This is a genomic window from Paraburkholderia dinghuensis (assembly GCF_003837865.1).
Taxonomy (GTDB): domain Bacteria; phylum Pseudomonadota; class Gammaproteobacteria; order Burkholderiales; family Burkholderiaceae; genus Paraburkholderia; species Paraburkholderia dinghuensis.
This window is the reverse complement of record NZ_RQIS01000016.1, coordinates 113,806-154,217: the sequence shown is the minus strand read 5'-3', so window position 1 is coordinate 154,217 and position 40,412 is coordinate 113,806. Positions and strand designations below refer to the sequence as shown.

General features: G+C 64.6%; 37 protein-coding genes, 1 tRNA gene and 1 pseudogene (1 of these 39 running past the window's edge). 22 read left to right on the top strand and 17 right to left on the bottom strand.

What is annotated here, in order from left to right; genetic code table 11:
- Nucleotides 1-88 precede the first annotated feature (88 nt).
- From D1Y85_RS20855 to D1Y85_RS20830, 6 genes and pseudogenes are all read right to left on the bottom strand, one after another.
- Nucleotides 89-803: pseudogene (locus tag D1Y85_RS20855) on the bottom strand (tyrosine-type recombinase/integrase); the annotation flags it as partial.
- A gap of 163 nt (nucleotides 804-966) precedes the next feature.
- A tRNA-Ala gene (locus D1Y85_RS20850) sits at nucleotides 967-1,042 on the bottom strand.
- Between the two features lie 74 nt (nucleotides 1,043-1,116).
- Nucleotides 1,117-1,455 carry a c-type cytochrome gene (locus D1Y85_RS20845; protein WP_124152983.1) on the bottom strand — a complete coding sequence of 113 codons (339 nt, stop codon included), beginning with the start codon at nucleotides 1,453-1,455 and terminating at the stop codon, nucleotides 1,117-1,119.
- 66 nt (nucleotides 1,456-1,521) lie between these two features.
- Nucleotides 1,522-2,244 carry a BON domain-containing protein gene (locus D1Y85_RS20840; protein ID WP_246025001.1) on the bottom strand — a complete coding sequence of 241 codons (723 nt, stop codon included), beginning with the start codon at nucleotides 2,242-2,244 and terminating at the stop codon, nucleotides 1,522-1,524.
- Between the two features lie 25 nt (nucleotides 2,245-2,269).
- On the bottom strand, nucleotides 2,270-2,857 hold the full coding sequence (locus D1Y85_RS20835; RefSeq protein WP_124152972.1) for a phosphoheptose isomerase: 588 nt from the start codon (nucleotides 2,855-2,857) through the stop codon (nucleotides 2,270-2,272).
- A 112-nt stretch (nucleotides 2,858-2,969) separates the two neighbouring features.
- Entirely contained in the window at nucleotides 2,970-3,431 is a 462-nt protein-coding gene (locus D1Y85_RS20830) for a YraN family protein (RefSeq protein WP_246025000.1), read from the bottom strand.
- 190 nt (nucleotides 3,432-3,621) lie between these two features.
- Between D1Y85_RS20830 and rsmI the strand changes: the two genes are divergently transcribed.
- A complete protein-coding gene (rsmI, locus tag D1Y85_RS20825; RefSeq protein ID WP_124152970.1) occupies nucleotides 3,622-4,509 on the top strand; it encodes a 16S rRNA (cytidine(1402)-2'-O)-methyltransferase in 888 nt (295 codons plus the stop codon).
- Between the two features lie 49 nt (nucleotides 4,510-4,558).
- On the opposite strand, the gene D1Y85_RS20820 is transcribed toward rsmI, so the two are convergent.
- Nucleotides 4,559-5,158, bottom strand: a complete 600-nt coding sequence (locus tag D1Y85_RS20820; protein WP_124152969.1) for a septal ring lytic transglycosylase RlpA family protein — start codon at nucleotides 5,156-5,158, stop codon at nucleotides 4,559-4,561.
- Nucleotides 5,159-5,870: 712 nt separating this feature from the next.
- Here D1Y85_RS20820 and D1Y85_RS20815 point away from each other — a divergent pair.
- The 3 genes from D1Y85_RS20815 to D1Y85_RS20805 all read left to right on the top strand — a co-directional run bounded on the left by D1Y85_RS20815 (nucleotide 5,871) and on the right by D1Y85_RS20805 (nucleotide 7,705).
- Entirely contained in the window at nucleotides 5,871-6,515 is a 645-nt protein-coding gene (locus D1Y85_RS20815) for an MBL fold metallo-hydrolase (protein WP_124152968.1), read from the top strand.
- A complete protein-coding gene (locus tag D1Y85_RS20810) occupies nucleotides 6,515-7,156 on the top strand; it encodes a 3'-5' exonuclease family protein (protein WP_124152981.1) in 642 nt (213 codons plus the stop codon). The genes D1Y85_RS20815 and D1Y85_RS20810 overlap by 1 nt, the downstream gene beginning before the upstream one ends.
- Nucleotides 7,157-7,246: 90 nt before the next feature.
- Nucleotides 7,247-7,705, top strand: a complete 459-nt coding sequence (locus tag D1Y85_RS20805; RefSeq protein WP_124152967.1) for an Lrp/AsnC family transcriptional regulator — start codon at nucleotides 7,247-7,249, stop codon at nucleotides 7,703-7,705.
- Between the two features lie 93 nt (nucleotides 7,706-7,798).
- Here the strand turns inward: D1Y85_RS20805 and D1Y85_RS20800 are convergent, their stop codons facing one another.
- From D1Y85_RS20800 to D1Y85_RS20790, 3 genes are all read right to left on the bottom strand, one after another.
- Nucleotides 7,799-8,965 (bottom strand): cation diffusion facilitator family transporter, encoded by a 1,167-nt coding sequence (locus D1Y85_RS20800; protein WP_124152966.1) that lies wholly within the window; start codon nucleotides 8,963-8,965, stop codon nucleotides 7,799-7,801.
- 243 nt (nucleotides 8,966-9,208) lie between these two features.
- Nucleotides 9,209-9,514 carry an H-NS histone family protein gene (locus tag D1Y85_RS20795; RefSeq protein ID WP_124152965.1) on the bottom strand — a complete coding sequence of 102 codons (306 nt, stop codon included), beginning with the start codon at nucleotides 9,512-9,514 and terminating at the stop codon, nucleotides 9,209-9,211.
- A gap of 412 nt (nucleotides 9,515-9,926) precedes the next feature.
- Nucleotides 9,927-10,595 carry a HugZ family pyridoxamine 5'-phosphate oxidase gene (locus tag D1Y85_RS20790; protein ID WP_124152964.1) on the bottom strand — a complete coding sequence of 223 codons (669 nt, stop codon included), beginning with the start codon at nucleotides 10,593-10,595 and terminating at the stop codon, nucleotides 9,927-9,929.
- A 216-nt stretch (nucleotides 10,596-10,811) separates the two neighbouring features.
- Between D1Y85_RS20790 and D1Y85_RS20785 the strand changes: the two genes are divergently transcribed.
- A complete protein-coding gene (locus D1Y85_RS20785) occupies nucleotides 10,812-11,999 on the top strand; it encodes an MFS transporter (protein WP_124152980.1) in 1,188 nt (395 codons plus the stop codon).
- Nucleotides 12,000-12,086: 87 nt separating this feature from the next.
- Here D1Y85_RS20785 and D1Y85_RS20780 read toward each other — a convergent pair whose 3' ends face one another.
- Complete coding sequence (locus D1Y85_RS20780; RefSeq protein ID WP_124152963.1) at nucleotides 12,087-13,232, bottom strand: branched-chain amino acid ABC transporter substrate-binding protein; 1,146 nt, start codon at nucleotides 13,230-13,232, stop codon at nucleotides 12,087-12,089.
- 586 nt (nucleotides 13,233-13,818) lie between these two features.
- Here D1Y85_RS20780 and D1Y85_RS20775 point away from each other — a divergent pair.
- Together D1Y85_RS20775 and D1Y85_RS20770 are read left to right on the top strand one after the other, a co-directional pair.
- Nucleotides 13,819-14,517, top strand: coding sequence for a dienelactone hydrolase family protein (locus tag D1Y85_RS20775; RefSeq protein ID WP_124152962.1), 699 nt, complete (start codon nucleotides 13,819-13,821; stop codon nucleotides 14,515-14,517).
- Nucleotides 14,518-14,644: 127 nt separating this feature from the next.
- Nucleotides 14,645-16,174, top strand: coding sequence for an amidase (locus D1Y85_RS20770; RefSeq protein WP_124152961.1), 1,530 nt, complete (start codon nucleotides 14,645-14,647; stop codon nucleotides 16,172-16,174).
- A 55-nt stretch (nucleotides 16,175-16,229) separates the two neighbouring features.
- Here D1Y85_RS20770 and D1Y85_RS20765 read toward each other — a convergent pair whose 3' ends face one another.
- On the bottom strand, nucleotides 16,230-16,541 hold the full coding sequence (locus D1Y85_RS20765) for a high-potential iron-sulfur protein (RefSeq protein WP_124152960.1): 312 nt from the start codon (nucleotides 16,539-16,541) through the stop codon (nucleotides 16,230-16,232).
- Between the two features lie 258 nt (nucleotides 16,542-16,799).
- Nucleotides 16,800-17,906: an NAD(P)/FAD-dependent oxidoreductase gene (locus D1Y85_RS20760; protein WP_124152959.1), complete on the bottom strand. Its 1,107-nt coding sequence runs from the start codon at nucleotides 17,904-17,906 to the stop codon at nucleotides 16,800-16,802.
- Between the two features lie 480 nt (nucleotides 17,907-18,386).
- Between D1Y85_RS20760 and D1Y85_RS20755 the strand changes: the two genes are divergently transcribed.
- The 14 genes from D1Y85_RS20755 to D1Y85_RS20690 all read left to right on the top strand — a co-directional run bounded on the left by D1Y85_RS20755 (nucleotide 18,387) and on the right by D1Y85_RS20690 (nucleotide 33,614).
- A complete protein-coding gene (locus D1Y85_RS20755; RefSeq protein WP_246024999.1) occupies nucleotides 18,387-18,896 on the top strand; it encodes a hypothetical protein in 510 nt (169 codons plus the stop codon).
- Between the two features lie 29 nt (nucleotides 18,897-18,925).
- Nucleotides 18,926-19,723 (top strand): endonuclease/exonuclease/phosphatase family protein, encoded by a 798-nt coding sequence (locus tag D1Y85_RS20750; protein ID WP_124152958.1) that lies wholly within the window; start codon nucleotides 18,926-18,928, stop codon nucleotides 19,721-19,723.
- Between the two features lie 106 nt (nucleotides 19,724-19,829).
- A complete protein-coding gene (locus D1Y85_RS20745) occupies nucleotides 19,830-20,483 on the top strand; it encodes a LysE family translocator (protein ID WP_124152957.1) in 654 nt (217 codons plus the stop codon).
- 625 nt (nucleotides 20,484-21,108) lie between these two features.
- Complete coding sequence (locus tag D1Y85_RS20740) at nucleotides 21,109-21,879, top strand: ferredoxin--NADP reductase (protein WP_124152956.1); 771 nt, start codon at nucleotides 21,109-21,111, stop codon at nucleotides 21,877-21,879.
- Between the two features lie 458 nt (nucleotides 21,880-22,337).
- A complete protein-coding gene (locus tag D1Y85_RS20735) occupies nucleotides 22,338-23,222 on the top strand; it encodes a sensor histidine kinase (protein ID WP_124152955.1) in 885 nt (294 codons plus the stop codon).
- Nucleotides 23,219-23,878 carry a response regulator transcription factor RqpR gene (gene rqpR, locus D1Y85_RS20730; RefSeq protein WP_124152954.1) on the top strand — a complete coding sequence of 220 codons (660 nt, stop codon included), beginning with the start codon at nucleotides 23,219-23,221 and terminating at the stop codon, nucleotides 23,876-23,878. The genes D1Y85_RS20735 and rqpR overlap by 4 nt, the downstream gene beginning before the upstream one ends.
- 288 nt (nucleotides 23,879-24,166) lie before the next feature.
- Nucleotides 24,167-25,579 carry a branched-chain amino acid transporter BcaP gene (bcaP, locus tag D1Y85_RS20725; RefSeq protein ID WP_124152953.1) on the top strand — a complete coding sequence of 471 codons (1,413 nt, stop codon included), beginning with the start codon at nucleotides 24,167-24,169 and terminating at the stop codon, nucleotides 25,577-25,579.
- A 482-nt stretch (nucleotides 25,580-26,061) separates the two neighbouring features.
- Complete coding sequence (locus D1Y85_RS20720; protein ID WP_124152952.1) at nucleotides 26,062-26,559, top strand: (2Fe-2S)-binding protein; 498 nt, start codon at nucleotides 26,062-26,064, stop codon at nucleotides 26,557-26,559.
- 13 nt (nucleotides 26,560-26,572) lie between these two features.
- On the top strand, nucleotides 26,573-28,960 hold the full coding sequence (locus D1Y85_RS20715) for a xanthine dehydrogenase family protein molybdopterin-binding subunit (protein WP_124152951.1): 2,388 nt from the start codon (nucleotides 26,573-26,575) through the stop codon (nucleotides 28,958-28,960).
- A gap of 13 nt (nucleotides 28,961-28,973) precedes the next feature.
- Entirely contained in the window at nucleotides 28,974-29,771 is a 798-nt protein-coding gene (locus D1Y85_RS20710) for an FAD binding domain-containing protein (protein WP_124152950.1), read from the top strand.
- Between the two features lie 94 nt (nucleotides 29,772-29,865).
- Nucleotides 29,866-30,753, top strand: a complete 888-nt coding sequence (locus D1Y85_RS20705; RefSeq protein ID WP_124152949.1) for an AAA family ATPase — start codon at nucleotides 29,866-29,868, stop codon at nucleotides 30,751-30,753.
- Between the two features lie 4 nt (nucleotides 30,754-30,757).
- Nucleotides 30,758-32,044, top strand: coding sequence for a vWA domain-containing protein (locus D1Y85_RS20700; protein ID WP_124152948.1), 1,287 nt, complete (start codon nucleotides 30,758-30,760; stop codon nucleotides 32,042-32,044).
- Complete coding sequence (locus tag D1Y85_RS20695) at nucleotides 32,035-32,619, top strand: SRPBCC family protein (protein ID WP_124152947.1); 585 nt, start codon at nucleotides 32,035-32,037, stop codon at nucleotides 32,617-32,619. The genes D1Y85_RS20700 and D1Y85_RS20695 overlap by 10 nt, the downstream gene beginning before the upstream one ends.
- Entirely contained in the window at nucleotides 32,592-33,614 is a 1,023-nt protein-coding gene (locus D1Y85_RS20690) for an XdhC family protein (protein WP_124152946.1), read from the top strand. The genes D1Y85_RS20695 and D1Y85_RS20690 overlap by 28 nt, the downstream gene beginning before the upstream one ends.
- 43 nt (nucleotides 33,615-33,657) lie before the next feature.
- Here the strand turns inward: D1Y85_RS20690 and D1Y85_RS20685 are convergent, their stop codons facing one another.
- The 4 genes from D1Y85_RS20685 to D1Y85_RS20670 all read right to left on the bottom strand — a co-directional run bounded on the left by D1Y85_RS20685 (nucleotide 33,658) and on the right by D1Y85_RS20670 (nucleotide 37,093).
- Nucleotides 33,658-33,786 (bottom strand): MFS transporter small subunit, encoded by a 129-nt coding sequence (locus tag D1Y85_RS20685; protein ID WP_124152945.1) that lies wholly within the window; start codon nucleotides 33,784-33,786, stop codon nucleotides 33,658-33,660.
- A gap of 13 nt (nucleotides 33,787-33,799) precedes the next feature.
- On the bottom strand, nucleotides 33,800-35,209 hold the full coding sequence (locus D1Y85_RS20680; protein ID WP_124152944.1) for an L-lactate MFS transporter: 1,410 nt from the start codon (nucleotides 35,207-35,209) through the stop codon (nucleotides 33,800-33,802).
- A gap of 424 nt (nucleotides 35,210-35,633) precedes the next feature.
- Nucleotides 35,634-36,662: a serine/threonine protein kinase gene (locus D1Y85_RS20675; RefSeq protein WP_124152943.1), complete on the bottom strand. Its 1,029-nt coding sequence runs from the start codon at nucleotides 36,660-36,662 to the stop codon at nucleotides 35,634-35,636.
- A 218-nt stretch (nucleotides 36,663-36,880) separates the two neighbouring features.
- The gene (locus D1Y85_RS20670) at nucleotides 36,881-37,093 is read right to left on the bottom strand and encodes a hypothetical protein (protein ID WP_124152942.1); all 213 of its coding nucleotides are present in this window, start codon (nucleotides 37,091-37,093) and stop codon (nucleotides 36,881-36,883) included.
- Nucleotides 37,094-37,655: 562 nt separating this feature from the next.
- On the opposite strand from D1Y85_RS20670, the gene D1Y85_RS20665 reads away from it, so the two are divergent.
- Nucleotides 37,656-40,412 carry the 5' portion of an efflux RND transporter permease subunit gene (locus D1Y85_RS20665; protein WP_124152941.1) on the top strand. The gene runs 426 nt beyond the window's last position, so the window shows 2,757 of its 3,183 coding nt (coding positions 1-2,757); its start codon is at nucleotides 37,656-37,658; the stop codon falls past the right edge of the window.

Sequence of the window (40,412 nt, the reverse complement as noted above, 5' to 3'; positions counted from 1 at the left end):
GGCATTGGGCGGCTTTACCCCGAAGCAGCGGCTGGCCATGGCCGCTTAGTTTCTACTTCTGCCGACCGTGGAAAACGGGGGTATTACCCATGGGCGCCAGCTGCAGGGCGCATTTGACGATGAAAGTGCCCCTGAATGCCTCAATCGCCCGCAGCAGTTCGGCGACATCCTTCGGATCCGTGAGGGCGGCAAAGTTTTGGTGCGTGACCGGCGCGAGCGCACCCCGCAGGTCGCCCGACGGATCACGCTCGGCGCGTCCCGTTGCGACGGCGTACCGGAAGATCTGCCCACAGTTCTGCTTGGCCCGAAGGGCAGTGTCGAGCGCCCCCCCGGTCCTCGATCCGGCGCAGGACCGTCAGCAGTTCGGGGGCCGTGATCTCGGCAACCGGCCGTCCACCCAGCCAGGGGAAGACATCGTTTTCCAGTCGCTGGATGATCTTGCTGGAGTGGCTGTCAGCCCACGTGGGCGCGAATTTCGCGAACCATTCACGGGCAATGACCTCGAACGAATTGGCTGCGTGCCCCTGGTTCGAGGCTTTTTCAGCTTTTCGGACTGCGCTCGGATCAACACCTTTCGCCAGTTCCTTGCGGGCATCGTCCCGCCGCCCCCTTGCGTCCTTCAGGCTCACGGCAGGGTAGGCGCCCAGCGCCAGCAGTTTTTCCTTGCCGCCAAACCGGTACTTGAGGCGCCACAGCTTGCCGCCAGCAGGCGTGACATACAGAAAGAGGCCGCCGCTGTCGAACAGCTTCTGAGGCCTCTCGCACGGTTTGGCGCTCCGGATAGCGGTGTCGGTAAGAGCCATGGGGGTATCGCCCTAGCCAGCAGGGTGGATACCCCGAGAAGTACCCCAGCCTGTGACCGGATTTGAGTGGATCATACCGGAGCATTATAGGCGATAAAAAACCCCGCGAGCCTTGCTGGCTGCGGGGTTTGCGGAGTTATCCGGATTTCATCGGATAAATTCTTGGTGGAGCGGAGGAGGATCGAACTCCCGACCTTCGCATTGCGAACGCGACGCTCTCCCAGCTGAGCTACCGCCCCAACGAGCCAAGATTCTAGCACAGCTAAAACCCGCCCAACCACCCGCCCAAATTACCCAAAAGCAAAAAAGCAAACTACTTCGAAGGCGCCCCCGCAAGCACCCAACCCACGACAGTACGTATATCGCCAGCACTCATAGCAGGATGCGAGGGCATAGGAATCGCCCCCCAAGCCCCCGCCCCACCATCGCGGACCTTTTTCTCAAGCTTCCCCTGAGCCCCAGCGTCGCTCTTATACCGCGCCGCGATCTGCTGAAACGAAGGCCCGACGAGCTTGCGATCCACCGCATGGCACCCCATGCAAGCATTGGCACGGGCAACGCTCAACCCATCCGCAGCAGCAAAAACGCCAGGCGAAACCAGAATCATCGCCGCGCCAACCACCGCGAAAACCAACCTCACGAAACCCCGCATCACACACCCTTCCCACTACCCGACTGCCCGGACGACGAAACGCCAACAGACTCTGCCGGCTGCGAATCAATTAATAGGCCGCGAACTCACCGAAGCATCCGGCACGGCCCCCACCGTCGGTTCCTCATCGGCATTGACCGGCGTCGGCGCACTCGTCGCCGCCACAGCCGGAACCGCCTTCTGCCCAGGCTGGATGTACTGATAAACCTTCACGACCTTCTGAACACCCGTCACCTTGCTAGTAGCATCGGCGGCAATGCTGCCCTCGTCCGGCGTAACGAGCCCCATCAGATAGACGATCCCACGCTCGCTAACCACCTTGAAGTTGTTCGCAGAAATATCCTTATACGCGACCAACTCACCCTTCACGCGCCCTTCGAGATACGAATCGTTGGCCCGCGAGGAGAACGAACTCGCTGGCAACACCGCCAGTTCGTTCACCACCGAGCCAACATTCGCGATAGCCCGCGTCAACGCCTCAGCTTTCTGCTTCGAGCCTTCATCCGGCACTTCGCCGGTCAGCAGCACGCGCTGGTTAAACACCGCCACGTTGATATGCGACGTGTCCGGCAGGTTTTTGGTGAGATCCGAAAGCGCCTTCACCTGAATCTCTCGGTCTTCGGTCTGCGAGCCCACCGTGCGCCGGTCGGTCGCCACCAGCGCCGATCCGCCGGCCGCGCCCGCCAGCGCAACAAAGCAGCCCTGCAGGCTCGCCGAGAGTGCGGCCGCGAATCCGATCGTCAGGGCCGTTCGCGCCACCGCGCCATGAATGCCATATCTGCTCTTCAACGTCACTCTCCTTCGTCCGTCGGTGTCAGTCTTCGCCCAGCAGCATCGCGTCGATGCCGTCGCACAGGCAATGGATAGCCAGAACGTGCACTTCCTGAATGCGCGCGGTCCGGTCGGACGGCACGCACAGGTGGATATCGGTGTCGGCGAGCGCTTCGTTGACGTGGCCGCCGCCCTTACCGGTCAGCGCAATCACGATCATTTCGCGCTCGTGCGCCTCTTCGATCGCCGCAAGCACGTTAGCGGAATTGCCCGATGTCGTGATCGCGAGTAGCACGTCGCCCGGCTGCCCAAGCGCGCGCACTTGCTTCGCGAACACCTGCTCGAACGCGTAGTCGTTAGCGACGGCGGTGAGCACCGAGGCGTCGGTGGTAAGAGCGAGCGCCGGAAGACCGGGGCGTTCGCGCTCGAACCGCCCGATCAGCTCGGCTGCGAAATGCTGGGCGTCTGCGGCCGATCCACCGTTACCGCAAGCCAGAATCTTGTTGCTGTTCGCGAGTGCGGCGAACATCGTATCGACGGCGGCCGCAATCGGCACCGCGAGGGTTTCCGTGGCCGCGAGCATGACGGCTGCGCTGTCACGGAAATGCTGTTGAATACGTTCGACGGACATCGACTCTCTATCTACTACTGCCTATGTTGTAGTGCCTGCAGCGCGAAAGAAAACGCCTGCATGTATGCGGATTGACGCAAGTTTAGCGCACTCGCGAGCGTTCTCCGCGTATTCATCGGTCGTCGGCGCGAAACGCGTCGCGCAGCCATTCGAGGCGGCCGCTCTCGAACGCTATGACGTCAAATCGGCACGGCGGTATGGCACGCCCGCGTTCGCATGCGCCTTCGCCCGCAGCACCTGCGGCAAGGAATTGCCGGGCAGCACGCACGACGCGTTGCTGCTTGTGCCACCCGACGCTCGCCGCGGCGCCGCCGTAACCGCGCCACTTGCGCGCGCGCACTTCAACGAAGACCAGCGTGCCATCGCGCTCGCGCATCACGAGGTCGAGTTCGCCGCCACGGTAATTCACGTTGCGCGCGACCAGGACGAGCCGTTGACGTCGCAGAAATGCGAGCGCGTGCGCTTCGAAACGGGCGCCAGCGGCGCGCGGTTCGGCGTTCGACTCGCGACGCGCGGGAAAGTTGTCGGTACGCGTGAATTTTTCCGAGCGAGAGGGTGTGCCCGTGGGAGTCACCGCGCCTGAAGGTTTCGAGTTGTGCGCCGGCCTGTTGTCGTCCCGCGTCGACCGGCCGTGTGGATCCCCGCTCGAGCGAAGTGTGCAGGCCGCAGGTTCCGCTTCATCGCAACCACCCTCGCCCGCCGCTTCGCAAACCCTCGCGTGGCACAATGTCGACCTCTTTTCTTGCGTTCGCGCGTTCCGTGTCATGACGTCCCTCCTCGAACTCGCACAAGCCCAGCAGTATCCGGTCGCCACGCTGTACGTCGTGGCGACGCCCATCGGCAATCTCGCCGACATCACCTTGCGCGCGCTACACGTCCTCGGTCTCGTCGATCGCATCGCCGCCGAGGACACGCGCAACACGGGCCAGCTGCTCACGCGCTTTGGGCTTTCGAAGCCGCTCATCGCCGTGCACGAGCACAACGAGCGTGAGGCAGCGCAGCGCGTCATCGACTTTCTGCGTGCGGGCGAACGCGTGGCCTGCGTGTCCGACGCGGGCACGCCCGGCATTTCCGACCCGGGAGCGAAGCTCGTCGATGCGGTGCGCGAAGCCGGTTTCCAGGTCGTGCCGTTACCCGGCGCGAGTGCGCTCGCGACCGCCTTGAGCGCAGCCGGCGACTGGGTGGCGACTTTCACGTTCCTCGGCTTCCTTCCGCCGAAGCCGAAGCAGCGCGCTACCGCATTGCAGTCGCTCGTCGCACACGAGCACGCGATGGTGTTCTACGAGGCGCCGCATCGCATCGTGGAAACCGTGCAGGCGCTCGCGGACGCATTCGGTCCGGGGCGGCGTCTGTTGATCGCCCGCGAGTTAACGAAGCTACATGAGGCGCTGCATCGATGCACCCTGGCCGAAGCGCCAGCGTGGCTCGCGGAGGACGCGAATCGTCAACGCGGAGAGTTCGTGCTGGTCGTCGAGGGCGCGCAGGTCGCGGCGGCGTCGGGCGAGGATCACGACGCGCTGTTGCGCGTGCTCCTGCAGGAGGTGCCGGTGAAAAGCGCCGCGAAACTCGCGGCAGCGCTGACCGGTGCGTCGCGCAACGCGCTCTATGCGCGCGCGCTCGAACTGAAGGGCGAGGAAAAAGAGGACGACTGAAATGACGAAGGGCCGCCAGCGGCGGCCCTTCTCGAATCCGGCACGACGATCAGCGTGCGCTGTCCGTGTTCGCGGCGAGTTGTTCCGAGATCTCGACGCGTCCTTCCTGGGTCGAAAGGCCTTCGATTTTCACGCTCGCGACGCCTGCGTGCTGCAGACCGAGTTTCCTGGCGGCGGCATACGAAAGGTCGATCACGCGACCGCGTGCAAACGGCCCACGGTCGTTGATCTTCACGACGATCGACTTATGGGTGAGAGGCACCGTCACGCGCACGTACGAACCGAGCGGCAATGTGCGGTGCGCTGCGGTCAGGGCCTGCATGTTGAAGCGCTCGCCGCTCGCGGTCCTGTGGCCGTGGAAAGCACGGCCATACCACGACGCGCGGCCGGACTGGTGGTACGTCGAAATGTCCGGGCCACCGCCGATCGGCTGAGCGTCGGCGAGCGACTTGTCGCTACCGGTGCCTGACGCGGGCAGGGCCGCGAGCGCCGTGTCAAACGCCTGCGGAGCGAAGAACCCGTACTGCGCGTCGCCGGTCCGAAGTGCGGTGTCGTCAGCCTGGTTCTGCGAACTCGGCGGCATGGCGCAACCGGCCAGCACGACAACGGCTGCGAGACTCCCGCATCTTCGAGGTAGTCTGAGTTTCATAAGCTTGCCATCACATGTCGAAGCCTCACGCGGCGATGTTGCACACGGCGGAAAGGCTTCGGCGGCTGCAGGTGCGGCAGTACTCCTCTCGCAAAAGACGAGTTTGAGCCGGCACCAAGATGCGACCCCTTTTGGGCCACCAACCGCTAGTTATCTTTCACGTCTGGTGCAGCCGCTCCCCGGCAACCGGACCAGACCCCACACGCCGCCATCGAACATGGCATCCACGTTCTGGCGCGCCGGTGACACACGGCGCACAGGAACGGCGGCGTAGGCCCCACCCAGCGTCACGGCAGCAAGGCCGTTGCAGGCGCGCGGCGCCTGGCTGGGTAAGACGTGCGGTGCCGATCGGATCGGCACCTGATTTGCCATCGCTTCAGTCCGCACAGAGGCGGTCATCCGGCAATGGCACTACATGACAGCGATGTATCGAGACCCTGTTAAGCGGGTCACATCGCCCGTTGAAAGCACGAAAAACGTTCGTGATGGGCCGCATTATACTCAAAAAGAATGGCTGTCACCCGCGCAACCCTGAGAATTTACGTAATTTTAACTACAAATGTAACAACGCCGGACGCCAAGCCTTGTCTGGCGGGCGTTCCCGGAGATTGGAGGCAACCCTCGGCGGTCCCTCGTGCGCGCCGGTACAATCGGAGCTTTGGCTGCGGCCCGTCTCTCGCGGCCGTCCGTTCCTCGCGATTCATCCAGGCGCATGAAAGTCACGCTGATTCCCGTCACACCCTTCCAGCAAAACTGTTCGCTGCTCGTCTGCGAAGCAACGCGCCGCGCGGCCGTCGTCGATCCAGGCGGCGATCTCGATCGCATCGAGGCCGAGCTCGCGCGTCAGGAGGTACAGCTCGAAAAGGTGCTGCTGACTCATGGCCACGTCGATCACTGCGCCGGCGCGAAGACGCTTGCCGCGAAGTACGGCGTGCCGATCGAAGGTCCGCACGAAGACGAGCGTTTCTGGATCGACATGCTGCCGCAGCAGAGCACGCGCTTTGGCTTTCCCGCCGCCGAGGCCTTTGAGCCGGACCGCTGGCTCAACAACGGCGACACCGTGCGCTTCGGCGACGAAGACCTCGAGGTCTATCACTGCCCCGGCCACACGCCGGGCCACGTGGTCTTCTTCAGCCGCAAGCATCGGCTGGCGATCGTCGGTGATGTGCTGTTCGCGGGCTCGATCGGACGTACCGATTTTCCGCGCGGCAATCACGCCGACCTGATCCGCTCGATCCGCGAGAGGCTCTGGCCGCTCGGCGACGACGTCACGTTCGTCCCAGGCCACGGCCCGGTATCGACATTCGGCGAAGAGCGCCGTTCCAACCCTTACGTAGCAGACGGCATACCCGGATGATGAATAACGTCGCCATCGAGGAAATCTACGTCAGCACCGACGTCGAGGCGGACGGCCCGATCCCCGGTCCGCATTCGATGCTGAGTTTCGCGTCGGCGGCCTATACCGCCGACAAGCGCCTGATCGCCACTTTCTCTGCCAATCTGGCGACGCTTGAAGGAGCGGCGCCGCATCCGGTGCAGGCTGCGTGGTGGGAGACACAGCCCGAAGCGTGGGCCGCGTGCCGCAAGGATCTGCAGGATCCTGCGGCGGCGCTCGTGGCTTACGTGGAGTGGGTCGAGGCGTTGCCCGGAAAGCCGGTGTTCGTGGCGATGCCCGCGGGCTTCGATTTCACGTACATGTTCTGGTACATGATGCGTTTCGCGGGGCGCTGTCCGTTTTCGTGGTCGGCGCTCGATATCAAGACGCTCGCGTTTGCGATGACGGGCCTGCCGTATCGCAAGTGCATCAAGCCACGATTCCCGAAGCACTGGTTCGACGACCATCCGCACACGCACGTCGCACTCGATGACGCCATCGAGCAAGGCGCGCTCTTCTGCAACATGCTCACCGATCTGCGCGCTTCCCAGGCCGCACGTGAGGCGACAGCCGCTGATAGGGACGCCTCAGGTCAAAACGCCGCCGACGAACCGTCAAATTAGGTAATCCGCCTCATCAACGGCGCTGTCCATTGCGTTCCGTTCTCCTGCCCTCTAACATTCGGTAATACGGCGACGCAAACGGAGGCGCAGTTGACACTCGATACGTTCTCGCAAAAGATCCTGCGCCTGCTGCAACTGGATGCGCGCCGGTCGGTTCAGGAAATTTCGGATCAGGTGGGATTGTCCAGCACGCCATGCTGGCGTCGTATCAAGGACATGGAACAATCGGGTGTGATCCAGCGTTATACGGCGCTGCTCGATCGGGAAAAGCTCGGCCTGCATGTCTGCGCGCTCGCGCACATCCATCTGACGCGCCACACCGAAGGGGGTGTCGAGCAGTTCGAGCGCGAGATCGCCACCTGCCCCGAAGTCACCGAGTGCTACAGCACGACCGGCGAATCCGACTACATCCTCAAAATCGTCGCGCCCGACATCAAGGCCTACGACACCTTCTTGCACGAGCGCATCTTTCGCATCCCGGCCGTCGCGCAGGTACGCACGAGCGTCGTGCTTCGCGAGATCAAGTTCGATACCCAATTGCCGCTCTGAAGCGGGGCGGTCCCGGCTTGGCAGGGCGGCGCTGAACGCCGGCGCACGGGGTGTCCGAATCGCGCGCGCGGTGCGCCCGTTTCGGATCGGGATTTACGTGTGTGCGGGCCCCAAAGCGGCCTGAGTGGTCACAACGTGCGTCACGTCGATCTGGCTCGCGCCGACGGAGCGCTTGATCGCTTCGAGGTCGACGCCGGCGAGACGCGCGACGTCATCGCTGGCCGCGAGCGACACCTGCACCGCGAGCCCCGTGCTTAGATAGTGCAGCGTCACTGACTCGACGTGTACGCCATGTTTGGCGAACGCGTCGCGCAACGTCCCGATCAGCGCCTGGCGCGCGGGTAGATTCGCCACCGAGCGCACGTGCATGTCGTCCTCAGGATCGACGTGGATGAGCGCGTCGAGCACGCGCGCATCGGTGAGCAAGCGCAAGCGGGCCGCCTCCGCGATGTAGTGCCCTTCGGAGACCGAGATCATGGGATCGACGAGGATGTGCGCGTCCACGAGCGCGAGGTCGCCGGCCTTGCGCGTGCGCATTTCGTGGAGGTCGAGCACGCCCGGCGTCGCGAGCAGCAGCGCGCGCAGGTCGGCGGTGGCGGCTTCGTCGAGTGCGCGGTCGGAGAGGTCCTGCAGCGCGTCCCAGCCGAACACCCAGCCCATGCGCGCCACCATGAAGCCGACGATCGCCGCCGCGATCGGGTCGAGGAGCCGCACGCCGGCGAGCGAACCGATAATGCCGATCGCAACGACGAGCGACGATGCCGCATCCGAACGCGCATGCCAGGCGTTGGCGATCAGCATTTGCGAGCGTACGCGCTGAGCCTCACGCAGCATGTAACGGAAGAGCCCTTCCTTGGAAAAGAGCACGAAAATCGCGACGACGAGCGCACTCATGTGCACGGGCGGAATGTCGCCGAGATTTGCGATACGCGTGCCGGCGCGCCACAGCATGCCGATGCCGACCGAAATCAGCAACGCGCCGAGGAAAAGCGAAGCGACCGTTTCATAACGGCTGTGACCGTAATTGTGATCGGCATCCGGCTTGGCGCCGCTATGACGGTTGGCCAGCAGGACGACGAAATCGGAAACGAGATCGGCAAACGAATGAATACCGTCTGCGACGAGGGCCTGGGAATGCGCGAACACGCCCACCACGATTTGCAGGACGACGAGCACCGAATTGACGGCGACGCTCACGAGCGTGGTTTTGCGCGCAACCTGTTGTTTATCCGAGAGTTGCGTGTCGGCGGTAGAGGTCATACAGGGAAAAAGGATGAATCAGGGATTTTCCGTAATTGTAATCGGACAACCTGCTCAACCCCGAGAGAACACCATGAAATTCTTTAAAATCATACGTCTACAAGAACGCGACGCATTCTCGTTCGCGTAGTTCGACGATCGTATGATCGTATTGCGGGCAAAAAAAAACCGCGCGTCGTGACGACTGCGCGGCTTTTTTGCATCGAGGGCTTTGGCGGCCCGCCGTGTGGGTTAAGCGGCGAATTACTTCTGGATCAGAAACTTTTCGCGATCCTTGCCGGCAATCCAGCGAGGCGGCTTACCACGACCTGACCACGTGCTGCCGCTGTCGGGGTCGCGATATTTAGGGGCGACGCTGGCGCGCGAGCGGCTCACCTTGGCGTTCTTGGCGCCGGCACGACTGCCGCCGAGTTCGGCCAGCGTAATACCGTAATCGGCCATTTTCTGCTTGATTTCGTCGAGGACTTGGGCATATTCACGCTCCTTCGCCTCTTCAATCTGCTTCTCCAGCTTTTCACGCTGGGCGAGTAGTTCCTTGTAGGAAGACATAGGTACCCTTGTGGTTTAGGCAATTAAGGCTACCGGTCTGGTGCCGGTATACCGAACGACAGATCTGTGCCCCGGAAAGTGGAGGCGAGATTAACACAGAATTGAATGTGCGTAATAGCGCAAACTTTAAAAATTAATAGAAGCCTCTTTCGATATCGTTCAGATGTGGGCCGGACATCCGCGGACTTTCATTGGGTACGAATCAGTATTTTTACGCAGGTCCATTTTGCATATTAATTCTGCCTTAACAATTATCAAACGATGAAAATTAAATGGTGCAGAATCGCAAAAACATTTCATCGCGTGAGAACTTTAGAACCTTTGGGATGGCTGCGAGGACGACTGCAAGGATAACTGCGCCCGACGATCGACAAGACCCCGATATCTGCCGGCGCAGCTTCCGAAAAATCATTCAGCCCTGGTGGCGCTCCACACAGTCCGCCAGCACGGCATGCAAGGCCTGGAGATCGAGCTGCGGTGCATCGAAGATGAAGCGCGTGCGCACGCCGTCGATCTTCAGGTCGGCGCCGTAGCGGTCGACGCCCGCCAGTTCGAGCCCCGGCCGTCGCGCCGGATGGGCCTCGAAAAACTCAATCAGCGTGTCTTCCTCCTCTGCGGGCAGCGGATCGAGCGTGTCGAGGTCCGCGCCGTTCAGCCAGCCCATCGCGCCGAACCCGGCGATATAGCGCAGCCGCTCGACGTGCAGCACCCAGAACGCGAAGTCGCCCAGCGCGAGGTAGCGCTCGGCGTCCGGGTGATAGCGCAGGTAGCGGTGCGCGACGGCCTCTTCGCGGTCGGCGTCGACCGGTGCGAACCGGCCCACCAGCGTTTCGCGCGGCCCGTTGAGCACATCGCCGTCCGGCGCGTGTGCGACGAGAAAACCCGCCCGCGGGTCGTCCTGAAGATTGCGCGTGTGTTCGGCGAGCCGGCTCACCAGGATTACCGGGCGATGAGAGGCATCCGGCGCGAACGGCATGACGGTTGGATACGGATAGCCGTGCGGCTCGCGCGCGTGGGTCGCAAGCGTGCCGATCGGCACCTGGTGCAGCAGATGAAGCGGAGCGTGAGCGGGAATTTTCAAGGTGCGTCCTCGGTCCGGGCGGATTCGGTCATGCCGTGATATTAGCGACCCCGACACTATGCGCTGTGCGTCCTGATATTGGTGAAGCGCGGGTCGGCGTGCGGCGAGGTGTCGCAACGTTCGTTAGAATCGTCGTTTACTTTCAGACACCTTCCTCTTTTTACCTCCTTCCGGGAAATCCCCGTGTCCGACCCTACCCTCGACCCGGCCGTCGCCATGCGCTCCCCTGGGGCCGCGCACCGCGCCCTGCCCAAAGCGACGCGCCAGCGCGCCCGGCTCGCCACCATGGCACTCTTCTTCATCGCCGGGATGATGTACGCGTCCTGGGGCGTGCACGTTCCCACCGTGCGCGATCGCTTCCACCTGAGTCCCGCGCTGCTGTCCTGCGCGCTCTTCGCCGTCGCGGGCGGATCGATCGCCGCGATGACGACGATCGGCGGGTGGATCGCACGTGTCGGCACACGCCGCGCGTGTCTCGCGGGCGGCCTCACGATGTCGGTGTGCGGTGCGCTGATCCTCGTGGTGCCGTCGTTCTGGATGCTGCTTCCCGTGCTGGCCCTGTTCGGTGGCGGCATGGCGACACTCGACGTTGCGATGAACGCCGAAGCCAGCGTCGTCGAAGAAGCGCTCGAGCGGCCGATCATGTCGTCGCTGCACGGCATGTTCAGTCTCGGCGGCATGGCGGGCGCGGCGATCGGCGGCGCCCTGCTCGCGCGCGGCATGGCGCCGGCGGTGCATCTCGTGCTCGCGTCCGCGCTTGCCGCACTCGTGCTCGTCGTTTCGTGCCCCGCCGTGCTTCCGCACGTGCCGCACCCCACCCACGGCGAGCATGCGCGCACCGGCAACCGCTGGCGCACGCCCGCGCTCTGGGCGCTCGGCGGCATCGCGCTCATCGCCCTGATCGCCGAAGGCGCGATGTACGACTGGGCGACCGTCTACATGCGCGACGTCGTGTTATCCACGCCCGCGCTCGCGAGCGCCGCGTATGCTGCGTTTTCGGGCGGCATGGCGGCGGCGCGCTTCGCCGGCGATGCCGTACGCAAACGCTTCGGCGCGCCGCAGCTCCTGATGGCGAGCGCGTCGCTCGCGTTTGCCGGCATGATCGGCGCGCTCGTGCTGCCGTTCGCTTTCTCCGCACTCGCGGGCTTCACGCTGATGGGCCTCGGTCTCGCGAACATGATGCCGGTGCTGTTCGCCGCCGCCGCGCGGGTGAAGGGCATCCATGCCGCCGAAGGGCTCGCACACGTCGCGGGCATTGCGTATTTCGGCCTGCTCTTCGGCCCGGTCGTGATCGGCGCCATCACGCAGGTGACGAATCTCACCATCGGACTGGCGGTCGTCGCGCTCTGCTGCGCGCTCATCGCCTGGGCCGCGCCCAGGGTGCTGCAACGCCTCGGCATCTGAAACCCGGCCTTCGGCGCTACGAAAAAGAAAAAGGCACGCGGACTTTCGTCCGCGTGCCTTTTTTACACCGCTTGCGCGGTCGTCGAATTACATCTTGACGACGTCGAGCAGGGTCTTCTTGCCGCCCTTGTAGTCGTACAGCGAGATCACGCCGTGCTTGAGGTCGCCCTTCGCATCGAAGGTCGTCTCACCGATCACGCCCTTGTAGTCGGTCGACGGCATTTCAGCGAGGATCTTCGCCGGTTCGGTCGAATTCGCACGCTTCATTGCATCGACGATGATGTACACGGCGTCATACGTGAACGGCGCGTAGATCTGGATCGGCTGGCCGAAGCGCTTCTCGAACTTCGTTTCGAACTCCTTGCCGCCCGGCATCTTTTCGAGCGCCATGCCCGCTTCCGAGCACACGATGTTGTCGGTCGCGTCGCCGGCCAGGTCGGACAGCTTGTCGGTACAAACGCCGTCACCCGCGAGCACCTTCGCGCGCAGACCAAGCTGCTTCGCCTGCTTCGCGAACGGGCCGCCCGTGGCGTCCATGCCGCCGTACATGATCGCGTCGGGGTTTTCACCCTTGATCTTCGTGAGAATCGCGCGGAAGTCCACGGCCTTGTCGTTCGTCGCGTCGTGCGAGAGAACCTTCATGCCGAGCGACTTGGCGGTCTTCTCGAACTCGTTCGCGAGACCCTGGCCATAAGCCGTCGAGTCGTCGACGATCGCGACGCTCTTCAGGTTCATGGTTTTGGACGCGTAGTTGGCGAGTGCCGGGCCTTGCTGCGCATCGGTCGCGACGACGCGGTAGGTCGTCTTGAAGCCTTGCTGCGTGTAGGCCGGGTTCGTTGCCGACGGCGAGATCTGCACGATGCCTGCATCGCTATAGATCTTCGAAGCCGGGATCGACGTACCCGAGTTCAGGTGGCCGACCACTGCAACGACCTTGTCGTCGACCAGCTTCTGCGCAACCTGAGTGGCCTGGCGCGGGTCGGCTGCGTCGTCCTGAGCGTCGAGCTGCAGCGTGACCTTCTGGCCGTTGATCGTGAGGCCCTTCGCGTTGATTTCCTCGACGGCGAGGCGCGCACCATTTTCGTTGTCTTTGCCGAGGTGGGCAATCTGACCCGTCAACGGAGCGACGTGGCCGATCTTGATCACTACATCCGCACTGGCTGCCGATGCGAACGTCGCAAACAGCATGGCCGCAGCGCTAATCGGCAACAGCTTTTGAAGCTTGATAGTCATGTAAGTCTCCAGTTTCGTACCCATAAGCGACGTAATCGCCCTGTGCTCCCGCGCCCCGAACGTGTCGCTCCCCGTGCGGACGACCACGCCGGATGCATCCTTGATGCACCTGGCCAGCATGCCGGTGAATCCGTTTATGGCGGACGGCCCGGTCATACTTGCGCGCAAGTGTAGGTGATCAAATTAATTTGAGGGACATTTTTCAGATATTGGTACGACTACCAATAGGCTTTGTACCGTGACGCCACGCGATCCTGCTCAATGCGTTTTTTTCTTGTATTTTCAGTGATCTGGAACGACATTCACAATTTCATGGAAAGCCTCCCTGAAGCTTCGCGCCAGCTATTTTGCGATAAAAAAGGAGGAGCGCGACCGCGTGTCACGCTTTCCGGGCTTAAGTGAAAGCCCATTGAATGGCTCCATCGACGATTCAATTAAACGCTCTATTAAATCCACTGGCAGCACATTTGCGGTCTCAGCACGAACGGTCGTCGGGCATGCAGTGCGCTGCAAGCCAATGGGCACGTGTGGCAAACTGGCCGCCCAAAATACGCAACAACGCAGTCTGAACAAGAAGGAGAGCAGCATGAGCGTTTCGTCTCGATGGATCGATATTCCCGCCGGCAACGACAACTTCGGCGGCTATCTCGCGCTACCCAAAGGCGGCAAGGGTCCGGGCATCGTCATCGTGCAGGAGATTTTTGGCGTCAACAGCCATATCCGCGACGTCGTCGAGCAATACGCACTCGACGGCTACGTCGCCATCGCGCCGGACATCTTCTGGCGCACGCAGCCGCGCGTCGAACTGGACTACGTCGGCGCAGACCGCGACAAGGGCATCGAACTGCTGCAGAAAACCGACCCGAAGCTTGCGGCACAAGACATCGCCGCGACGGCTGCCGTGCTGCGCAAGTTGCCCGAATGCACGGGTAAGGTCGCCGCAATCGGCTACTGCTTCGGCGGCCGCCTCGCTTATCTCGCAGCGGCGGACGGGGCGCTCGACGCCGCCGTTTCTTACTATGGCGGCGGCATCCAGAACGCGCTCGACGTCGCCGGCAAGGTCACTGTGCCGATCCAGTTCCACTACGCCGAACTCGATCACGCCATTCCGCTCGACGCCGTCGACCAGGTGAAAGCGAGTTTCGCGGGCCGCAACAACGCCGAATTCCACCTGTATCCGAAAGCCGAACACGGTTTCAACTGCTCGGTGCGCGCGTCGTACAACCAGCACGCTTCGGCGCTCGCGCACGGGCGTACGCTGGCTTTCCTCGCAGAGCACCTGTAAGGTCTGAGCCGCTCGGCGCCATCGCCCGCCAGCGCAAAAGAGGTACAAAGCAGATACACAGCGGGCACGACGCTCACGCGAGCGTCACGTTCACCGTCACGCATCTTCTGGAGCAGGAGGCCTCACCTTGCAGACCGACTATCTGGAGTACGACGCCATCGGCCTGGCCGAACTCGTGAAGCGTGGCGACGTGAGCCCGCGCGAACTGCTCGATACGGCCATCGAGCGCGCGGAGGCCGCGAATCCCGCGATCAACGCGATCGTGCTGAAGGACTACGACGCAGCGCGCCGCCGCGCGCTGCGGATCGAGGCGGGCGGCAACGACGCCGACGCCCTGACCCACGGCCCGCTCGCGGGCGTGCCCTTCCTCGTGAAAGATCTGGGCGCTGCGGTGGCGGGGCTGCGCATGACGCTCGGCAGCCGCCACTACCGCCACTATGTCCCCGCCGACGACGCCCCCGTCATCAAACGCTTTCGCGCGGCGGGACTCAACATCTTCGGCAAGACCAGCGCCTCGGAACTGGGCCAGATGCCGTACACGGAGCCCGAACTCTTCGGCGCGTGCCGCAATCCCTGGAACCTCGACCACACACCCGGCGGATCGAGCGGCGGCGCGGCGGCGGTCGTCGCCGCGGGCGTCGTGCCGCTCGCCCATGCTTCGGACGGCGGCGGTTCAATCCGCATTCCGGCGTCGTGCTGCGGCTTGTTCGGCCTGAAGCCATCGCGCTCGCGTCAGCCGCCCTCGAACATCGAGCCGTCGCCCGGTGCGCTGGGCGTCGATCTCGCGGTCTCGCGCAGCGTGCGCGACAGTGCGCTGATGCTCGACCTGATTGCGGGCGACCCCGCCCTCATGCCCGGCGCGCCGGGCACGTTCCTCTCAGCGGCACGCGACGCGTTCGACGGCGCGAAGCCGCTCGACATCGCGCTCGTCACCGATCCGATGTTCGCCTTCTCGCTTTCGCCCGAGGTGCGGGGGGCCGTCGAAGACGCGGCTGCGCTCGTTGCGTCGCTCGGTCACCGCGTGGAGCCGGTGACGCTGTCGATCGATTTCGCTGCGGCGCGCGAGGCGTTCCTGATGCTGTGGGCGTCGGTGGCCGAGCAATCCGTGCTCCACGCCGACGACCTCACCGGCACGCCGCCGCGCCGCCAGGACTTCGAGATCGCGACGTGGGCGATGGGGCATATCGGCCGCAAGCTCGGCAAAACTGCGCTGCCCGGCGCGCTGGACTTTCAGCAGCGCGTCACGGCCCAACTCGCCGATCTCATGACGCGCTACGACGTGATCCTGTGCGCGACGCTCGCCGCGGCGCCTGTGAAGATCGGTGAGCTGAAGCCGTCGCTGACCGAGCGCATGCAGATGCGTGCCGTCACGGCGATGCCGGTGGAGGTGCTGATGCGCAAGATGCTGAGTGAGGCGTCGAACAAGGCGTTCGCCTGGGCGGGCTGCACCGAGCTGTTCAACATGACGGGCCAGCCGTCGATGTCGGTGCCGCTCGCGTGGAGTTCGCGCGGCCTGCCGATCGGTGTGCAGTTCGCCGCGCGCGACGGTGACGATGCGTTGCTGTTGCGCCTCGCGGCGCAACTGGAGGCGGCGCGGCCGTGGTTTGGACGGCGCCCGCCATTGCTGCAGGCGCGCCGCCCGATGCCGCGCGTCTGATCGATGCGCTGATGCGTTCGCGCGACGCTCGCGCGGCGCACCTGCGGAAAAGCGCTTACGCCTTCTTGTTGTAGGCGCTGCACCAGCCCTTGCCCGCGACCTGCTTGCCGCCGAACATCGGGCACGGCGCCCACGCGTCGGTGGCCTTGCCCTGATAGAACGAGCAGTTGCTGCAACTCTGACCGGCGACGTACTTCGCGAACTTCGCCTTGTCGACCTTGGTGGCGTCGGCCTTGTAGCCGAGCGCCTGGGCCGTCGGATCGGATTCGCTGGCCTTCGGCATGTCGGCGAAAGCCTGACGCGACAGGGCGACGGTCGTTGCAACGCCAATGCTCGTGATCAGAAAGCTGCGGCGGGACGTTTTCATCTAACTCACTCCATCCAGTATGTAGGTCTAAACACCGTTCTTGCGACGGCGCCACCAAAGGATAGCAACGAACGGATGTGCCTCACAGCCGCGATTCCGGGTATAGACAAGCCGCATTGTGGATGCATGCGCACGAAACGTCCGTGCTGACGGAGTGGATCAGCGATGGTGGTCAGGCGATGCAGGACGCGACAGCCGCGTTCAGCATCCCGCGCCGCAAATCGGCCGAAGAAGCATTGCCGATGGCCAAAGACGTGCTCAGCCAGCCCCCGCAAGCTCGCACACGCGCTGTGCGATGGCGAGCGAGGCCGTGAGCCCGGGCGATTCGATCCCGAACAGATTCACGAGCCCGCGCACGCCATGCGCGGCGGCGCCCTGGATCATGAAATCGGCGGCAGGCTCACCGGGGCCGGAAAGTTTCGGCCGGATGCCGGCGTAGGCCGGCTGCAGCGCGCCGTCCGGCAGCGCCGGCCAGTAGCTCCGGATCTGCGCGTAGAACCCGTCGGCGCGATGCGGATCGACGTCGTAGTCGATCGAATCGATCCACTCGACGTCCGGACCGAAGCGCCCCTGGCCGCCCAGGTCGAGCGTGAGGTGAACGCCGAGCCCGGCCTCGTTCGGCATCGGGTAAATGAGGCGTGAAAACGGCACGCGCGTCGACACGCTGAAGTAATTGCCGCGCGCGAGATAGAGCGGCGGAACGTGGCGCGCGTCGAGGCCACGTATGCGCCGCGCGAGCGCGTTCGCATGAAGGCCCGCGCTGTTGATGACACTGGCCGCGCGCACCGTGGTGGGCGCCTCGCCGCCCACGTTGACGACGAAGCCGCTCGGCGTCGCGTCGATCGACTCGACCGGCGACCTGAGTGCAATCACCGCGCCGTCATGCTCGGCGTCGCCCTGCAGGGCGAGCATCAGCTCGTGGCTGTCGACGATGCCCGTCTGGGGCGAATACACGGCCGCAACGCATTCAAGCGCCGGTTCGAGTTCGAGCGCCTCGTTTCCGGTGATCCGCGTGAGATCGAACACGCCGTTTTCCTTGCCACGCGCGAGGATGGCCTCGAGCTGCGGAATCTGGTTCCGCGCCGTGGCGACGAGCAGCTTGCCCGCGCGCGAGTGCGCCACCTTGCGCGCCGCGCAGTACTCGTAAAGCATCTCGCGTCCGCGCACGCAGAGCGTCGCCTTCAGCGAGCCGCGCGGGTAATAAAGACCGGCGTGAATGACCTCGCTGTTGCGCGAACTGGTGCCCGTGCCGATGGCTTCGGCCGCTTCGAGCACGATCACCTCTCGCCCTTTCGCTGCAAGCGCGCGGGCCGCCGCCAGCCCCACAACGCCCGCACCGATGACTACGCAATCAATCTGATCCATGTCTGCACGTCCGCCCCTGCGGTGCCGGATTCCACTTCGACCGGGCACCGCGATCCGCTTGATCCGGGTAATGGCGCGCGAGGCGCGCCGCCGCTTGCTTCGAAAATTGTACGCCGTGACCCGGGGCGGTATCGATGATGCCGCCCGGCGTCCCGGGAGCCGGGCGTGCAACGATGGTTACGCTCGCACTATCGAGAAACCGCCTCGAGAGAAACCGCCTCGATAATCCGCGAGACATCGTTGTTCGGCGGACAACAAAGATGCCGCGGATCGTCCGGATGACGCACACTCGTTGCCAATCCGGCTGCAATGATCCAATACGACGCGGTTGAACCTGTAGCGCGCATCCCAATCTGAAGTGAACTGCGTCGGTCCGGTTATCGCGAACCGGGTATAGGATCGAAGGATCAGAACGATCCTGCCGCGCAGCTGACGCTATCCTTCGCCACTCACGCGGCTTGCGTGCACGGAGTCAACGACATGATGTTGTGGAAGCACGGCCTCGCCACCTCGCTGTTTGCGGCGGCCATGACGGCCGCCGTCTGCGCGCACGCGCAGGACGCGGCGCAACCGGTCGTGAAGTGGACGCTCGATGTCTTGCGCGACGGCCAGCAGATCGACCAGTTCGAGGGCACGACCACGGTTGGCCAGGCGCGCACGGACACCCACCATCATGTCGTCACGCACGACATCGGATGCAAGGACCAGCCGGGCGGCAGCATCGACCTGCAGCGCACGGTGACGATCTCGCCGCTGCAGGCGAACGCGAGCGAGTCGATTCTCGCGATCGACGCTCAGGAAACACTCGAATCCGACGTACAGTCGCAAACACCTGAAGGTTGCGCGCTGCCGCCGCAGCCGCGCCGGATCGCCGCCAGCCACCCGGGGCTGCGCGTCCCGGCGGACGAGCCGGTGAACTGGCAGATCGTCGATATGAATCCATCGCTTGCGTACCGGATCAGCGCAAGCGTCGCGCCGCCGCAACCGTAAGTCGCGCAGCGCCAAAGAGAACCACCCGCATGAGAAACCCCGAAGAACCGCTCATCGACGCGTCGCACCTCAACGACTTCGTTGCGGTGAGCTGGAACCTGCACAAGGGCCGCTCGCCGCTCGGCTTTCAGGCCTGGCAGGCGATGCGGCGCTGGGTGCAGTCCACCCACGCCGACGCCTGGTTCCTCCAGGAAGCCATGGCGCGGCGCCTGCCGCAGCCGTTGCTCGCGTCGACGTTCGGCGCGCAGCTCGGCGATCCGCTCGAAGACGTCTGGCACTGCCAGGCCACTGAGATCGCCGAGGCGAGCGAACTCCAGATCGCGCTCGGCCCGAACGTGTTCAAGCCGTCCTGGCGGCACGGCAACGCGATCCTCTCGCCACATCCACTCGATCTCGGCGGACGCTGGGACATCTCCGCGCACCGTTTCGAGCGGCGCGGGCTGCTCGTGGCGCGCGCGAACGTCGGCACGCGGTCGGTCACGCTACTGTGCGCGCACCTCGCGCTCACACGCAGCGCGCGCTTGCGGCAGATGAACTGGATCGCGCACTGGATCGCGAAGGAGGCGCCGCAAGGACCGCTCGTGCTCGCCGGTGACTTCAACGACTGGCGCAACGACTCGGTGCCGATCTTCGCCGAGCACGGCATGCACGAAGTGGCGACGCTGCTGGGCGAACCCGCGCGCACGTTTCCGGCGTTCTCGCCGACACTCGCACTCGACAAGATGTTCGTGCGCGGCCTGCAGCCCGTCGAGCTGATCCAGCCCGCCCAGGAGACCGCCTGGCTCTCCGATCACCTGCCGTACATGGCGCGGCTGCGCCTCGAATGACGCCTGGCGTGCCCTGTTCCGGATGGCGAACCGGTTAGCATGGATACGCCCGTAACAGGCTAAGATGTCGCGTTGCGCGCCGCGCGCCCTGTCGTCTGTCCCCGTCATGCACTACATCACCACGCTGCTCCAGATCGCCGCGGTCTACTCGCTGGCGCTGATCAGCCCCGGCCCGAACTTCTTCATGGTCACGCAGCTTTCGCTCGCCGGACGACGCGGGCTCGGCGTGATGTCGGCGTTCGGCGTGGGCGTCGGGTCGACGCTCTGGGCCGCGCTCGCGATGCTCGGCTTCGCCACCGTCCTGCAGCGCATCGACTGGGTCTACAACGGCGTGCGCGTGGCGGGCGCGGTGTATCTCGTGTGGTTCGGATTCAAGTTGCTGCGCTCGGGTGCACGACGGGATACCGCTTCAGTGGGCGCGGTCGCCCGGCAAAACACGGAGCCGCCTCCCCCGCCCGCACGTCACGAGTACTTCCGTACCTGGCGCACCGGCCTCGTCACCTGCCTGACGAACCCGAAGTCGTGCGTGTTCTGGACCAGTGTGTTCGCCGCGATGTTTCCCGCGCACCCGCCGCTGTGGTTCTACGGCGTGGCGCTCGCCACAGTGGCGACGATGTCGTTCGGCTGGCATTGCAGCATCGCATTCCTGTTCGCCGACGACCGCACGCAGCGCGGTTACCGCCGCATCCGGCGCCCGATCGACGCATTCTGCGGCGTAGCGCTCGTCAGCCTCGGCGTGAAGCTTGCCGTCGACCGCTAGGCGCATCCTTCCCGCCGTTGGCGCGACGCTCTGCCGCACGCGTAGCGACCCAACGTCCGGAACACCCGAATCGCCCGCCAGGCGGGCCGCACCGCATCCACGGCAGCCCGGCCCGGAGCCACGCCGTAGCTGCCCGGACACCAGGGTAATTGCTGCGGCCTGACAGAGCATCCGGTATCATCATCCCGAAATTCGCACACGTGCGCTCCTGCGAGGCAGTCCAGCTGGGTCACCCCAAACGGGCGCGCGCCGCTGGCGGCACACCGCCCGCTACCTCGGGCACTGGCCGGCGTGCCACCGCATACCGATGCCAGCCTTGCCCGTCACGTCCGCGTGCGTCGCGACCCATCGCATCGCACACGACGCTGACCAGCCGCCGGATTCGCCACGCAACGCGTGGCCTGATTCGTCCTTCGGCGCAGCGGGGCCTGTGGTACGCCAACGCGGTAAAATAGCGGATTCAGCCTCGTTCGCAGCGCGGTCGACCGGCAAACGTGGCAGACGTAGCACGCGCGCGACAAACGCGCGGCATTGCCGGGCCGCACCGCCAGGAGCCAATGGACACCATCGGCGGCCGGCGGGTTGGCCGGGGTCTGGCAGCCCTTGTTTCGCATCATCAGGAACCATGAGCAAAAACACCGAAGAAACCGTCTTGAGCGTCCATCACTGGACCGATACGCTTTTCAGCTTCACCTGCACGCGCGACGCGGCTCTGCGATTCGACAACGGCCAGTTCACGATGGTCGGCCTCGAAGTGGACGGCAAGCCGCTGATGCGTGCCTACTCGCTCGCGAGCGCGAACTACGAAGAGCACCTCGAATTCCTGAGCATCAAGGTGCAGGACGGTCCGCTCACGTCGCGTCTGCAGCATTTGAAGGTCGGGGACAAGGTTCTGATCGGCAAGAAGCCCGTCGGGACGCTGGTGGCCGACAACCTGCTGCCCGGCAAGATCCTGTGGCTGCTCTCGACCGGCACGGGTCTCGCGCCGTTCATGTCGATCATCAAAGACCCCGACATTTACGACCGCTACGAAAAAATTGTGCTCACGCACACCTGCCGCTTCGTCGATGAACTCGCGTACAAGGAATTCATCACCGACGAACTGCGCAATCACGAGTACCTCGGTGAGGTCGTCCGCGAGAAGCTGGTCTACTTCCCGACCATCACGCGCGAAGTTTTCGAGAACCGTGGCCGCATCACGGAACTGATCGAGACCGGCAAGCTGTTCACCGACCTCGACCTGCCGCCGTTCTCGCCGGAGCGCGACCGCATCATGCTATGCGGCAGCACGCACATGCTGCGCGACACCGTCGAACTGCTCGAAAAGGCCGGCCTGAAAGAGGGCAGCAACAACGAGCCGGGCCACTACGTGGTCGAAAAGGCATTCGTCGGCTGATCGCACCGACACCGTCCGCGGATTTCGCCGCGGCATGCTGAAACAAAAACCGGAGCCTCGCGCTCCGGTTTTTTTTCGTCCCTACGTTCCTGCGAAAACCTTTCGTCTGCAAGGGTTATGCAGCGTTCGTCGATTTAACGCGACCGTCCCCGTGCATAGGGATGTCACAGAATTCAGGTATTTTATCCGTCAGATTATTCCTACAATCAGGCTGCGACAAAAGCTCACACCAAATCTCAGTATTCGCCGCTAATCCTTGTCTAGACTGCATTTTAATTTTTTTTAGGATATTATCGCGGCGCAGCATCAGCAGTTTTGGAGGCCCGACAGAGCCCCAATGAGGTTGGTAACGAATGTAAATATAGCTACGCTGCGCCGTGCCGTTATCCGTCGCGCCGGGGACCTGATTCGCCCCGGAAGCCGTCGGTATTAACGACCGGCTCCAGAACGGGGGGTAGATGGGTACGTGTAAGACCGGCGTGGTAGCCGCTTGCGCTCAGGGCCGAGAAACGCCCGGCATAGGCATCACACATGTTGTTAAGGAGTCCTCTATCCCGGCGCGCGCACGCGAGGACAGCGACGCGGCCGGGCAGATCGCCCTTTTACAGCGGCAGATCGCGATGGCGCAAGCCGCGCGTATCGACGCCGACGAAGCCGCCCGCCAGCATCTCGCGCGCGAACTGCACGACAGCGTGGGAGCGGAACTCGCGGCCACGCACTTCGCGCTCGCCAGGGTCCACGCCTCACTTTCCGCCGACGCCTCTCCGCAGTGCACCGAAGCCCTCTCGCTCGTTGCGCAATCGCTGAACGCCGCGGTCGAAGCGGTCCGCCACGCGCTCGACGGACTCAGCGCGCCGCATCTGGATGCGGGCCTTGTCCCCGTGCTCGCCGACTGGGCACGCGGCTTCGGCGCCCGCACGGGCCTCGCCACGAGTTTCGTCTTTGCGGCCGACGTCCGCCTGGCTCGCCTGTCTGCCGACGCCGCGCTTGCCGTCTTCCGTGTCGCGCAGGAAGCGCTCGCCAATGTTGCGCGCCATGCCCGCGCCACCCGCGCCGATGTGCGACTCGACTGCGCGCCACGTCATCTGATCCTCACGATCACCGACGATGGCATCGGCCTGCCGCGCGGCGGCAGCCATGCACGCCGTGCAAGCGGCGGTCGCAAGCACTACGGTCTGGCCGGTATGCGGGAGCGTTGCGCCACGTTCGGCGGCACGCTGCGCGCAGGCGGACGCGGTGTACAGGCCGGCACGGCCGTGCGTGCGCGCTTCGCCTGGGACGCGCTACTCGGCGCAAACGCCTCCGATACTGCTCCGTCCCTCGTGGAAGGGGCGCATTCATGACTCACCGCATCCTGATTGTCGACGACCATGCCGTCGTGCGCCAGGGCGTGCGCCAGTTGCTCCTCGACCGCGGCATCGCGAGCGAAGTGATTGAAGCGCAGACCGGCGCCGAAGCGCTCGCCGCGATCGCGAAGCACGCTTTCGACGTGGTGCTGCTCGATATCTCACTGCCCGACATGAACGGCGTCGAAGTGCTCAAGCGTTTGAAGCGCAAGTCGCCGCGTCTGCCGGTGCTGATGTTCTCGATGTATCGCGAGGATCAGTACGCGGTGCGCGCGCTGAAGGCAGGTGCGTCGGGTTACCTCTCGAAAACGGTGGATGCCGCGCAGATGATGGGTGCGATCCAGCAGGTCGTGGCCGGTCGCAAATACGTCAGCCCGGAGATGGCCGTCGCGCTCGCCGACTACGTGCTCGTCGACGACGCCGAGCAGATGCCGCACGAAAAGCTCTCCGACCGCGAATACCAGACGCTGTGCATGCTCGCCACGGGCAAACGTCTCACCGATATCGCCCGCGCGCTCTCGCTTTCGGTGAAGACGGTGAGCGTCTACCGCACGCGCCTGCTCGAAAAGATGAAACTCAGCAACAACGCCGAACTCACGCTCTACGTGATGACCAACCGGCTCGTCGATCTCGCTCCGGCAGTGAGCGCGTAAGGGCCTTCAAAGAGACCGATGACATTGGCGAGAGGCGCGGCATCAAGGCCTGCCTCTCGTCGTCAGTGCCTGATCCACAAACAAACCTCACCAATCGGCGGCACGCGGGCAAGGTTCACGCGCCACCACGCCCGCTTGGGACATAATCGTCAGTGACTGACCGCGCTTCCCGCCGGAACGCGCGCAACTGGCTGAAGGTATTCATACAAATTCCCGGTTTTTCCCGATTTTCGGCACGCGGCCCGAATCGACACCGATTGCCCGCGCAAACCTGGAGTACCCCGCCAAATGTCCCTCTTTCGTAAGAAGAACGTCGAGCACATGCTACGGGCGAGCGCCGAGGGCACCGGCCTCAAGAAAGCACTTGGCGCGGTGGACCTCATGTTCCTCGGCATCGGCGCCATCATCGGCACCGGCATTTTCGTCCTCGCCGGCACCGGCGCCGTGCAGGCCGGCCCCGCGCTGACGATCGCGTTCCTCGTCGCCGCCGTGGCCTGCGGTTTCGCCGCGCTAGCCTATGCCGAATTCGCGTCGACGATTCCCGTCGCGGGCTCTATCTACACGTACTCCTACGCGACACTCGGCGAACTGGCCGCGTGGATCATCGGCTGGGACCTGATGCTCGAATACGGGCTCGCCACCTCGGCGGTGTCGGTCGGCTGGTCGGGTTACCTGCAGTCGCTGCTCCGGGGTTTCGGGATCAGCCTGCCCACCTTGCTCAGCGCCGCGCCTGGCGCGTTGCCCGGCGCCCACACGCTGTTCAACCTGCCGGCCTTCCTCGTGATGATGGCGATCACCACGTTGCTGTCCATCGGCGTGCGCGAATCCACCCGCATCAACAACATCATGGTCGCCATCAAGGTGACGGTCGTGCTGCTCGTGATCGTGGTCGGCGTGTTCCACGTCAAGCCCGACAACTGGCATCCGTTCATGCCCAACGGATGGCGCGGCGTCTTCGGCGCGGCCGCCGTGATGTTCTTCGCATTCATCGGCTTCGATTCGGTCTCGTCCGCCGCCGAGGAAGTGAGGGATCCGAAGCGCGACCTGCCTATCGGCATCATCGCGTCGCTCGGCGTGTGCACGGTGCTCTACGTCGCCGTCGCGGCCGTGGTCACCGGCATCGTGCCGTCCCCGCAGTTCGCCCACGTCGCAAACCCGGTCTCGTTCGCGCTCCAGGAGGCCGGCGAAAGCTGGGTGGCGGGCCTCATCGACCTCGGCGCCGTGCTCGGCATGCTGACCGTGATCCTCGTGATGAGCTACGGCCAGACCCGCATCATCTACGCGATGTCGCGCGACGGCCTCTTGCCCACCCCGCTATCGCACATCCATCCGCGCTTCGCGACACCGTTCCTCACCACCTGGCTCGTCGGCATCTTCTTCGGCCTGATCGGCGCGCTCGTGCCGCTCGACGTGCTCGCCGAACTCATCAACATCGGCACGCTCGCGGCGTTCTCGATGGTGTCGATCGCCGTGCTCATCTTGCGCAAAACGCACCCGGACCTGCCGCGCGCATTCCGCTGTCCCGGCGTACCGGTCGTGCCGATCCTCGCGGTCGCGTCGTGCCTCTTCCTGATGGTGAACCTGCAGCAGATCACGTGGATCGCGTTCATCATCTGGGTCGGACTCGGCATCGTCATTTATTTCGTCTACTCGCGGCATCACTCGCGCCTCGCGCACGCGCCACACGATCACCACGGATAAGGCGCCGCCATCGCACGCGCGAGAGAAGCGGCATGGCCCGGCACCGTGCCGCAACGCAGCGTAAAGACGTCCCGTCCCACCAGTTGGGATGGGACGTTTTTCATCCGGCCCCACCGTAAAACCCCGCGCAGCGCTGAACGGCGATTTGTGCTTTACTGTGCCCAGCATTACCCCCTGGCATCACTGAAGAGCAAAGCACCAGCCGGACCCTCCGCCCCCACTCCATCCGGGCCGCCAGCCTCACGCGGCGGCCAGGCGCGCAGCACGCGCCACGGACGGCGGAACAGCAGACGGCAACTCGGGGCAAAGATGGTGAATGCGGGCCCAGGCAGGTCTCAATTCCATAACTTGGTACGGGACCAGAGTCAGGCGTGTCGAGTGCAGTCGACGTGTCGACACATCAGCTCGGTCCGGCGCCCTTGCGGGCGTGGGACGGGATCAGGCGCGAAAGCGCCCGGCCCCGTCGACACAGGAGACATTCAATGGCCATCAGTATCCGCCTCACGGTCAACGGCGAACCCGTGACCGCCGACGTCGAGCCACACACGCTTCTGGTTCAGTTCCTCCGCGAGCAACTCCGCCTCACCGGTACCCACGTTGGGTGCGATACCGCACAATGCGGCGCCTGTACCGTCCATCTCAACGGCCGCGCGATCAAGTCGTGCAACCAGCTCGCCGTGCAGTGCGACGGCATGGATGTCACCACGATCGAAGGGCTGGCGAAGAACGGCGAATTGCATCCGATGCAGGCAGCGTTCCGCGAATGCCACGGCCTGCAGTGCGGCTTCTGCACACCCGGCATGGTGATGAGCGCGGCTGCGCTCGCCGCATCGAAGCCGGACCTCACCGAGGCCGAGGTGCGCGCGAACCTCGAAGGCAACCTGTGCCGCTGCACCGGTTATCACAACATCGTGAAGGCCGTGCTTGCGGGCGCCGAGGGCATGCGCGCCGGCACGACTGCCGCCACGGCGGCGGTCTGACGAGGAGGCCACCATGAACGCACCCGAACCGAACCGCATGATCGGCGCGCCGGTGAAGCGCAAGGAAGACTATCGCTTCCTGACCGGCGCCGGCCAGTACACCGACGATGTCGTCCTCCCCGCGCAGACATATGCCGTGTTCGTGCGCTCGCCGCACGCGCACGCGCGCATCAAGCGCATCGACACGACCGCCGCGAAAGCCTCGCCCGGCGTTGTCGCCGTCTTCACGGGCGCCGACATCGCCGCCGAAAAGGTCGGCGGCCTGCCGTGCGGATGGCTGATCCACAGCATCGACGGAACGCCGATGCACGAACCGGCGCACCCGGTTATCGCGCACGAAACGGCGCAGCACGTCGGCGACCAGGTGGCGCTCGTGATCGCCGAATCGCTAAAGCAGGCAAAGGACGCCGCCGAACGGGTCGAAGTCGATTACGAGGAACTGCCCGCTATCGCCGACACGGCGCACGCCGCCGACGCAGGCCAGCCGCTCGTGCATGACGGTGTGCCCAACAACACCTGCTTCACGTGGGGCCACGGCGACAAGGCCGCGACCGACGCCGCGTTCGCCCAGGCCGCGCACGTCACGACGCTCGATATCGTGAACAACCGGCTCGTGCCGAACGCGATCGAGCCGCGCGCCGTGAACGCGAGCTACTCGCAGCACGACGACAGCTACACGGTCTACGTCTCGAACCAGAACCCGCACGTCGAACGCCTGCTGATGGCCGCGTTCGTGCTCGGGCTGCCCGAGACGAAACTGCGCATCGTCGCGCCGGACGTGGGCGGCGGCTTCGGCTCGAAGATTTACCTGTACGCGGAAGACGTGGCGCTCACGTGGGCTTCGAAGAAGATCCGCCGCCCGGTGAAGTGGACGGCCGAGCGCAGCGAGTCGTTCGTCTCCGACGCCCACGGCCGCGACCACGTCACGAAAGCCGAACTCGCGATGGACAAGGACGGCCAGTTCCTCGCGATGCGCGTGCACACGATTGCGAATGTGGGCGCGTATCTGTCGACGTTCGCCTCCTGCGTGCCGACGATCCTCTACGCGACGCTGCTCGCGGGCCAGTACACGACGCCCGCGATCTACGCCGAGGTGAAAGCCGTGTTCACGAACACGGTGCCCGTCGATGCGTATCGCGGCGCGGGCCGCCCCGAGGCGACCTACGTGGTCGAGCGCCTCGTGGAAACCGCGGCACGCGAGATGAACATCGACCCCGCCGAGATTCGCCGCCGCAACTTCATCCGGTCGTTCCCGTACGCGACGCCCGTGGGCCTCACCTACGACACCGGCGACTACGAAGCGTGTCTATCCCGCGCGCTCGAACTCGCCGATGTGAAGGGCTTCGCCGCACGCCGCGACGCCTCGAAGGCGCAAGGCTTGCTGCGCGGTCTCGGTCACTCGTGCTACATCGAAGCATGCGGCCTCGCGCCGTCGAACATCGCGGGCGCGCTCGGCGCGCGTGCGGGGCTCTTCGAAGCGGGCGAGGTTCGCGTGAACCCGACGGGTTCCGTCACCGTGTTCACGGGCTCGCATAGCCACGGCCAAGGTCACGAAACGACCTTTGCGCAAGTGGTCTCCGACCGCCTCGGCGTGCCGATCGAGCAGATCGAGATCGTGCACGGCGACACCGGCCGCATTCCATTCGGCATGGGCACCTACGGCTCGCGCTCGATCGCGGTGGGCGGCTCGGCGATCATGAAGGCGCTCGACAAGATCGAAGCGAAGGCGAAAAAGATTGCGGCACACATGCTCGAAGCGTCCGTTGAGGACATCGAGTTCGCGAACGGCGTTTTCCGCGTCGCGGGAACGGACCGCACCAAAGCCTTCGCCGAAATCGCGCTCGCGGCCTACGTGCCGCACAACTATCCGCTCGAAACGCTCGAACCGGGCCTCGATGAAAGCGCGTTCTACGATCCGACCAACTTCACCTATCCATCGGGCGCGTACCTCTGCGAGGTGGAGGTCGATCCCGAAACCGGCGTGACGCGCATCGAGCGCTTCACCGCCGTGGACGACTTCGGCAACATCATCAATCCGATGATCGTCGAAGGCCAGGTGCATGGCGGGATCGGCCAGGGCATTGGCCAGGCGATGCTGGAGCGTTGTGTCTACGACACCGAAAGCGGCCAGTTGCTCTCCGGCTCGTACATGGACTACGCGATGCCGCGCGCCTCCGACGTGCCGAGCTACACCGTCGAAACCGCGAAGGGCACGCCGTGCACGCACAATCCGCTCGGCGTGAAGGGCTGCGGCGAGGCAGGCGCGATCGGCTCGCCACCCGCGGTCATCAACGCGATTCTGGACGCGCTTGCGCCCCTCGGCGTGAAGGACCTGCAGATGCCGGCCACACCGCATCGCGTATGGTCCGCCATCCAGCAAGCGCAGTCTTCACAACCTTAAGCGGAGGCGCACCATGTACTCATTCGATTACCAGCGCGCCACCGATGCACAAGGCGCCGTGAAAACGCTCGCAAGCGACGCGGACGCGAAGTACCTCGGAGGCGGCCAGAGCCTGCTCGCAGCGATGAAGCTGCGGCTCGCACAGCCGTCGACGCTCGTGGACGTCACCCGCATTCCCGGCCTCAAGGCGATCGAGGCGGACGGCAAGGTGGTGAAAGTGGGCGCCGCCGTGTGCCATACGGATGTGGCCGAGGGCACGCTGATCCGCAACGGGTTACCCGCGCTCGCGGACCTCGCCGCGCACATCGGCGACCGCCAGGTGCGTGCGCTCGGGACGCTGGGCGGCTCGCTCGCGAACAACGACCCGGCCGCCGACTATCCCGCCGCCGCGCTCGCGTTGAACGCGACGATCGTCACCGACCGGCGACGCATCGCCGCCGATGCGTTCTTCGTCGGCATGTACGAGACCGCCCTGGCACCCGACGAACTGATCGTGTCCGTCGAGTTCCCGGTGCCCGAGTGCGCCGCGTACGAGAAGTTCAGGAACCCGGCTTCGCAATTCGCGCTGACCGGCGTGTTCGTCGCGAAGTTCGCCGATGGCGTGCGTGTGGCGGTGACGGGCGCGGCGCCATCGGTGTTTCGCGCGACGCCGCTGGAGCAGGCGCTCACGGCCAGCTTCACGCCCGCCGCCGCGCGCGCGGTGACGATCGCCGACGACGACCTCAATACCGACCTGCACGCCAGCGCCGCATACCGCGCGCACCTGATTCCGGTGCTCGCGGCGCGTGCGGTGACGAGGGCACTCGGCTAGGTCCGCGACGAAGCGGTCGCTCGCGCATCGGCGCAACCGGTGCGCGAGTGACCGCGTATTTGCGTTTTCGAGTTTTCGCGTTTTCAGGCACGCCATGCAACCGGCCTCGATCGACGACACCCTCGCGCAACTTCAATCGCGCGGCTATTTCGCAAGCCGCGAACTCGCGACCGCGCTCTTTCTCGCGCTGCGCATGCAGCGGCCGCTCTTTCTCGAAGGCGAGCCGGGCGTCGGCAAGACCGAGCTAGCGAAAGCCGCCGCCGCGCTGCTCGGCACGACGCTTCTGCGGCTGCAATGCTACGAAGGGCTCGACACGGCGAGCGCGCTCTACGAGTGGGACTATCCGCGCCAGATCATGGCGCTGCGGCTTGCCGAGGCGGCGCACGAAAAGCCGCGCAACGACACGCTCTATCGAGACGAATTCCTGCTCAAGCGGCCATTGCTGCAGGCGCTGCAACCCGATCCGCAGAACCCGGCCGCACGCCGCGTGCTGCTGATCGACGAAATCGATCGCGCCGACGAGCCATTCGAAGCCTTCCTGCTCGAGCTTCTTTCGGATTTCCAGGTATCGATTCCCGAGTACGGCACAGTGCGCGCGGACGTTCCGCCGCTCGTCGTCATCACCTCGAACCGCACGCGCGAAGTCCACGACGCGCTCAAGCGCCGCTGCATCTATCAATGGCTCGACTACCCCGAGCGCGAACGCGAACTCGCGATCGTGGCGGCGCGCGCGCCGGAAACGTCGGCGCAATTGCAGCGTCGCGCGGTGGACTTCGTGCACAAGCTTCGCACGATGGATCTCTTCAAGGCGCCCGGTATCGCCGAAACGATCGACTGGTGCCGTGCGCTGGCCGCGCTTTCGGTGACGGAACTCGATCCGCAGTCGGTGCAGGACACGCTCGGCGTGCTGCTCAAGTATCAGGACGACCTCGCGCAACTCGACGCGCAGCGTATCGCCGAAACGCTCGCGGTCGCGGAGTGAACCGATGGATTCCGCGCCACCGTTCGCAACCGACGCCGCTGAACGCAACGAACGCGACGACGCACCGGCCATATTCGCCCGCAACGTCGTGCATTTCGTGCGCGTATTGCGCCACGCGGGTCTGCCGATGTCGTCCGCGCAGGCCGTCGACGCGATCGACGCGCTTTGTCTCATCGATCTCACACGCCGCGACGATGTTCGCGCGGCACTCGCGGCGCTCTTCACGTCGGCGGCCGACGAACGTGACCTCTTTTACGCCGCGTTCGATCTCTTCTGGCGCGACCCCGACTGGGAAGGCAAGCTGCGCGCGTTGCTCCTGCCCAAGGTGCAAGGCGGCGTGCCGCCGCCGCGCCGCAACAACCGTCTCGCCGATGCCCTCGCCGCGCGAGCGCCCGCGCAGCACGGCGCGCACAAGCCCGAATCCCGGCGGCAGGACGAATACGAACTGCGCGCGCACGCGACGTTCAGCGCAGAAGAGCGCCTGCGTCACCGGGACTTCGACACGCTCACCGCCGACGAATGGCGCACGCTGCGCCACCTGATCCGCGCGCGCCGCCTCCCGCTCGCGACCGAGCGCACGCGCCGCCTCAAAGCCGCGTCGCACGGCACGCATGCCGATCTGCGCGCCAGTGCGCGCCACGCGGTGCGCGCGGGCGGCGACTGGACGGTGTGGAAATATCGCGCACCGGTCGAACGCAAGCCGCCCGTCGTGCTGCTGCTCGACATCTCCGGATCGATGAGCAGCTATTCGCGCGCAGTGCTCTACTACTGCCACGCACTGCTGCATTCGCGCGAGCGCCTGCAACTCTTCCTCTTCGGCACGCGCCTCACGCCGGCGACGCGCGCACTGCGCGAACGCGACCCCGACATCGCACTCGCGCAACTCTGTGCGCAGGTCGCGGACTGGTCGGGCGGCACGCGCATCGGCGCCACGCTCGGCGAATTCAACCGCCGCTGGGCGCGCCGCATGCTCAGTGGTCGTGCAACCGTGCTGATCGTCACCGATGGACTCGATCACGAAGCCACCGAAACGCTCGCCGCCGAAATGGCGCGCCTCCATCGCTTCGCGCATCGCGTGGTGTGGCTCAATCCGCTGCTGCGCTACAGCGGCTTCACGCCGAAGGCACGCGGCGTGCAAGCGATGCTGCCGCATGTGGATGCCCACTATCCGGTCCACGATCTGGAAAGTCTTGAAGCATTCGGGCGCAGCCTGAGCGTGGCGCCACTGGCACCGCACTCACGCAGCGTGCCACTGCGGGCGTCACAACAAGGGGGGAAAAGATGGAGCTGACCGAAAGCCACTCGCTGCCGGTACCGCAGCAGCGGGCGTGGGAGGCGCTCAACGACACGGCCATCCTGAAGGCCTGCATTCCCGGCTGCGAAAGCATCGAGGCCGACGGCGAGAACGCCTGGTCCGTTGCGCTGATGGCGGCGGTCGGTCCGGTGAAGGCGCGCTTCAAGGGCCGCCTGGCGCTGACCGACGTCGAGGCGCCCAACCGCTACACGATCCACTTCGAAGGCCAGGGCGGCGCGGCGGGTTTCGGCAAGGGCAGTGCGCAGGTTCTGCTCCAGAGCGCAGGCGACGATGCGACCACGCTAAGTTACACAGCGACTGCACAGGTGGGCGGCAAGCTCGCGCAGATCGGCTCGCGGCTCGTCGACGGTGCGGCGCAAAAGATCGCGGCGCATTTCTTCAAACGCTTCGGCGAGCAACTGGGCGATAGCACAAGCGTGATCGCAGAGGCGGAACAAACGGAAGAAGCTGAAGCGCCGCAAACCGAAGGGGACGATGCCGCCGAAGCACCATCCGGCGACGAACCGAACAAAAGGAGACGCTCATGGACAGCGTGGATCTCGAAGTCCTGAAATCCAGCGTGCGCTGGCTCGACGAAGGTCATCGCGCGCTCCTCGTGACGGTGGTGAAGACGTGGGGCTCGTCGCCGCGTCCTGAAGGCGCGATGCTCGTCGTGCGCGAGGATGGGCTTGTGGTGGGTTCGGTGTCGGGCGGCTGCATCGAGGACGATCTGATCGACCGCGTGCGCCGCGAAGGCATCCACATCGAAAAGCCCGAGACCGTGAAGTACGGCATCACGGCTGAAGAGGCGCATCGCTTCGGGCTGCCGTGCGGCGGCACGATCCAGCTCGTGCTGGAGCCGCTCGCTGAAGCGGGCGGCATCCGCGCGCTGCTCGACGCCGTGGAGCGCGGCGAACTCGTCGCGCGCACGCTCGACATGGCGAGCGGCCAGGCCTCGCTCGGCCCCGCCAGCGCCACCGATGGCGTCATTTTCGACGGCAATCGTCTCACTACGATCCACGGGCCGCGCTACCGCATGCTCGTGATCGGTGCGGGTCAGCTTTCGCGCTATCTCTGCCAGATCGCCGTGGGGCTCGATTACCAGGTGACGGTGTGCGATCCGCGCGAAGAATACACGGACACATGGGACGTGCCGGGCACGACGCTCGTGCGCACCATGCCGGACGATACCGTGCTCGACATGAAGCTCGACGAACGTTGCGCGGTGATCGCGCTCACGCACGATCCGAAACTCGACGATCTCGCGCTAATGGAAGCGCTCAAGACGCACGCGTTCTATGTGGGCGCGCTCGGCTCGCGGCGTAACAACGCGGCGCGGCGTGAACGGCTCAAGGAGTTCGATCTGGATGACGCCCAACTCGTGCGGATGCATGGCCCCGTGGGCATCTACATCGGCAGCCGCACGCCGCCTGAAATCGCGGTGTCGATCCTCGCGGAGGTCACCGCGGCGAAGAACGGCGTCTCACTGCCCACCATTCTCCAGGTCGAAGGCGCCAAAGCGGCGCGCGAAATCTCGGCGGGCGCATCCTCGGATTGTCATGTTTGACGGGCGCGCCGCCCACGCGGCGCGCCCCGGGCTGAAGCGCCGCTTACCCGAACAGCTTCATCGCCTGGATCAGCGTGTTGGTCACGCCCCAGGCGAGCGGCACGAGCACGTACAGCCAGAAAACCGCCATCAACAGCTTGTTCGACGACTTCGTATCGGCCATCGTATTCATCGTTCAATTCTCCTTATTTGCCGACGGCGAGTTGCGCTTCGCCCGATTCGCTCATGTGATGCTTCTCGTGGACGCGCTTGATGAGCAGGTTGCAGAAGAAGCCGACCACGAGCAGCACCGCCATGATGTGGACGGTCATCGTATAGGCATCGGCCTTCGCGACGCCATTCGCCACCTGGTACGCGCGCAGGTAATTCACGAGCACCGGGCCCGCGACGCCTGCAGCCGCCCACGCGGTCAACAGACGCCCGTGAATGCCGCCGACGAACGCCGTGCCGAACATGTCGGCAAGATAGGCCGGCACGGTGGAGAAGCCGCCGCCGTACATCGAGAGAATCAGGCAGTACGCGAGCACGAAGAGCACGATGTTGCCGCTCTGCGCGAACTGCGGCACGGCATAGTAAAGCGCCGCGCCCAGCGCAAAGAAGATGAAGTACGTGTTCTTGCGGCCCACCCAGTCAGACGCCGACGCCCACACGAACCGCCCGCCCATGTTGAAGAGCGAGAGCAGGCCGACGAAGCCCGCCGCGGCACCTGCGGTCACGGTGTCCTTGAAGCTCTCCTGGATCATCACCGAAGCCTGGCCGAGGATACCGATACCGGCCGTCACGTTGAGGAACAGCACGAGCCAGATCAGGTAGAACTGCGGCGTCTTGAGGGCTTGATCGATGTGCACGTCCGCGCGCGACACGAGCTTGGCCGTGGTCGCGGGCGGCGTCCAGCCGGCCGGCTTCCAGCCCGGCGCGGGCACGCGGATGGCGAGCGCACCGATCGTCATCGAGATGAAGTACGCCACGCCGAGCACGACGAAAGTCTGCGCAACGCCCACGCTCGTATCGCTGGCGAAATGCTTCATCAGCAATACGGACAAAGGCGCGGCAATCATCGCGCCGCCGCCGAAGCCCATGATGGCCATGCCCGTCGCCATGCCGCGACGGTCGGGGAACCAGCGAATCAGCGTCGAGACCGGCGAGACGTAACCGAGCCCGAGCCCGACGCCGCCAATCACGCCATAGCCGAGATACAGCAGCCAGATTTCGTGAAGCCACACACCGAGCGCCGACACGAGAAAGCCGCCGCCGAAGCAGCAAGCCGCCGTGAACATCGTGCGCCGCGGGCCGACACGTTCGAGCCATTTTCCGCCGAACGCTGCCGACAGGCCGAGGAAAACGATCGCGAGCGAGAAAATCCAGCCGAGCGACGTGAGCGCCCAGTCGTCGGGCGCAGATTTAGTTATGCCGATGACTTTCGTGAGCGGCGCGTTGAACACCGAGAAGGCGTAGGCCTGACCGATACAAAGATGAACGGCAAGCGCCGCGGGCGGCACCATCCACCGGGAAAACCCGGGGGGCGCGATGGTCGCCTCCTTCGAAAAGAAGGGCGCGGCTGGGGCGCCGGGCTTCGAATCGGCAAAGCTGCTCATTTGTGTCTCCTTATTGGGGCGTGGGTACGCCGGTTGCGCACTTTGTCTGGCTGTCTGTCTGAAACGGCCGTGCGCTTTTAATGTCGCAACCATAGAACCCAAGCCGGGCCTTGGCAATATGAGACCGCGCAACATATAAGCGCGGTCGGTTGCGAGTGCGAGTGCGTTGCGCTGCCGTCCCTCAAATACGAACTCGGTGTCTCCGCCGCATCACGCCGGGGGCGCAGTCGTCGTTTTACTTCGTTGTACATGCTTGATCCCGGCAACCGGGCTACACGTCCCCCGCGCGAGATGCACGCATATCGCGAGCGTTGCTTTCACTGCAAACGATTGCGCGCAAATTCGAGCCCGCGATGGATGGTCAACCCGTTGACGAACGTCACCGAAGCGCACCGCCGAAAGCGCGGCACAGCGTAAGTGCGACTCAAACAGGCCAAAGCGGCCCTTCCTGCATCGCGCCGATCTGCTCGCGCAACTCGAGAATGCGATCTTCCCAGTAGCGCTGCGTGTTGAACCACGGAAACGCAGCCGGAAACGCGGGATCGTGCCAACGCCGCGCGAGCCACGCGCAATAGTGGATGAGCCGCAGCGTGCGCAGCGCTTCGATCAGATGCAGCTCACGCGGTTCGAATTCGCAGAAGTCCTCATAGCCCGCCAGTAGATCGGTGAGCGCGCGCGACGCGCCCGCGCGATCGCCCGGCAGCAGCAGCCACAGATCCTGGATTGCGGGACCCATGCGGCTGTCGTCGAAGTCGACGAAATGCGGACCCGCGTCCGTCCACAGCAGGTTGCTCGGGTGACAGTCGCCGTGCAAACGCAGCGTGCGCACGTCGCCTGCGCGTTCAAACGCGGCTTCGACGCCCTCAAGCGCCAGATTCACCGCCGTTTCCCACGCGGTGCGCACGTCGGCGGGCACGAAACCGTGCTCCAGCAGCCAGGCGCGCGGTTCGTAACCAAACGTCTGGATATCGAGTGCAGGACGCGCGCGATAGGGCTCCATCGCGCCCACCGCGTGAATGCGGCCAATGAAGCGGCCAATCCATTCGAGCGTGTCGTTGCGGTCGAGGTCCGGCGCGCGGCCGCCGCGCCGCTCGAATACGGCGAAGCGGAAACCGTCGAAAGTGTGCAGCGTGCGACGTTCGAAAGCGAGCGCCGGCACGGCGGGAATCTCGCGCGCGGCTAGCTCTTCGACGAAAGCGTGTTCTTCGAGGATCGCCTCGTCGGACCAGCGGGCGGGACGGTAAAACTTCGCGACGAGCGGCGAGCCGTCTTCGACACCCACCTGGTAGACGCGGTTTTCGTAGCTGTTGAGCGCAAGCATGCGGCCGTCGGTGCGACGGCCGGTGGGGATCAGCACGCTGTCGATCGCGTCGAGCACGCACTCGGGCGTGAGGCGCGCGTAGGGCGCCTCGGACGAGGTGTCGTCCGGGGTAGAGGAGAGATCGTGATTCATAGCCGCAATTGTGCCTCTTGCGGGCCGGCACTGCGAGCGATGCGCCGCGGCGTTCGTGCGCCGCGTGCGCAGGGTGGTCTCCTCGCGCTTGCCATGCTGATCTCGCGCGCGTCGATGTGCACGTCGATGTGCGCATCGTTCTGTTTAATGCGCGCGGTGCCTCGCGTTCTCGAGCCAGGCGGCGTTCACGCGTCTTTCGCGCGCCGCCGCGAGGCGTTTCAGTGAATCATCGATCCGGCCGGCAGGACGTGCTCGCCCGTGTCGATCAGGTCTTCCAGAAAAAAGGGCTCGGTGTTGAGCTGCTTCGACGTGCCAGGCTCGCCGTCATACCACGTCACCATGGCCATGTCGCCGAGAATGCGCATTACGATGCCGCGCGCGCCTTGTGGCACGGCCATATGCAAGGTACGTACGATAGAACCGATTTGCATGATGTTTCCCCGTTCTCAACGCCGGCTTCCATGTCTGAAGCGCCGGTCAATGTGGTAACCAAAGCCTGCGCGCACCAACGGTTGTACACGCATCCATCTCGTCTCGCCCGCGGCCCGCTGCTTTCACGTGCTGCTTTCACGTGCTGCTTTCACGTGCTGCTTTCACGTGCTGCTTTCACGTGCTGTTTCGCGCTGTTTCATATTGCGCAGCAGCATCAGACCGGTTCAGGCATTGTTGCCTGTTTGGGCCTGTACGCAAAGCAGAAAATTAGGGGGGTGAATCAACCGCCCAACGAAGCGGCGCGCCGTCAACCCATCCAATGACCGCTCAAGCTTGCTAAAAACCAACTGTAACAGATGGTAAACCCGGTCCGGCCCGCACTTGCTTATGCGCTCACAGAAAAAGTACGCTGATGTCAGGCAACTGGCGCTATAGTCCTGTCGCATTCGTGTGCGCGGGCCGGCGGCCCTGCACAAAAACCAACACCGAAAACGCTCGCCGCCTGCGGCCGGACCAGCCGGGAACGCGACACACATCACCAGCGAAGGAACACACCCTTCCATGTGGATCGTCCGACTGGCGCTCAGGCGTCCGTACACGTTCATTGTCCTCGCCTTGCTGCTCCTGATCGTCGGACCGCTGACGATCCTGCGCACGCCCACGGACATCTTCCCGAACATCGACATCCCGGTGCTCTCGGTCATCTGGACATACCAGGGCCTGCCCGCCGACGAGATGGAAAAGCGCATCGTGCTCAACTATGAGCGCGGGCTTTCGGTGGCCGTGAACGACATCGAGCACACGGAATCCACCTCGCTCAACGGCATCGCGGTCGTGAAGATCTTTTTCCAGCCGCATGCCAATATCCAGGAAGCACTCGCGGAAGTGACGGCGCTCTCGCAGGCGCAATTGCGCTCGCTGCCGCCGGGCATCAATCCGCCGTTCATCCTGCGATACAACGCCTCGACGGTGCCGATCCTGCGCCTGTCGCTCTCGTCGATGCAGCTCACCGAACAGGAGCTGTTCGACTACGGCAACAACTTTCTGAAGACCCAGCTCGCGACGGTCCCCGGCGCCTCCGCGCCGCTGCCCTACGGCGGCAAGCAGCGGCAGATCATGGTCGACATCGACCAGCGCGCGCTGCAGCAGCACAACCTTTCGCCGATGGACGTCGTCAACGCCATCAGCGTGCAAAATCTGATCCTGCCCTCCGGCACGGCGAAAATCGGCTCGACCGAATACTCGGTGCTGATGAACGCCAGTCCCAATACATTAGCGGGTCTAAACGACATTCCGGTGAAAACCACCGCGAACGGCACGATCTATATCCGCGACGTCGCACACGTGCGCGACGGCTTCCAGCCGCAGACCAATATCGTGCGCGTAGACGGCCAGCGCGCATCGCTGCTAACGATCAACAAGAGCGGCAACACCTCGACGCTCGAAATCGTCGACCGCATCAAGGAGATGATGCCGGCGCTGCGCAACCTCGTGCCGTCGTCGCTCGACATCGATCCCGTCGCCGACCAGTCGCTGTTCGTGCGCGCATCGGTCGAGGGCGTGCTGCGCGAAGCGCTGATCGCAGCCGCGCTCACCGCGCTCATGATCCTGCTCTTTCTCGGCAACTGGCGCGCGACGCTCATCATCGCCGTGTCGATTCCGCTTTCGATGCTCACGTCGATCATCGCGCTCTCGGCGCTCGGCGAAACCATCAACATCATGACGCTCGGCGGGCTCGCGCTCGCGGTGGGCATTCTCGTCGACGATGCGACCGTCGCCATCGAAAACATCAGCCAGCAGCTTGAACAGGGCAAAACACTCGAACAGGCCATCCTCGACGGCGCACAACAGATCGCGATCCCGACGCTCGTCTCCACACTCGCGATCTGCATCGTGTTCGTGCCGATGTTCCTGTTGTCGGGCGTCGCGCATTACCTGTTCATTCCGCTCGCCGAAGCCGTGGTGTTCGCGATGCTCGCGTCGTACTTCTTTTCGCGGACGCTCGTGCCGACGCTCGCGAAGTACCTGATGCGCCACCATCACAAGCCCGCGGATCTGCACCACATTCGCGCGACAACGCGCAATCCGTTCATGCGCGTGCATCTCGCGTTCGAGCGCGGATTCGAGCAACTGCGCGTGCGCTACCGCGACTTTCTCGCGGCGCGCGTCAAGCATCCTGTTGTGTTCGTCATTGCGTTTCTCGCGTGCTGCGGCGCTTCGTTGCTGCTGATGCCGTTCCTCGGCCGCGACTTCTTTCCGCAAGTCGACACGGGCACCATCGCCCTGCATGTGCGTGCGAAGACCGGCATGCGCGTCGAGGAAACCGCGGTCATCGTCGACCGCATCGACAAACGCATCCGAACGCTGATTCCCACGCGCGAACTGCATTCGGTCATCGACAACATCGGCCTGCCGATTTCCGGCATCAATCTCTCGTACAGCAACACGGGCACGATCGGCACATCGGACGCCGACGTGCTGATCTCGCTGAATGCCGACCATCGTCCGACCGCCGATTACGTGCGCCTGTTGCGCGGCACGCTCAACGATGAATTTCCCGGCGTGCAGTTTTCGTTCCTCCCCGCGGACATCGTGAGCCAGACGCTGAACTTCGGCATGCCGTCGCCGATCGACATCCAGATCGTCGGCCGCGACGTGGCGGGCAATCGCGAGTTCGCCGCGACGTTGCTGGCGCGGCTGCGCGGCGTGCCCGGTTTCGCCGACGCGCGCATCCAGCAGCCCGCCGACTTGCCGCGCATCTTCATCGACGTCGACCGCACACGCGCGCAGCAAGCGGGCTTCTCGCAGCGGGACGTGGCGAGCAATCTGCTCATCACGCTATCGGGCAGCCAGCAGACCACGCCGACGTTCTGGCTCAATCCGATGAACGGCGTGAGCTACAACGTCATCACCGAAGCACCGCAATACACGGTCGATTCGCTGCAATCGCTCGCGAACATCCCGCTCACGGCAAACGGACGCAGCAACATTCTCGGCTCGCTCGCGAGCATGCAGCGCGTGTCCGCCAACGCCGTCACAACGCACTACAACGCGCAGACCACGATCGACATCTACGGCACAGCCGATGGCCGCGACCTCGGCGCAATCTCCGACGACATCAACAGGATCATCCGCGACGCAACGGCCGAATTGCCGAAAACCTCCACCATCCTCGTGCGCGGCCAGGTGCAGACCATGAACCAGTCGTTCTCGGGATTGCTCGGCGGGCTCGTGTTCGCGATCGTGCTCGTGTATCTGCTGATCGTTGTGAACTTCCAGTCGTGGCTCGATCCGTTCATCATCATCACGGCACTGCCT

What these genes read in the sequence shown, in the direction of transcription:
- D1Y85_RS20835 (WP_124152972.1), bottom strand. Translation starts at nt 2,857, where the DNA reads ATGTCCGTCGAACGTATTCAACAGCATTTCCGTGACAGCGCAGCCGTC.
- D1Y85_RS20670 (WP_124152942.1), bottom strand. Translation starts at nt 37,093, where the DNA reads ATGCAAATCGGTTCTATCGTACGTACCTTGCATATGGCCGTGCCACAA.
- D1Y85_RS20690 (WP_124152946.1), top strand. Translation starts at nt 32,592, where the DNA reads ATGGACAGCGTGGATCTCGAAGTCCTGAAATCCAGCGTGCGCTGGCTC.
- D1Y85_RS20785 (WP_124152980.1), top strand. Translation starts at nt 10,812, where the DNA reads ATGCGCTCCCCTGGGGCCGCGCACCGCGCCCTGCCCAAAGCGACGCGC.
- D1Y85_RS20740 (WP_124152956.1), top strand. Translation starts at nt 21,109, where the DNA reads ATGAGCAAAAACACCGAAGAAACCGTCTTGAGCGTCCATCACTGGACC.
- D1Y85_RS20765 (WP_124152960.1), bottom strand. Translation starts at nt 16,541, where the DNA reads ATGAAAACGTCCCGCCGCAGCTTTCTGATCACGAGCATTGGCGTTGCA.
- D1Y85_RS20800 (WP_124152966.1), bottom strand. Translation starts at nt 8,965, where the DNA reads ATGACCTCTACCGCCGACACGCAACTCTCGGATAAACAACAGGTTGCG.
- rsmI (WP_124152970.1), top strand. Translation starts at nt 3,622, where the DNA reads ATGACGTCCCTCCTCGAACTCGCACAAGCCCAGCAGTATCCGGTCGCC.
- D1Y85_RS20820 (WP_124152969.1), bottom strand. Translation starts at nt 5,158, where the DNA reads ATGAAACTCAGACTACCTCGAAGATGCGGGAGTCTCGCAGCCGTTGTC.
- D1Y85_RS20775 (WP_124152962.1), top strand. Translation starts at nt 13,819, where the DNA reads ATGAGCGTTTCGTCTCGATGGATCGATATTCCCGCCGGCAACGACAAC.
- D1Y85_RS20705 (WP_124152949.1), top strand. Translation starts at nt 29,866, where the DNA reads ATGCAACCGGCCTCGATCGACGACACCCTCGCGCAACTTCAATCGCGC.
- D1Y85_RS20845 (WP_124152983.1), bottom strand. Translation starts at nt 1,455, where the DNA reads ATGCGGGGTTTCGTGAGGTTGGTTTTCGCGGTGGTTGGCGCGGCGATG.
- rqpR (WP_124152954.1), top strand. Translation starts at nt 23,219, where the DNA reads ATGACTCACCGCATCCTGATTGTCGACGACCATGCCGTCGTGCGCCAG.
- D1Y85_RS20720 (WP_124152952.1), top strand. Translation starts at nt 26,062, where the DNA reads ATGGCCATCAGTATCCGCCTCACGGTCAACGGCGAACCCGTGACCGCC.
- D1Y85_RS20755 (WP_246024999.1), top strand. Translation starts at nt 18,387, where the DNA reads ATGATGTTGTGGAAGCACGGCCTCGCCACCTCGCTGTTTGCGGCGGCC.
- D1Y85_RS20750 (WP_124152958.1), top strand. Translation starts at nt 18,926, where the DNA reads ATGAGAAACCCCGAAGAACCGCTCATCGACGCGTCGCACCTCAACGAC.
- D1Y85_RS20680 (WP_124152944.1), bottom strand. Translation starts at nt 35,209, where the DNA reads ATGAGCAGCTTTGCCGATTCGAAGCCCGGCGCCCCAGCCGCGCCCTTC.
- D1Y85_RS20710 (WP_124152950.1), top strand. Translation starts at nt 28,974, where the DNA reads ATGTACTCATTCGATTACCAGCGCGCCACCGATGCACAAGGCGCCGTG.
- D1Y85_RS20700 (WP_124152948.1), top strand. Translation starts at nt 30,758, where the DNA reads ATGGATTCCGCGCCACCGTTCGCAACCGACGCCGCTGAACGCAACGAA.
- D1Y85_RS20715 (WP_124152951.1), top strand. Translation starts at nt 26,573, where the DNA reads ATGAACGCACCCGAACCGAACCGCATGATCGGCGCGCCGGTGAAGCGC.
- D1Y85_RS20815 (WP_124152968.1), top strand. Translation starts at nt 5,871, where the DNA reads ATGAAAGTCACGCTGATTCCCGTCACACCCTTCCAGCAAAACTGTTCG.
- D1Y85_RS20780 (WP_124152963.1), bottom strand. Translation starts at nt 13,232, where the DNA reads ATGACTATCAAGCTTCAAAAGCTGTTGCCGATTAGCGCTGCGGCCATG.
- bcaP (WP_124152953.1), top strand. Translation starts at nt 24,167, where the DNA reads ATGTCCCTCTTTCGTAAGAAGAACGTCGAGCACATGCTACGGGCGAGC.
- D1Y85_RS20795 (WP_124152965.1), bottom strand. Translation starts at nt 9,514, where the DNA reads ATGTCTTCCTACAAGGAACTACTCGCCCAGCGTGAAAAGCTGGAGAAG.
- D1Y85_RS20695 (WP_124152947.1), top strand. Translation starts at nt 32,035, where the DNA reads ATGGAGCTGACCGAAAGCCACTCGCTGCCGGTACCGCAGCAGCGGGCG.
- D1Y85_RS20675 (WP_124152943.1), bottom strand. Translation starts at nt 36,662, where the DNA reads ATGAATCACGATCTCTCCTCTACCCCGGACGACACCTCGTCCGAGGCG.
- D1Y85_RS20760 (WP_124152959.1), bottom strand. Translation starts at nt 17,906, where the DNA reads ATGGATCAGATTGATTGCGTAGTCATCGGTGCGGGCGTTGTGGGGCTG.
- D1Y85_RS20745 (WP_124152957.1), top strand. Translation starts at nt 19,830, where the DNA reads ATGCACTACATCACCACGCTGCTCCAGATCGCCGCGGTCTACTCGCTG.
- D1Y85_RS20685 (WP_124152945.1), bottom strand. Translation starts at nt 33,786, where the DNA reads ATGAATACGATGGCCGATACGAAGTCGTCGAACAAGCTGTTGATGGCG.
- D1Y85_RS20810 (WP_124152981.1), top strand. Translation starts at nt 6,515, where the DNA reads ATGAATAACGTCGCCATCGAGGAAATCTACGTCAGCACCGACGTCGAG.
- D1Y85_RS20735 (WP_124152955.1), top strand. Translation starts at nt 22,338, where the DNA reads ATGGGTACGTGTAAGACCGGCGTGGTAGCCGCTTGCGCTCAGGGCCGA.